Here is a 55791-nt window from a genome sequence, read left to right as displayed (position 1 = left end):
GAGGATACGGCATTTTCAAGGCGCTGCTTCCGAGCACGTTCCTTCTTCTCGTCATCAGCGGTAGGCTGCGCGGGTCCAAGCACATCAACCTGACTTACAGTTTTCCGGTTGGCCTTAAACGCTTCATAACCACCCTTGAAAGGCAGACGCCCCTCTGCAATGCTTTCATCCAGCCAGTTAGCAAAAGTCACCTTTGTCAAAGGCGCAACAACCCGGTTCCTCCTGCGCGTAACAACAGGCCAGATCGAGGCGTATTCCATTCTTACAGAGCTGTAGGTTGCCCCTGTATGATCCATGGTCACTGATGATGCAGTTGCCCCGATCCTGCGAGCCACCTCCCTCAAGAGGTTCTGAAAGAAAGCAACATAATGCGGGTTAGGTGTTTTGCTGGAATGCAGCTCAAACTCTTCACCGGGCGCAAGGTGGTTTACCCTAACGCCATCAGTGAGGTTGATAGTACCTTCCTGCAACGCCTCAAGGCGCGACCGCCAAAGGTCCGCCAAGTCCTTACCAATGTCCTCATAGTCATCTTCAAGCGTCTGGAACGCCTGAAAGATTTCCTGAGAAGCATCTGGGCTTTTGACGGTCGCCGCCATGATTGCTTGAGCCAATGCCGTTGCAAGCGTTGCGTTCCCAAGTTGCTCTTGATAGCCAATATTATTCAGAACAGAAGTCAGCAGAGGCACACCGCGAGATGCGTCTGGGTTTTCAGAACGGTCCATGAGCTGAACAACTTGGCGCAGGCCCGCACGGTCAAAAGCTTCAATGTCATGATCTTCCCATGACCCTAGTTTTCCTCGGCGCTGAAACCTGTATTTCTGGTGCCTGCCGTTCACATCTTTGAAGATGCCGTCTTCTAGGCCAACGAGCTGATTACTCTCCCACTTCAAGCGACTTGGCGAAACAAGGGAAACCTTTGTGCCGGTCTTGATGCCGTATCTCTTACGTTCAGCAGGGCTTAGGAAGCTATAAACGCCATAGGTCTCGCCCTTTGTGGCATAGATCCGGCAAGTCCCGTCATCCATTTCAGACAGCTTTTTCTCACCCGCAAGATCTACTTCAAGAGGATCATCAGCGTATGCTCTGAACTCCTGCTCCACCAAAGCGGCAAACTCTTTAGTTTCCTTCTCATCATAGCCAAGCTTCGAAAGGTCTGGTTTGTAATTGATCGTAAGGCCATTACCGATTGTGTCGGTGATGACCTGATCAATCGCCCCAGCTATCCATCCGCTATTGTGCATGAAGTCCGTGGCAAGGGCTGATGCCCGTACCGCTGCCGCTCTCACATCTTCGGAGCCTAAGCGATTAGAAACTGTACGCTTTGCCAAGGTGCCAGACGGATCACCCCGCAAGTACCTCATAGTGAAGCGTTGCCCGCTCGATGCAAGCTGCCTGGACTTGGCTTGCACACGAACCTTAGGCCGGGTCAAACCGTTGCCTGTCATTTAAATCTTCTCCGAAACTTGTTGCTTGAACGTGTAGGCTCTGCTGCCGGTCGCGGTAGGCTGCGCTTGGTAGTGCGCGGTGTTGCTGGCTTGCTCTCCTGCACCACTTTGTCAGGTTCAACTAACTGCTCTGATTTGGCTTTCTTAGCCCTATCTCCCGGCTTACTCATCAAACGATCCGGCAAAGACAAGCGGGCTGCGGCTGCATAAACCTTACAGTCCCACGCCTCGTTGCGGATGCCTTCTTCCTTGGGTTCCCAGCACCTCACAGGCTTGCCTGCGTGCTCTTTGATGATCGCCTGCTCTGCGGTCATTTGAGCAAAGTAGTCGGCTGGCAGGTCATCACAGGGGAAGTGAGTTGCGTTAGGGGTCGGTGCTCCGTCTTCCGGCAGCAGAACCCCAAGCTGCAAGGCGATCAAGTCCTTTGCCGTATCAACCCCCACGATGTAGACATGCTCACCTGAGTTCTTGGTTCGAGATGGCGTTTTGGGCCAGATCTGGCGATGCCCCGCATTGTTCCCCTTGCCCTTGATTGCATAGATCCGGCGGTGCTTACGTTTCGCGCAGAACGATTGCACAATCGCAGCCCTATGACCTTGGGAGTCAATGCAGGTCGCTTTAATGGAAAGCCGCTTGCCATCCTCCCGGTAATAGACTTGGCGTAGCTCCCTATCAAACTCATCCCAAACCCGCTTGCCAGCTGTGTCACCGTCCAAAACGACATGCCGGATCACCCAGTTCTCATCATCCAGGCCATAGCCAACCACTGTCATCTCAATGCGGTCATCTTGCGTATCAGCACCCACGACAAGCAAGCGCACTCCCTCAGGTATTGCCTCATGGGAGTAGCCCTCAACCCGCTCTGCGAGCCCTTCAGCAGAAAGGGCAAGCTTGATACCCTTCACCACCTCAGCAAGCGCGGTGTTTGTCCACTTTCGGAGCATTAAGGGCTTCTTGTAGGAGTTGAGGAACTCCTTCACGACGTCAAAAAGGGAGTGTCTCGTTGAATAGAGTTTGGAAACATGAAAGCCCGCATGCCCTTCATAGTGCGAAGCTTTTTTGCATTCGGGACAATGTGAGCGCCCCTTCTCGTTCCAGTGCCCTGCGCCACTCCATTCGAGCGGATTATGCGTCTTCCCGCAACATGTGAAAGGCTTCGTCTGCCTCCAGCCATAATCTGTTTCATCTGCAATGCGCAGCAGCGCCAACTTGCGCTCTTTCTCACTCCACCCAGCCCCACACTTTGAGCAAAAGTACTGCGCAGTATTTGAAAGGTGGTTGCCGTTGTCGTCCTTGTCCCATTGAACAGTCTCGCGGGACCAATAGAGCACCTGCTCTTCATCGCAATGAGGGCAACGAACAAAGCACTTCCGCTGATCGCTGGCCATGTACTCATGATAGATTTTCGATGTTTCTTCGTCTGAAGGTGAGCACACACGGACATTCAGGCGGCGCTTGTTAAAGGTCGATGATCGTTCCTCACCCAATGCCAGTGGGTCGCCCATACCGCCTGCATCTGCGGGGTAAAGATCAACCTCATCAGCGAGGGTAATGCGCTTGGGGCGTGACGCCAGATCAGTTGGAGAGTTAGCGCCCACGAAGTCCAATGCTCCGCCAGGATACTCCTTGTGCTCCAGTGTCGTGCCGGAATCTCGTGACTTAGCGTCCGGTATCAACTCCCTCAGAACCGGTGTTGTATCAACCGTCTTTTGAAAGCGTTCCTTGGAGAACGAAACAGCAAGCTTCTGCGTAGGTTGAATGAACAAGATCGGCGACGGATCTTGATGGATATGGTAGCTCGCAACGTTCTGTAGAAACTCAGTTTTCATCAACTGAGTGCAGGCCATTGCTGTGAGAACTTGCGTATCCTTCTCTGTGACCGCCATCATGGGGCCTATCGAAACAGGAACACGTCTTGTCTTCCAACGCCCCGGATTGGCTGTATTCTCGCGCGCTACATAGCGGTATTCATCTGCCCACTCTACGAGGTTAAGCTTTGGTGGTGGCTTGAGATCGCGTTGCCTACATTCTGCGAAGACATCATCAATACGCTCACTAGCTATCGTCCGCCAATGCTTCAAGGATTTCACTCACTTTTGAAGAGAGGATCTCCTCAATGTCGGGAGCCTCAAGAAGTTCAAGGTCAGCAGAGATTTCACCGGGCAACGCAACAAAATTAGCTCTGATCTCTGAGTATTCCTTCGAGATCTTGGCCTTAACAATGTCGATTGGAATTGCAGTTCTGCGGAGCAGCTCAAGCTCAATTTCGGCCTTCTCTGCTGATGCATTGTCCTTGCGTATTTGCGCCCGTTCGCGCTCAGGTATCTTGTCTTCACCTAATGAGGACTTGCTGAACATCTCTCGCCAAGCAAACACCTCTGCAGTGTTGTAGGTCGTTAACTTCCCCGCCCCTTTATCGTCATGGATCGGGCACCCCTTAGCCCTCCACCTATGGAGCGTCTGTCTGCTAATTCCAAAGACTTCACAAAGCTCCAAAGTGCTAACAATTTTGCCCAACACGTATCCTCACATAAAAAAGGCCGCAGTGTTACAGGTTAGCAACGTCTACAGCGTATTCGTTCATTGAAATTGTTAGGTTTTTGGGATTAGTGGAGCTAAAAACCCGTCTAGTAACCCCGCTGTTTTTTGAACTGTAACGAGCCATAAAGTGGGCTCCGCCACCGTAGCGGGCTGAAAAAATCGAAATACGGTCCCTAGACCGGGGGGGGGTATGCATCGCGCATGCCTTTTTTCAGCTCTCGCGTGCCCTTTGCATCTTTCACGCTCGATGGGGAATCAAGTATCACGAAGCCCGACAGGGAGCGCTGATATGCCGAAGAGTGAACAACCCAAGGGCCTGAAAGCCAAGCGCAACGCGCTACTATTAAGCTCGCCATGGGCTCGTGGCGTCTTCGGTGGCCTTGCCCTACTCATACTTTGTCTGTGGCTGCTCAATGGTTATTACGCTCTAACTGGCGAGTTCCCACTGCAACAAATGTTTATCAGTCCACCTGAAACCCAGTCACAAAGCATATGGGAAAGGCTCGGTATCCTTGGCACCTCTCAAGCGGTAGGTGGTTACTCAGAAAGAGGCCCAACTGGTGATACCTTTGGGATCGTCAACTCATTGTTTGCTGGCCTCGCATTCCTTGGCCTGTTCTATGCGATCCTGTTGCAGCGAGAAGAGCTTTCTACAGTGAAAGAGGAGCGGGACGACACAAGGCAAATCCTCAACACGCAAGAAACCAACATCGGCGCGCAAATAAAGCAACTAAACAAGCAAGCGTTTGAAGCCAGTTTCTATAACACTCTGGAGTTACTACTTAAGCATAGGGAACAGCTTATTAATCCAAAAAGACAAAGCTCTGTCGGGAAAGTTGCCCTAAATCAGATGGCCAGAGAGTTCAGGAATAGTTGCACTTCACCAGAACACGTCCATCAACTGCTTCAAGATTATTGGACCACTTATGACAGCACGCGCAACGAAAGTATTGGTTACATTCGTTTTGTGATGATGATTTGCGAAATGATTGAGGATTCAAACATTGGTGGAAAGGAGCTTTATCGAGAAATCTTCAGATCACAACTGAGTGAATCCGATTTGATCCTTATCTTCTTTGCTGCCTTCTCCGAAAAGGGAAAGACGTCCGCATGGCGTACTCTTGCTATCAAGAGCAATCTTCTCAAGTACATTTCATTAAGTGATTGGCCTGATGAATGCCAAGAAGCTATCCAGAAAATCTATCCCCCCGAAACTATATATCTGAAGTGCGTTACTACTTCGGCGCCAACAGACGCCTAATCTCCACTTCCACTGCTGGCGCTAGAGACCGAGCCGCTTTGTCGTACTCAGCCTTTGACGGCCCTGTTTCCATCTCCTCCGGAATGCGGACGCTACTCTTGAGGCTATGGAAGCCCCTGTACCAGCGCTTACTTGCATTGAGGTTTGCCCTAAATACTGCACCCGCCCCATCCATGTTCAAGGTTTTACGGTTAGGGAAGCGCCCGCCCTTCATGAAGGCTTTCTCCAGATAGAGCCGCTGCCCCCTTGGCCGCGCCACTACACCGCCCCTCTTCAGCTCTCTTGGTTTGAAGTGCTTCAGGCTGATAAAGCCGCCTTTAGTTGTCAGCACATAAGACAGGCTGGCAGCGTTGCCCTTATAGCTCGCACTCGCCCTCTTAGGCTTCCCCAGAGCCTTCCTAATTGTACGGGATGGCAAGCCTGTTTGCTTAGGAAGCGTCTTCAGCACGCCTTTACGCAGCTTGGTGCCGGTTTTATTGATGACCTTTCTGTAGGCGCGCTCTGCTGTCTTTCTGTTTCCTATCCGCTCAACCGCATTACGAAAGTGCACATGGTTGTCGTCTGCGAATTCGAGGGTAACTGGAGGCATTATGCGGAGCCTTCTTCCGTGGCATGCGTGGTTTTGCTTTGGCCTCAGACGCTTTGTTGCTCTTTGCCGATCACGCAGCCCGTGTGCCGAACATCAATTTGTAACTTCTGGTTTCTTGAGCTTTGTGCTGGATAGAGCTACCCGGCCAACAGATGTTTTTTCAAAGAGAGAATTGCAGATGAATACATTGAGTAAAGCCACTCTCGCCTTCATGTTTGGGCTCGCAGGCTGCCTATCTGCCCAATCAGCGGAGATTGTTTCCACTCAGGAATCCGCCACTGCTGCGTTACTCACTTCAGTCGAAAAGGTTCGTGTCCAGATAGTAGACACCGTACACGGTGATTGCTCTCCTGAACCCGAAGTACTGAAAGATAAATCGGAGGGCGCACTGCGCAAGAACGGCATACCTGTAACTGAAGATACGACTGCCTCTAATGCCGCCGTGCTCTATTTGACACTTACTGGTTTCAAGCCCGGATCGAGATGCGCTGTCATGTTGGAGGCAAAGCTTTCCGTCAATTCGTATGCCATTGCCGCCCCTTCACAATACCTGCAAGAGGGCACTCGATTTAGCAATGTAGTGGATCTCAATCTTGTAGGGCACCTGTATGTAACCGACAGCGATATGCATTGGAACTTAACTGAAGCAGCTGGCGAGCTTGCGAATGAAGCTGCAAAAAAGATCCTACATGCGAGAGATTTTAAGTTCGAATACAAGTAGCCTTGATGGCGCGTTATGCGACCTTCTTGAGAGCTATTACGTTTAAGATATGTGTACCAATTGTCCCACGAGCTAGCATTCCACCATGAAATACCTAATCAAGGCAGTCTTAGTCGCAGCAACCATCATCTACGCAAGCCCTGCACTCTCAAGTGAGTATATCTGCTCATCTGAGAAAGGTACCGGTTATTTCTTGCCGGGAACAGATGAGGCTCAGGACTTCAAATCCAGACAAAAATTTCGCATTACTTCGATTGGCTCCACCAAGCCAACCTTCAGTTTCCGGCGGCTAAAGGGGCAAACCGAAGACCCTTTGCTAGCTTCTATGTTCAGGGAAGCTGCCTCATTCAGTTTAACCTTTAGCGGGCCTGAGCCGCGATACCCTTGCATTAGCAATAAAACTGAGATCATTTGCTCGGCAGGGAGCGGTGTCTACTTCACATTGTTTCTGAAATCACTGAGATTCTCTGCTGTTTCAGTAGCCCAGGAAAGAGGTCAAGCAGAGAAGATCTGGATGGATATCGGTTCTTGTTCAAGTGTCAAACAATGAGCAATGGAATTGGGAATTGTGGCTCTAAGCTGGTGCAAGACTGCGTCTGTTCCAACGTCGATATACGTTATCATGCGGACCTACATCCAACACTTCGTACTCTTTGTCAGAAATTCGTTTCAGAATTATACGATCACCACCTTTTCCATTAATAATGAAAATATCATCAAATGGCTCCAAAACGCGGTAGCGAAGCGAATTGGTCTTCGGATTCTGCAGGAACAAGCTGAGCTTACTCTTAACCCCCTTCTGTCGATCTGGAGGTAACTTTTTAATACTTTTCTCGAAGGTCGAAGTTAAACTAAGCTCTACAGACATGATCACCCAAGATTATCAAAAAACTTATCTAGATCATCTCTCGACTTGATCTTTGTCTCCTCAGTTTTATCTGAGAGATCGGCTCTTAACGCGCGATAGAGCAAAGCATACTTGAGACATGCTTCCGCATCTGCTTCAAGCCAATTTCGCAAGCGTTTATTTTGCTTGTTCATTTTGGAAGCACCCTGCTTTGAATAAAGCGAGAGCTCCTTCACATGCTGGTTAAGAGAGCTTTTACTCTTTTGGAGTGCTTTTCTGGTCTGATTTGCTTTATTCTCAAGAACATAAATAAGGTTGTCTAACTCATGAATTTGATGAGGCGTAATCGGTGCACCTTCCAAAGCAATTCTTACTTCGTTAAACTCGTTCTGTGCAATTCTTTCAAACTCGGCTAACTGAGTGTTCAAATCGTCAATTTTTTGATCTTCTTCTGCTAGAAAGCGCTCCATAGAGCCATCTGCTTCGAAAATATTCCGCTCAATACCGACTACTGGCTTGACGAAGGCTTGCTCCATCTTGCGCATCGTTTCTTCAAGGGTGTTGTCAATATCCATAATGAATCGGAACATAAGCTACCACCTGTTTGAGCGCAATTAGATTTGTTACGAATGAACCAATACTAACCGAGGTGCATCTCTAGTCTTTTCATGTCAATCACGGTCAGAGCGGAGCTTTATTTTATCTCAACCTCATATTAGGGGAACAAATTCATTGATATGATACCCCAGCCCATCATGAGCTTGCTAGAAACTATGCTTTTCGACAGCCCCTAATCCTTGTGTGGCTAATTTAGGATCGCCTTTCACGAAGATCAAAACGTTCTGATGTGTCTTGCCAAGCTTGCGCCCGCTCTCAAATCCTCCACGAGCCCTCAAGGGCAATGAACCGGCTTGAGTGATCAACACAGCATCATTGTAGAAGCGCAGGCCCGCGTCTTCGCAGGCTTCAATGGTGTCCCGTACAAAGCCCCGGTTGATACCTTCCCGGTCCCTGAAGTCGCCAACCACGATAGCTGCAAAGCGGTTCTCCTTCAGACGCGCTGCAGCCTGCTTCATTGAGGCGCGAAAGGCACCCACAAACACGTCGTAATGCATGTTCGACAAGTCCGAGGGATCATCTGAGTACTTCTCCAGATCACCATAGGGCGGACAGGTCAGTATGAAATCAAAGTAGCCGCGCACATGCTTGTAAAGCTGTACAGCATCACCAACCTTCCACTTAGGCCTTGGTTTAATCCCGAGGGCATCAGCCTGCAGGTCATTGGCTTCAACCTGCTCAGGGCGCAAATCTACACCTGTATACTCGCGCCCCATGTAGGCGGCCACTAAGCCCCGTACAGATCCACCAGCAAAAGGATCAAGAACCTTTCCCTCAGGCGGACAGAACCATGCATAACAAAGTTCAGTCAGGACCGGGTCAAATATGCTTTTACTTGCCCATGAGCCGGGTGCTGTGCCCTTCCCGTTGATCTCTGACCACTTAGCCATTGCGCTGGCGTATCCGCTTAGGAGGTCTTCTTTCCTTCCTTCACCGCTATCAATCCCCAGGCCGAGCCAAAGGCGCTTGCGGTCTTGCCATTCCTTGGCCCTTGCGCTCAACACTGAAAAAGGCGGTACGATAAAATCTTGGCTTAGTGCCCCTTTAGTCATTCCATGCTCTCTAAGCTTGATGCTCAGGGCATTCACTTATGGGCTCTAAGGGCCTCAACTGGTTTAGTGTGCCGCATCTCCGGCACTTGATTTCAATGGGTTTCACGATTGCGCCCGGTTCGTTTTTGAACAGGAGCGCATTGCAGTGGCCACATCTGGTTGATTCCAAAATGATTCTCGACGCATAAAAGCCCCCTGCTCATTAATTGCGATGAGTAGATATGGCGGGAGCGGTAATATGCTAAGTCTTACCGGGCGGGTGCTGTAGTCATAAACGTGCCCGTAGCTCTGGAGGTTGCTGCCTCCAAGCCTCTCGCCTTAAACCTTTTAGGAGATTGCTATGCCATTAGCTGAAATAAAAGGATTTTTAACCTCCGTTAAAGTTGCTTCCGATTTACTCAAACTCGGCATTGAAGCCAGAGATGATGCCAAAATCAAAGCCGCTTCTAATGAGTTAACTGAACGTCTGATCGAAGCGAATATGTTGGCTCTAGACATCACCAATAAGATGCATGAGCAAGATTCTCATCTCCGTGATGCCCAAGAGCGTATTCGTGAACTTGAGGCAAAACGAGAACTTCTAGACAGATACCAGCTCATCGAACTAGACGAAGGTTCACTCGTATACGAGTTAAAGGCTAACGCCGGGACTGAAGAGCCACACCACTATGCCTGCCCTAACTGTTTAGAAGATGGGCGCAAGACCGTTCTGCAGAAAAAGAACCGTCCTTATAGCGACAGGATAAGGAAAGAAGTACCGCGATTGGTCTGTACTAAATGTCCTGCTGATTTTGCTTTCGACGGCGAAAAAATGCCTAAATCCTCATACCATGGCGGGCAAGTTGTTTATTGATCAGATCGCAAATGACTAACCCGCCGTTTGGCGGGTTAGTCATTTGGGAAACCTGTAATGAAACACGGCTAAACCTTCAAGCCGCAAGTGTTCTCATCTTATCTGAATAGATACCCGATTTAGGCCGGAACTGTCCAACTAGATTTTCATCAGAGAATGGCGTTAAAACGTCTATTTTACAAAGATTTAGAGCAATTACCTCAAGTGCAGAATGAAAACGTAGATGAGCCGTCGATTTTGCAAGGCCCATCTGGTCAAGAACCTTCTTCGGCTGGATTTTATAGGCGTAGCAGAACACCAGAAGCGAGAGCGCTTTTCTCTCTTCATTTCGCTTGATGTAATGCATCCAATCCCATGTCTCTTCCATGCGGGCTATTGCGGCGGCATCCGGCCCAGTCATGTTCCTGGCTCTCTTTTCCGCTTCCGTAAGCTTCTTTGCAACGGCATTCAAAGCCGCTTCCCATTGATCATCATCGCTTGGGTTGAAGTCCGGCCAGAAGCTTTGCGGTTGCCCCGGTCTAACGCCTCGCACCTTCATAAGGCGCATGACAACCTGTGCCTCTATCAGCCGATCTAGGATCACCGCATATAGTGCCTGAATGTCGCTCATTTATTCCTCCGGCTGTTTCAAAAATTCAAAAAAGGCAGTTTCTGCTTTGCGGGCTGCTTCAAGGTGTGTTTCGGCGTATCCTTCCGCAACTTTCTTCCAATCATTTACAACCCAACTCCAGCGCCCTCCACCATTTGGGCCAAGCTCCCAAAACATACGCATAGTTGTCGTTTTTCGTTGAGGCGGTTTTGCTGTGAAATCTTGCGGTTGATCCTCCCATGTTGGGCGCCAACGAAATATCGGCTTGTATGGTTTGTTGTCGTTCATGCCGCTTTCTTGTCCTGCTTGATGGCCCGGCTTCTCTAAACCTTATGGTCTTATCGGCATGCATAGAGCCCTACGGCCCTTTAGGGATTAATATGAATGGCCGCTGCCTCACACCACAGATCTTCGTAAATGTTGATCTTCTCCTGTGCGATAGTCGGTTGAAGTGGAAGCAAATACGTGGGCTTAGCTCCCGCATCCTTGATTGATCCACCTATAACCCAGCAGTCCGTTCTATCGATGATGACAACCCTATCATGAAGAGCCTTGCTACGTTTTAACTCGGGAATGACCTTGTACTGGCTCATAAACGCCTTGGCGGGACCAGCGACTTCATTCGAGTACCTGCTGCAAAGCACTCGAATTGAGCAACTACCGCGTGAAGGGCTGAGGAACGTATCAAAGGCTTGGCCGTCGAAGTACGGGTCTACAACAAAGACCTCTTTTTGCGCGCCCTGAATTATTCCTCTGAGATCGCGCTGGAAATCATACTGCTGTTCCGAACCATAGACTTGGCCGATGTCTTCATGGCCGTCGAGTTCCAGCTCCAGCTTGATTTCCTCGGATGCCATCATAAGCAGTTGCCGAAACGGCTCCCTTGACACTCTCCAGTATTGAACGCAAGTATTTCGGCAGCTTTGAAATGCAACCTTATGCTGAAGACCCACGCGCGCCAGCAGCGCACCAATTCGAGCAATCCATTGTTGCGGTTCGCTGCTCGCGTCAGCTACATACTTTTCGCCGAAATTGGGCGCCGTCTCAAACTCATGCATCAGTTTTAACAACAAAACTTGCTTCTCTGCTGGGCCATCACCTGCGAGTTTCTTTTGGAGGCGCTCCAAGTCTCTCGTCATCTCATTACTCCCTTTAGATGTGTGCGGTTAGACCTACACGACTTTGTAGATTTGCTGCCATGGTTTGAAAAAACAATCCTCGCCTAGCAAAATAAACTATCCGGGGAAGATCGTTGTAACCTTTGCGAGCATATCCACTACCTCTGAATTAGCTTTTTGAGACACTCATAAGAGCATCCCTTCTTGGTGTCCGCGATCTTCCCTAAAGGTTGTGGTAGGCCCATCAAAAACAAGCTCTGCACAGCGACCACCTGAGCCCATGCGGACTTTATCGGCGTGCACCTGTGCTCTGTCCTTCCACTCAATCAGGTCGGTTTGCCATTTGACATGTAAGTCTGTGCCTTCCTTTGGCTCTTTGCGAAGCAAGATTGGCTCAGGGCGGAAGAGAATGAGGATGTTGTCCGCGCTGTCTTCCATATTTGACCCGCCAAACAGTTCCTTACGTGTCAGACGTTGTAACGGTTCTCTCTCTGATCTGACTTCATGAGCAAGGGCTACGACTGGAATATTGAGGGCTTTGGCAAGCTCCTTCAGTTCAGAAATCACGTAGCCGCAGCGTGCAGGAAGATTTGAGTCCAAGCGGCTATCTTTAGCCCGCATGGCCTTCACGCTATCGACAAACAGGGCCTTAGTCCCAAACCTAGACTTGTTAGCTTTTGCCCGGATAAACAACTGCTCAACAGTCGTTCTTGACGTCTCATCAATATATAGCGGGATGCTCTGGCAATCCTCTTTTGCGAGGTAGATTTTTTCCAGCTCTTCAGCCGAAAGCCCGCCTCGGCGCATAACGTGGGTACTGATGCCAGACATAGCTGCAACGCGCCGCATGGTGAGCTGTTCTGCGTCCATTTCCTTTGACTGGAAATCAACCGGGCCATACTGGCAGGCAATGAACTCAGCAATCTGCAAAGCAAGAGCTGTCTTACCGCTTGCCCCTTCTGCACCGATTACAGTTAGCTCTCCATCAACCAAGCCACCACCCAAAAGGTTATCAACCTGCTTAAGACCAGTCCCTAAAGCATCACCTCCTGTTTCCTGAGGCTGCGCAGCCCGCTCATAAACAGCTTGTGCGCTTTGCCCAAGAGTTACAGTGCTGGTTCTCTGTGCTTGCCCTGAAATCTCTTGAAGCTCTTCAATAGCGCTCTCTGCAAGCTCAACAGCCCTTGTGTCAGTGTAAAGAGCCTTCTGCCCCTTCTGGAAAGTTTCGGCAATCAGTTCCTTGTTGCGCCGGTTGAGGAGCGGCTTCACAAGATCGTCGATTTCAGCAGTAAGCTTCCTGCCCTTGGCTGCGAGGGATTTGATGCGCGCCACAAGATCTGCATCGCCTTCATAAGGGGCGTTTGTCTCTACAAGGTGCAGATCAAAGCTGCCCTCTTTGTGACAGGTGTCCAAGCCGGTCCAGACAGCCTTCCAGATAGGATCATGGAAGTGCGCTGGGGTCATCTGATCTGCAACATCCCAGTACAGCTCAGGGGCAGCCAAAAGGCGCGCAAGAACTTGTTGTTCGATTGGTTCAAGGTTTGTCATACGGATGCACTCCGACATATGATTGAAACGGATTCGATTGAAATTTTGAGAGTGTGATTAGTGTCGTCATCTACTGCCCGCTATTGGGGCCTTGTTGTTGTTTGCTTTGCAGCTTTTTTTATGGGTGGTTTGCTCACCGTAGTTTTCTTCGAGTTTCAACTCGCACAATTCGGTTTGTGCACGGGAGTTGAAAGCGAGGTGCCTTGGTCCTGTGGCCGAAAGTGGCTCGGTGCATTGAGTGGCTGGGCTGCAGCAATAGCCGCTGTGAGCGCTGCGATTTATGCAGGCTCCCTTGTAAAAGTTCAAATTGATCGAACTGAAGATCAAATCGACAAGACTGTTGAAGCTAATTCTATTGCGCGGCAAGAATTTATGGGAAAGGCTGCTCAATTTATTTCTGAAGATACTATAAAATGCACTAGGCTCACTATTCACTATACCTACCTTATCGAAGAAGACTTGACGATGAAGGCGCAAAATGTCGCGGGTATACTTGGAAGTTACCAAATTCTTAAGAAAAATAGTATGGATGCAATCACATTCCTTCCGTATGAAGTGTGGGAAAAGCGAAATGATATTATTGAGGCATTGGAAGAGTTTTTTGAGCTTAAATACGAAGACCGGCAGGAAATTACTGAAGCCGAGGAATTGAACGATATCATTGACCGGTTGATAGCTACAGCGATGGAGAAAATCGATAACGCAGATCTCTATGATTATCACCGACTGGACAAACTGCTCGATGAATATCGAGTAGCGCGCGTTAAAACTCTGGAAGATATCAAAAAAAACCAAAAGAGAGTTTGGGGTCAGGGCGGATAATTTCAACATTAAGTGCTCCCCCATGCAGTAACCTCATAAAGATCATTGTAAACATCCAGCCAGTCAGAGCCCGCCTCAGGCAAAGCTATGTCCAGCACTTGCAATCCGTTTTGAGAAAGGTTTTCAGCGGCCTGTTTGGCTGCCTTTGCACCGGGCGCCATGTCCCAACTGCCGTCAGGCCTTTGGAGAGCCTGATCGCCGTCGCCATAGATCCGCAGCCGGTCTACATCTAAGGGAGGTTCAAAGTTGATGAGGCCCGCTGTAGACAGGCACGACCAGCAAGGGCGCCCCGTCAAAGCATAAACAGCAAGGGCAGTTTCAACGCCTTCAGCTATACCGACTTCGCCGCCTGTAGCTTCCTGAAGCCGCACTGCTCCCCCTGCAACCGGACCAAGACCGAGCTTGGCGTTGACTGCCGGCGCTTTCTTGCCGTCCTTAGTGATGAAAATTCGCCAGATCCCGGTGAGATCGCCCATGGTGTCATCAACACGGCAAACAAGAGCGGGAAGCTTTCCTGCGTCCGGATACTTCAGGCCCGGGTGGTAACGCAGGCAATCCGGCCACTGCATTCTCGGGAGCCCACGCCCCAGCAAGTATGCTTCTGCAGGAGTGCCCTCAATCGGTTTGGATTGGTCCCAGAGCTTTTGCGCGTATTCAGTGCTATCGGCTTCCTGCTGGGCTTGTTCTTCTGCTTCGCGTGCAGCTTTGGCCTTGGCCTCTTTCTTGCGCTCAGCTGCTTTACGCTGCGCATTTTCATCCCAAGAGCCTTCTCCGAAGGGAGGTTCCTCTCCCGTCAGGACCTCACAGGCCGCTTTGAAGTCCACGGACATGCAGTGCATCACAACACCGATGGCATCACCTCCACCGCCTGCCCCTCTACAGTTCCACTTCTGCTTGACTGGATTAACGCTAAAGCGATCTGTGCCACCGCAGGCCGGACAAGGCCCCGTATGTTCTTTTCCGCCCCGCTTCAGCTCTGCCCCGCATTTCTGTGCGGCTTCAAGCAAGGGCGTTTTGTTTGCTCTGACCTTGTAGTCTTCCCACTTTTGATCAAGGGCGCTCATTACATCACCTTCTCTCTGAAATCGCCGGAGAAATCGTGCTTAGGATCGAGAGCTTCAAACTCTTCAAGGGTGCGCCTGACGCTGCGCATCCCATCAGCTGTTGGATAGGGTCTGTGATCAAATGTGAGGTTGTTGCCGATACCCTTCACTACCTCAATGAGAACGTCTTTAGCCCGAACCAAACGCTCCTTGTCCCGCTCAGCAATCAGCAGGCATTCCACCAGTTGAGAGACGGCCTTGGGGTCAAACTCGGGCTTACTTTGTGGCTGATCCTTACCAACCATCCAATCAAAGATGATGTTGGTGCACCACACAGCAAATTCCGGCGATAACCATTGTGCAAGGTGAATGGCAACTTTGGGGTGGACCCATGTACCTTGATCTTTCGAAAAACCACCCTTAACGCTTTGAATTAATTTCGATACGGGAATCCCCGTTTCGCTCGATAGCGCTTTCAAATATGCTTTGGTGCTTTCTAACCGGGAGTAATCATTGAATAGTTTCCCAGCCGTTTTGCACATGGCTGTGGCATCTAAATACCCATCACCTGAGCGCTGGCGAATTTTGGACGCATTGATGCTGTGGGATAAAAATAAGGTCATAACAAAAGCCCTTGTGTCGGCGGTTAAAAAACCACTCAACAACGAGCTTCTTACGACCCACTGGTGAGCGGGAGGGTAAGAACCTAACACAAGATAGGCGGGCTTATTCCCCTTGCGGGTATTGTATTCACCGCCCTCCCGCTCATAGCGAGAGTGCTCCAGACGGAATCCGGGCACAAAAATACCGCAATGCTGACGGGTGCGGTGTCCGCTTGTGTGGAGGTTCTTACGCCTCGCCGCCAACATGCTGTGATTTGAAGAAAATGTCAAATGTGGTTGTAATAAGTTACCGACTCGGGTCAGCTTCCCACTTTGAATAAGTATTCCCTTTAGAGTGATTTCATCATGCGTTTTTTTAGAAAGCTTTTCTCGCTTTTCCTGTGGCTGATCATTCTCGTATTTGCGGGCAAGTTCATTGATGTCATTCAGACAGATGGCTTCGAGAGAGTGCACCTCACCTACTTCGCTTTGCTTTTTATCGCAGGTGGTTTTGCGCGTTGGGTTTGGTCGGCTGATGAGGAGGAAGAAGGTGAAATAATCACTGAGGAAGCCAACATTGCAAGCACATATCCTGCTGCCCAGTCGGCGCCTGTCCTTCTCCAAAACGCCTCCATCAGCTCCCAAGCGCCTCCGGCGCAGGAAGAAGAAACTCAACGTGGAAAGTCCAAGAAGGGCCTTAAGCAAGTCATCTTTGATGTAAACGGCTCTAAGGGGGATATCTACCAGGTCGAAGCATACTACGGCGGCTCCAGGTTGCTCATGAGGTGTAGTTGTCGGGCGCAAACCACCTGCAAGCACATGATCGCCATCCTTAACGACGATGACAGCCATGTGGTGAGCGACAACGAAGCCGAGGTAACGGAGCTTTATTACGGGGTGAGAAACGAAAAACTTGAAGAACAGGTGCACGACCTCACAGACGCTATCGAGGATTTGGAAAGCGCGAAAAAAGAGGTTGAAGAACTCACCAAACAGCAAAGCAAGCTCAGGGCTGCACTTTACAAGAGGCTGAGTTTTTAGGGCACAGTTGCTCACGCGGTCTCCTCCTTCTGCTCATAAAGGAAGGTCTGGCAGTGCCCACAGTAGGTCTGGCGAAGGTCTGTTGGAGCACCACAATAGAAGCGCTGATCAATAGGCGGCTCTCCGCTCCACATTGGGCGCCTGCATTGCTTGTCTGTGATATCAAGCAGAGTTGCAGGTTGGGCGTCAGGAGCTTTAAGGCGGGCCTCCAGAGTTTTCTGAAACGAATTGCTGCCCTTTGCCCATTTGGTAGAGCCAACCGCTCCTTTACGGCCAGTGAGCTTGCCGCCATAGCTACGGACAATGCGAGCAACACTGCCGACGGTAATGCCCGGGTGGCGAAAGGACAGCTCCTCTTGGATAGTGCGTGTCGAGCGGGTCCCATCAGCAAGGCTTTTTACTGCTGAAATTTGGTCCTGTCGGTCCAATTCTTCCCATTGTTGTGCAATCATAAAAACACCCCTTGGTCTTGAGGTTCCATGACCGGCATCAGCAGTACTTGCAGATAACCGGCAATCAAAATTCTGGTTTTCGGGGACGCCCCATCAATGCCAGGGCCGCTCCAAGCAAGGCGCTGCAACTCTTCAAGGTCGAGCAAGTCCAGCGCGTTAAGGAAGTCACCCAGCCTTCTTTCCCAAGCCGGGTAATTGCAGAGCAGATCGCTTACGGCCCCTATCAGGGAGCTTTTGAGTTCGATTGGTGGGTTTTCCATCTCGGAAAGCGCGTATAGAACTGCCCACGCATGCTCCCTGCCCCTCAGATTGATCATCTTCTGGATCCGCACTGCGGAATGAGTTTGTTGTGGTGAGCAAGGCCCAGTTCTTATCCGCTTGCTCGCGTGCAGAACCTCTATTCCCAGTTCCGCGCACAGGCTTTCCGCTTCCCTTGTGTCGGTTGTCGTTACCGCTGGCACGCTCCAACCTCCTCTGAAGCTCTCGTTTCTCCCGCACGAGTGTTTTGTTTGCTGATGAGGCAAGCTCGAATTGAACCATGTAATAATGAGCCCGCGCCTGCTGCAGCTTCAGATCAGTATCGATAGTGCTTCCGGGTCGATTTGCAGCAACTTGAGCACGTGATAAGCGGCTTTCAGCTGCTTCTAGTCTCTCGTTTTTATGAGACTTCCAAAGGTCCATTGCATTGCCCCGTAAAACTAATGTCTGCTGAAAAGATCTGTGGTTTGCAGTGCATAGGACGGCGACTGAATGGCACGGAAGTAATCAAGAATTCCGAGAGCTTCCGCTTCGTTGTCGTCCTTTGGCGCCCAACCTAAGAGCCTGCCTCTGCCTATTGCTTGCTGCTTAAACCAAGTCCGGCTGTCTCTGGTGCCCCTTGGTGCCTGCCCTCGCCCGAGGTAGTGCTTTCGCCAAGTCTGCATTGCAATCTTCTGATACGGGATCTGGTTCGCGACGGCTGCCATCTCACAAAGTCGATGTTGTGCGGGCTGCCATTGCTCATTGCCCCGGTTCATCTGCTTCCCGCTGATAGCTGCAAGCTCATCTTCAATCGCAAGGTGCGTAACGCCAAAGCTTTCGATCTTTCCCAGCAACCAACCATAGAAAGAAAGGCTTCGGCCCCCGTACCCGCCTGTTTTGTCTTTAGCCCCGCAGTCAAAAACTCCTGAGACTGGTTTAGAAAGACCGGGCTCCCAACGAGCCCAGCCAGTCTTTACGCCGAGGTCAAGCGCCAGGTACATCAGGCGGCCTCTGGCTGATCTTCATTGTCATTGGCAGCCCAGCCGAGAGCCAACTCCATCTGATCAACCAGTTCGGCTTCGTCTTGATCCATATTGGACACAACAGCCTCAACCTGATCCATCAACTTTTTACGCTTCAGCACTGCATTGAGTTCCTTGGTAGGAACCCCCTTGTCACGGGCGTCCTGCTTGATCTCCTTGATCTTTTCGCGATTGGTTGCGCACTTGGACATGTACGAACCTTTGTCGCTCTCAATGACGGTTTCAACGTCTAGGATTTCTTTGACAGCCGTGGACAGGGCTTCTTTATCGACTTGATTGCTCATGTGCTGTATCTCCTGCGGGTTGCTGGTGGTGGTCTGGTTCATTCCGCAGCCATCTGGTGTTGGCTGGCGTTGTAGCTCGCGTCGTAGTTGCGCATCAGTTCCTTGATCTGCTCAAAGCTCTTCTTGATGCGCTCGTGCTCTTTGGGGGAAATCTCACCATCTTCTGCGGCCTGCACGATCTCTTTCATGCTGTCGCAATGCACTGGCACAACATTCATTGCAGCGGCTGCCGGGTCCAGTTTGGCAACCCCTTCAGCCTTCTTGCGCACCTCATAGCCGCAAGACTCGAGGTGGGCTTTTGTCAGGCTTGGTGACAAGCCAATGGCAGCCATCTCGCGCTCAAGGTACAGAGTGTCTTTGAGGGTCAGACTACGCGCTTCATTGACTTGATAGGCTTTGCGGATGGTGGCTGAGGAATGCCCCAGCACTTCAGCCGAGCTCTCAACGCCAAACGCTGTCACGAGGTTCTTAATCTGCGTACAAATCCAATTGTTGAACTGGTCAGATGTTCTCGGTGCGTTCATGGAGCGCTTTCCTGTATTTTGCCCCCATGACACAACCGGAGATAGAGGCTAACTTTACGTTGTTCCAAACGGCAGGAGGCCACCAAGTGAGGCACTACTTCCAAGTGAGGCCTCCTGCCACATCACACCGGCTCAAATTGCAAGGAGCTGCCAGCGTGAATACTGAGAATGAAGTTGAGCAGATGCTTTCTGACCTGAAGGACAAAAGCCCTGCTGGAATAAGTGGATCATTAGAGGACCGAATTACTTTCCTTGAGGCTCTAATGATTTCGACATTGCGGGAAATGGATGCCGATAAAGCAGAGGAGATCATCAGATTGTCACCTCACAAGACCGGAAACCTTCCTTCTCACTATGATATTCAGGCGGACTACTACAAAGCTGTGCTGGGTAAATAGTCCCGGGTCCCGAGGGCAGCTGGCTGGGAGGAAAGGCCAGCCGCCCTCGCTAGGCACAAGGCCTAGGCCGCTTGGGGAAGGTTTTCTTGAGCTTTAAGAATGTACAGAAGTCGTTTGATTGGTCCTGGAACTTCTTGCCCCAGCTCGATCCGAGCAACTGTTGGCTGCTTAACACCAAGGTAGTCGGCAAGCTCATATTGAGACCACCCCAGCCCAACGCGCAGATCTTTCACCGACTGATTATCCATGGGTTCCATCCTGTTTCAACATAATCATAAAATACAAAACGGATTTATCAGTGTCAATACCAAATGTATTTAGTAAAGGGGCATATTGTATGCCATGACACAGGAACTCAAAGACAGATTGAAATCTGCGCGTGAAAAGGCAGGTTTTTCTAGTGCCGCAGATGCAGCTGAGGCTCTGGGAATCAAAACGCCCACGTACACCCATCACGAGAACGGGACGCGGAAGCCAAAGTCCAATGCCATTGAACGTTACGCTCGTTTCTTTGGTGTAGATGCAACGTGGTTGTTTTTTGGAAAAGGCGAAGGCGCACGCGCTCAACAAGAAAGCCGCCCACTTATCGACAAGCAGCGCGTTAAGAGCCTACTGCAACCCTTCACAGTCCCTGTATTCGGCTCACTTTCAGGTGGAAACGAGGATTACCTTGAAGCCACTGGGGAGTATCTCGACCACATCCCCGCCCCTAGATCCTTAATGGACGTAGCTGGAGCTTACGCGCTATACATGCCTGGAAATACCATGGAGCCACGCTACCTTGAGGGTGAAGCCCTATTTGTGAACCCTAAGAAACTTCCAAGAGCTGGTGAATACGCAGCCATCCAGCACGTGAAGGACACGGGCGCAGAAGAGCATTTGGTGATTCAAGTAGGCCGCTATGAAGGCATAGAAAAAGGGAAAAGGGTATTCTCACGACATAACGGCGAGAACCTTAAGATCCCCGCCGAGAAAATGAGAGCTATGCAGAAGGTTATTGCAACAGGAGAGTGGTGATTAATCCGTCCCAGTCAATCCAAGTAAGCTAGGCTGAGGCATGCGTCCTTTCTTCATAGGGAGCTGATTGTCGTTATAAAGCTGGTGCAGCAGCTTTTGGCCTTCCGATGTGGCGATTACTTTAATAGTCGCCTTCGCGCCAACTGTAATCCGCTCCTTGAAGAGATGGGTATGGTTGCGATTAACCTTCCATTCGTCACTTTCTTTGTGCAAATACCCTAAAGAACACAACACCTTTTGGACTTTCTGAATATTCACTCCAGGCAGCGTCCTAACGACAGAACGAACCGATCTTTCAGCCTCTACCGCTCGCTCCCCTACAGCCGCAGCAGGTCGAAGATTATCATTTTCAATCTTAAGTTCGAGCAGTTGCTCCTGCTGAGTGACTGCCAACTTCAGGGCTTCAAGCAAATTGCCCGGAGCCTTTGCCTGATCGCCTACCTGCAATTCCTTCAGTTTCTCAAGGACATTGCGGCGAACAGCTTTGGACTCGCGCATCCCTACGATGATCATCTGATCGAAGGTTAGGTCGTAATAGCGAATTGCTTTATGGTTCTGGGGGTGCCGAAAAATTTTCGTATCCCCCAAATCATCTAGCTCATCCTCAACCCGCCTAAGGAAATGAGAATTCTCCACTTTACTCTCATTAGCCACTTCCCGAGCAGGATTAATCACACCATTGAGGAAGTCCAGGCTGGACATAGTACGCAGTTCATTGTCTTGAAAAATCAGATCGTTCAAAGAAGTCTCCATAGAGCGACCCCAAGGGGAGCGTTTTAACTTGTATGAAATTCTTGCTTCTTCTTGATTTTGGCAGCTGGGATTATTTTTCTTTTTTGGGGGAGCCTTCAATAGCACACTTCATGAGAGCAAAAAAAGAGGCATGCACCGTCAAACTCCTCTCCCTCACAGATTTCGTCGGCAACACACCCAACCCTACTTATGCTCAATCGCCTCAAGTAATCGCTGCTCAGCCATTAATAGCTCCTCCGCCGCCTCCGCCCTGCTGTAAACCTCGGAGGGTACAGGCGCAAATCGACACTCTTTCAGACATGAATACATAGCCTGCTGTATCGCACCTACGGAAAACTGCTCCAGTGCTAACAACTCGCAAATGCTTCTGATATTTTCCTCAGCAACCTCAGGTGTATTGCTTGAGAAGTTGGAATAGATTCTTTGCACAGCTGCCAGAATATCGCCAGAATTTGCTTGCGCGAACAAGGCGCCTGAGCAGGCCAGTATGTCTCTTGCGGATTGACTGAGCGCAACTCGATCGACAACTTCACCGCCACGCTCCGCGGCCAGCGTAGCCCGTACATCAGAGAGCTTTTGCGTGTATTTCTGTTTAACCTTCACGAGGCAATTGCTCCTTACAACAGTAATCGCAGACATTGAAATTATCCCTTCATACCCATGGCTCTGTCGAATAGTTCAGCGCCGGAATAGCGCTTGCTGCTTTGAGTTTGAGATTGTCTAGCAGGACCGAAATACTTCCCCTCCAGGATTTGCGTGAACTTGTCTTTTTTGCATATGAAGTCGAAATCCATCCGCCAGCCATTATCGTTGCACCCAAGAAGGTGTGGCGATTTCCCTACAGCACTCAGCACATCGGAAAAGCTCTTGCCTTCCGGTAGCTCTCGCAATGCTCTGGCTAATGCGCTGCGCCGTTTCGGCGTGAGGCTGGATGGCTTAGGTAACTTAACGCCGCTCTCGCTGACGGTCTCGTTGTAGTCAGCTACGGCCGCCGAATATTCATCGAAGGCGACTTGAACAACATCCGGCGCATCAGTGATGAAGGAATCTACGTCAGTAGATTCTGCATGGTTATCTTGTTTATTTGTTAGATTGTTCTTCTTTGTTGCGGCTTCAGTCTCATCGCTGTCGCGCTCCTGTAGCGCTCCTTGTCGCATCTCTGTCGCAGAGATAGCTTCTACAATCTGATATTTTGAATAATTACAGATAGTTATGATGTTACCGCCTGCCGCAGCTTCGATGGTGATAAGGTTCCATTTCTGCCACTTATCGAGTAGGCGCTTTGTCTTATCCTTAGTAACCCCCCATTTTTCAGCTAAAAATCTCAGCGAAAAGCATAGCTGCCCCTCTTCCAGCTCAATCTTATTTCCCGCTCGATCAATCGCCTTTTTCCGCCACGCCGCATTTGCAATTAACCAGCCCCAGCACCCCCACTCCAACGGCCCCTTAAGTGCTTCATGCTCATACAAAGCACGTTCCATCCTGATCCAACCCGACATTGAGCCCCCGTAGCCATCTTGCGTTTCGAATAACAAAATTCTCAATATCAATACATTTTGTATTTGACAATGTAAATCCATTTTGTATTATTCACAACATCAAATGAATTGAACCACTCACTGAACGAGATTCTTGATGGACTTCGAAACGGACATTCAGGCGACCTTGGATCTGACCTCCAACGGCTTTCTTTATGCAGAGCAGGTGATTGAAGCGAAGATCAATTGCGCGCTTGATGATGACGGTGAAGGCTTCGTTATTCAGGAGATCAGAGTTGAGGAAGCTGGCTCTGACCGTGAGAAGCGCCTTGACGCCAAGAGCGAAGGCGAAGAGCGCATTCTATGGCTCATGCTTTCTGCGGTCGTTTACCGCAGCGAGCACATCTCGGAACAGTTTTGGGACGCCTACAACAGTGAAATGAGGATGGCAGCATGAAACACTATGTGTTCCCCTTTGAGCTTGTCGCCATGTCGGCCTGCTCTACCAACCGTGCAAAGTTCGGCGAGCTTTTGATCCTAGCTGAGTTCGACAAGATCTATGAAGACCAAGAGCTTGAAGCTCGCATCTTCCTGCCTTGCTTCGAGATCTCGGATCTCGATTACTCCCTGTTCCCTGCCAGCCATCGACGGATTGACCGTAAGGGACGCCGTTACATTGAACTAGATCTGAAGGACTCGGGCCTTTCTGAGATGGCATCTGCAATCATGGAAGCGCTTCAAGAGCACATTGAAACCCTACGCGATTGGGCAAAGCAGGACGGTTCCTTGCTGGTGCATGATCCTGAGCTTGATGACTACCGACCTCTCCGGGAGTTCGACAAGGCGGTGTCGGTCATCGATCTGCGAGCCTATCTGGACAGCAACTTTGCTGCGGCTGCGTAACAGCCGCACCTGATTTTAGCCCTTAAAGGGCGAACTCACTCACAACCAATCACCTTCCAACTGCGGCGTCTATCGCTCCGCAGAACGCCACAACTTTGCTTTGCGAAAGGAGGAAGTGCCTTGGAAACCATGACCCATGGGGACTGTCTGCGGTGGGCTCAGAAGTACCGCGATATGTGCCTCACTCATCAAGAAATTCATGAGCAAACCGGGAGTGCTGGCTCTTTGAGTTTCGCTCGGCAGTATGAGCGCCTCGCCAAGCACTGGCAGGCAAAAGCAGACAGCTTTGAACAGAAGGAAGCAGCCTGACATGAATGCAGTGACCGAAACCAAAGAATGCAAGCCGCTTGATCTTGCCACGTTGCGGGCAAACCCAGAGCTTTACTTTGAAGACGAAACAGTAACGTTGGAGCGCCTTAAGCAGGCTGTCGAAGCTGAGAACGATAGCTTCAATTACGATCTGTCAAAGGACAAATCCCGCAAAGAGATTATCTCTTTTTCCCGGCAGTGCTCCACTTTAAAGACTGCGGTTGATGCCGCTGGTAAAGAGCGCGTTGCCGCAATCAAAGAGAAAGCCAATGCGGTTGATACCCGCCGCAAGGCTATGCGTGAGTATCTGGACGAGCAACGTGATGCCCGTAGAAAGCCTCTCACAGATTGGGAGGAACAGGAAGAAGCACGTATTGCCTCCCACCGCGCCATTATCGAAGACATGATCCAGAGCGGCTATGTCGGGTTCAACGAAAGCCCTGAAAGCATTCAGCAGCGTATCGATAAGATTGCAGCTGTCGATGTTTCAGAAGCTGCCTTGCAGGAGTTTGCAGAAAATGCAGCCTCGAAGAAAGCTGCCATTCTTCAAAGCCTCAACACTCATTTGCAACAAGCACGGCACAACGAAGAACAAGCACTCAAACTTCAACAGCTTGAAGCCGAAAAAGCTGAGCAAGAACAGCTAGCTGCTGAAGAGCGTGAAAAACGTGAAGTCGAAGATGCCAAGCGTCGCGAAGAAGAAGAGCAGCGCCTAACCGCTGAGCGTGAGAAAGCCGAAGCAGAACGCATCGAACGGGAAAAAGCTGAGGCAGCAACGAAGGCAGCTGAGGATGCTAAACGCGAAGCTGAAGAAAATGCCAAGCGCGAGCGAGAGCAGCTGCTTAAGCAGCAGGAAGAAGCAGCAGCCAAGCGCAAAGCGGACGAAGAGGCAAAACGCCAGGCCGAAGAAGCTCGTGCGGCTAACCTAAAACATCGCGAGGCGCTTAATCAGGAAGCCCAAAAAGCAATCATGACTGCTGGTAAAATTGGTGACGAACGCGCCAGCAAAATAGTTCAGGCCATCGCGGCAGGCTCCGTTCCTCACGTTTCAATCAAATACTGAGGCACCATGGAAAACTTTGGGTTTTGGGCAGCTGTGTCTGCCCTCTTCAAGTGGGGTGCGATCTACCTGATCTTCCTCGCATCCATCCCAACCATTGATCGCTTTATCACACACTTAGCAGGGTAATCTTATGGACGAAATACATTGGGATACCTTCAAAATTTGTGAACCCGGTCTTTATGCTGGGCTCCCAATCGAAGCCTACCATTCTGACATTTGCATAGGCCCATCAGTCAGCTCCAGTGGTTTACGGACCATGCTCAAGTTGAGCCCTGCCGAATACTGGTCAGAAAGCTCGCTCAATCCGCAGCGCGAAGTGTCAGAGGACAAACAGTCCTATCGCGTCGGGCAATGTGCCCACACCTTGTTTCTTGGCGAGGGTAAATTCAAAGATCAGTTCGCTGTTCAGCCAGAAACCTATGACGATGCGAAGACCGGGGAAGAAAAGCCTTGGAATGGTAACGCGCATGTCTGCAAGGGATGGATTGCGGAGCAAGAAAAGGCAGGAAGACGCATCCTGAAGCCCATGGACTGGTACAACGTTCAAGGCATGGCGGGAGTTCATCCTTGGCAGGACTGCTGCCCGAACTCCGGCATCAAGAACAACGATGAAGTACGCCTTGGCGCGCTTGATGGTGCCATTGAGCGGTCGATGTTCTGGCAGGACCCCTCAACCGGCATTTGGCTAAAATCCCGCCCTGACCTACTCCCATTTGGTTGGAACCAAGCTTCGGACCTCAAAACGACAAAAGACATTCGACGGACCGACACCGCCATTGCAGAGTTCGGCTACGACATTCAAGGCGCTCTGGTCGACCTAGGGCTGCAAACACTTTTCGGAACAAGCCTTGAGGCGTTTGATTTTGTCTTTGTGCAAACCAAGCGCCCATGGCCGGTTCGAGTGGTGTCGCTAACGCCAGACCAGCTGTCACGCGGCCATCAACAATTGCGTAAGGGGCTTGAAGTCTTCGCTAGCTGCCTGCGCTCCGGCCAATGGCCTGCTGAAACCTTTGAAGCAAAGGTTTGGACCCCACCAAAATGGCACGAGACGCGCGTTGATGAACTTCTCGCTGCAAACGACACCCAAAGAACGGAGGCCGCGTAATGTCTAAGCAACTCGCACCCACCAGACAAAACAGCATCACAACATCTATGGCCGAGCGCTATGGCATGGAACCGCAAGCATTCGAGCAAACGCTTCGCAACACAATCATGAAACCTGAAAAGAACAAAGAACCCCCTTCTCAAGAAGAATTCGCAGCCTTTCTGGTCGTTGCCCATGAGTACAATCTGAACCCACTTACCAAGGAGATTTATGCCTTCCCTGCAAAGGGTGGCGGTGTTGCTCCGATTGTCTCCGTCGATGGGTGGGCCAACCTTATTAACTCCAATCCGCAGTTCGACGGCATGGAGTTTCAAGACGAATTGGATGACAACGGCGCAGTCATTGCGATCACATGCCGGATGTTCCGCAAGGACCGAACACGCGCTATCTCAGCAACCGAATACATGGAGGAGTGCAAGCGCGGCACAGACCCATGGAGGCAATGGCCGCGGCGTATGCTGCGCCACAAAGCCATGATCCAAGCGGCACGTTATGCATTCGGTTTCTCAGGGATATATGAGGCGGATGAGGTAGAGCGTGCTTTCGATGCTCCTGAGCGTAAATCGAGCGGACTTGCGCAACGATTAGAGGCGCGACGTGCTAGCCCTCTAGTAGGCCCTCAGGAAGGCTACAACGCTGCAGCTGAAACAATCGAGGGCGAAATCCTCGCCGCTACTGATGAAACCCAAGCGGAGTACATTGCAGATGCACATCAGCAACAAACTGAAGGGGGAGAAGCTCAGCGACAGACTGGTAAAGCGCCGCAGTATTCAGATTTGGGCCGGTCACAGGAAGATAATGAAGAAATGGAAGGTACGCGCCAGCAGGAACAAGGGATTAGCGACAATCCACTCTCTCAAGGCGCAACTGCGATCTGGTCACAACTAGACCCTGAAGCCCGCAAGTCTCTGGATGAAGACTCCAAAGCCATACTCAAGCTTTTGATGGAAGATCTTGCCAAGGTTAGCAATCCCAAAGCAGCAAAGAACGCCCTCACAGGCCACCAGAAGAGCATTCGCGCAATTGGGGAGCAATCCTTCAGTGAGCTTTGTCAGGCAGCTGTGACGGTTCGCTGCGCCCAGCTTGACGGGGGTAAGTGATGGGCTTCCGTTTACGCCGCCCCAACACTGCTTTCTCCCTCGACCCTTCAGGGAAGGAACACGCGCGCAAAAAGGATGAAGGCCACCTGGCCTTTGTCCGCAAGCTCCCCTGCCTCATCACAGGCCGGCATGGCGTTGACCCCTGTCACGTTCGCTATGGCGACCCGCTCTACAAAAAGCCGCGGACAGGCAAAGCCACTAAGCCTGATGATTGCTGGGTCGTTCCCATGATCAGGAAAAAGCATGACGAGCAGCACGGCCAAAATGAGCATGAGTTCTGGCGAGCACAAGGCATCGACCCGCTCGCTGTCGCAAGAGATCTCTACGCGATCTCAGGCGATGAAGAAGCAGCAAAACGCATCCTAACAGCAGCAAGAGTGAGGAAAGCAGCATGAAACGCACTGAAGAAGACCTGCAAGCCCTCTGGGATGAAGCCTGTGAAGCAGACAAAGCCCTCAGAACCTTCATGGATGAGCACGGTATTGAGCGCCACCATTTGAACCTACCAGTTGGCTTCCCTTTGAAGACAGAAATCACAGGGGGAGATCGAGCAGTTTACGATCAATACTTCAAACTTGAGTGCGCATCAGGCGCAGCTGGCCGTCGTTACTTCTACGCCAATTGCGAAAACAATAAGCTGGAGAAGGCTGCTGAACGCAAAGCTGCAGAAATGAACCGTAAAGCACCGCAGGAGACTGCCTGATGGCCGCCTCTCTTGAGAAGGTCACAGCTCTCTATGAGGCAGTAAAGCTGCTTCATAGAGAGAGGAGGAAGATGGAAACTCTCTCAAAGAAAGCTTTTGAAGCCACCGGCCAGAAGCAGATTGAGCGGACATCAACCAACCTCAATTTTCAGGCTCTTGAAGTGACAAAGCTCGAGCATCGGGCGCACGCTGCGGCTGTCGATTGCGGCCTCGCAGATCTTCGCGAAGCGGAGCATTACGAGTCCTATGAAGCCTCACCAAGCGCCTGGCACCGGTACAACGTGCAGCCGGACAAACCTGAAGCTTTGAAAGAACGGGAGGCAGCGTAATGGCTTACACACGCGAAGACTGGGAAGCTGCAAAAGCGGACCTAATGTCAATCGAGAAGGAGCGTCTAGCTCTCTTAGAACCGACAAGTAAAGCTTATGCAGCCGCCTGTCACCGGCTTGACGAAATAGAGGACGACCTGCCGGAATCCACTGGGCGTTGTGAAGGGTGCGATAAACCGATTTTCGAGGGCGACCCGCACTACAACTATGCTGATGGTGTCACCACCTGCGGCAACTGTGCCCCAATGCTCAGCGAGCTTGTTGACCAATATAAGCAGTATAGCAGAAGCGCGGTTGCTGTTTATGAAGAGCTCGGTTTCGAGACGTCAGAGGAGGTAATCAAGGCAGCGGAAAGTCTTGAGCTTGACCTTCAGGAAAACGGGGACCGCAGATTGCTGGCTTCTTACTTGGAGGATTGATGCATTGCGGACAAAATCACCATTCAAGCAAACCGATATCGTACGGGCGATCAAGGGAGCCGAAAAGGGTGGCTTTTCTGTTCGCTGCGTCGAAATAAAAGCGGATGGAACAATACGCCTTAGTTCCGAAGTGGCCACAAGCGACAACGACAACAAGGAACCACCCAAGGTTAGCTCAATATGAGACAGAAGAGAAAGCGCCTCCCGTACATTCTACGGGAGGTTGGGCGTGGGAAGGTCTTTTGGTACTTCAGGCGCGGGAAAGGCCCTAGAAGCCGCCTCCCCGGCGAGTATGGCTCAGAGGAGTTCATGGAAGCCTATACAGCCGCTCTCAATGGCGCCGATGCTCCTCCGAAGAAGAAACGCGAAGAGAACACCCTTGGTTGGCTGATCGACCAGTATCTCTCTAGCCCCGAGTTCTCCTCCTTGAAGGAGAGCACTCAAGCCGTAAAGACAAGCTTCCTAAACAACATCGCAAAAGAAAGCGGACATCATCCACTTGAGGCGATTGATGCATCAACGATCCAAGGTGGGAGAGATAAACGCGCAAGCACGCCAGGTGCCGCCAACAACTTTCTGAAGCACATGTCAGCAATGTACAAGTGGGCGATCAGCGACAAGAACATACCCATCACCAAGAACCCTACCCGCGACGTACCGCGAGAAACAAATCAGACGGTCATCATACGTGGACGCCTGAGGAAGTTGAGCAGTACAGGAACCGTTGGCCGCTTGGGACACGCGAACGCCTTGCACTTGAAGTGCTGGCTTTTACCGGGCTTCGACGCGGGGATGTTTGCAGAGTAGGTCCTGCCCATGTCAAGGACGGGGTAATCAGCTTTTCAACGGAAAAAGGAGAAGTGGAAATACATCTGCCGATCTTGGTGCCCCTTCAGGAGGCGATTGACGCAACACCACATGGTGTCAGCTACATCGGCAAAGAAGACCAAACGCCATACACGAAGGAATCGTTCGGGAATTGGTTTAGGGAGTGCTGCGTTGCAGCTGGAGTACCCGGTCGTGCTCATGGAATGAGGAAAGCCGCTGCAACACTTGCAGCAGAAAACGGGGCTACCGATTCTCAGCTAAAAGCGATCTTTGGCTGGACGACAGATGATATGCCGTCGCTCTATACGCGCAAAGCTAATCGCAAAAAAATGGCAGAGGAAGCCATCAAAACTTTGCAACGAAACCCCTAACACCTAACTTGTTAGGGGTTTTTGAGGTAATTTTCTAAGCAATATCAGGATGTTAGAAAAGAGTGGCGATCCCTGCAGGATTCGAACCTGCGACCGTCGGCTTAGAAGGCCGGTGCTCTATCCAGCTGAGCTAAGGGACCGCTTTTGCAAGGGCGAGTGGATCGCCCGTTGCGTGGGATGTTTCATAAGGCCGTTAGAGAATAATCTCAATGCTGAAACTTAATGTGTCCACGGAGATAATCTGTCAAAACGGAAATTATCTGAATAAGATGCGCGGCGGTGCTTGCGCTTGCTCTCTTCATCTACGCGGTATGCAATATTGTTGCGTGTTGCGTAGGCGACCGCTTCTTCTTTGGTCGGGAACTTCAGCTTTACCTGCTGCTTCATATCACCTGATGAAGTATAACCCATCAGAGGATCAATGGACTTTGGGGACTGTGGATCGAACTCCAGCACCCAGTTGTTGGTTTTGGCTGTTCCGGACTGCATTGCAGTTTTGGCTGGATTGTAAATGCGAGCTACCATGTAACCTCTCTTTTTCGCATTGGATTCGGAAACACACTCTCCAACGCGATATACCAGTTTTCCTGTTTCTTCTCCAATTATGCCATTGGTGTCAATGCACTTGGTCAAGCTATACCGATTTCTCTTAGTAAATAGCTATAGATGCACTCATTGCGGCCTTAAGTGCAATAATTGCGCTAACCGGTGCAATAATTGCGGTTTTATTTCCAGTATTACCGGACTTGACGTTGGGCGATTTTTAATTAAGAAATTGCGAAGCTTTCGTGATATTTCTGTGACTAGTTACTTCTCCAAAGTTTATAGGTAATTTTAACTTGAAATATACCGGAGACAAAACTAGTTTGCGCGCGAACTGAGCGTTCACTGGAAATAAAAGCGCTTGAAGGTAGCTTCAATACACAAAGTTCCTCGAGTGTTTTTCTGGTGCCTGCTCATTTGAGGGCAACACTGCCACATTCAAGATGTGCGCTCGCCTGCCTTTGTCCTGTGATGAAGGGTGGGTGCAAAATTGCAGTCGGGTGTTATGCCTGCTGCTAGGTGCATGAGAAACTACGCGAAGAAGACGCGGCGAAAAAAGTATACAGCATGTCTAACCTTAGAAAAAAGCCTACTCTAGACAAAGACTTAGATAAGTTTTCCAGGCTAGAGCTGGCCGGCAACGCAATGGCACGTCCATTGGTTGCTCCTGCGGTCGCATTTGTTTTTCTAATGTTCGCTATGGCGATGGCTGGTTTTTATGTCTCTGACCATCCAAACGCTATTATTATTGTTGCTGCTGCAGGTATTGGTGCCTATCTGGCGATTAATATCGGTGCAAATGATGTAGCAAACAATGTGGGCCCATCTGTTGGCTCTAAAGCTCTTACCATTGGCGGCGCCTTGCTGCTTGCAGCCGTTTTTGAGAGCGCTGGCGCTTTGATTGCCGGTGGTGACGTTGTTAAAACGGTTTCCAAGGGCATTATCGATGCAACGCAAATTACAGACTACACAGATTTTGTGAAGCTGATGCTCGCGGCGCTGATCTCTGCGGCTGTCTGGCTGAACCTTGCAACATGGATAGGTGCTCCCGTCTCCACGACCCACTCTATCGTTGGTGGTGTGATGGGCGGCGGTATTGCTGCTGCTGGCTTTGGCTCTGTCAGCTGGGGTACCATGTCCGGCATTGCTGCAAGCTGGGTCATCTCTCCAGTTCTGGGTGGTATTATTGCGGCCTTGTTCCTGGCCTTCATCAAATCCTTCATTATCTACCAGCAAGACAAGATTGCTGCTGCCCGTCGCTGGGTGCCGCTTTTGATCGCGATCATGGCAGGTGCGTTTGCCACTTATCTGGCAATGAAGGGCCTGAAGAAGATCGTAAAGATCGACATTGAGGTCGCTCTGCTGCTTGGCGCAATTGCTTTTGTTGCTGCCCTGGCCATTTGTCGCCCCTTGATCCGCAAGCAGTCGGAGGGCATGGAAAACCGGAACCAGTCCCTTCGTATCCTGTTCCGCTGGCCTTTGATTTTCTCCGCAGCACTTCTTTCCTTCGCGCATGGTGCGAACGATGTTGCGAATGCGATTGGTCCTCTTGCTGCAATCGTCCACACCGTTCAGGAAGGTGGCATTGCGAAGGCTGTGACGATCCCTCTCTGGGTTATGCTGATCGGTGCATTTGGTATTTCTTTCGGTTTGATGCTGTTTGGTCCTAAGCTCATCCGTATGGTCGGTGAGAAGATCACTAAGCTGAACCCAATGCGCGCTTACTGCGTGTCTCTTTCTGCTGCGATCACAGTGATCTTTGCTAGCTGGCTGGGGCTTCCGGTGAGTTCTACTCACATTGCAGTTGGCGCAATCTTCGGCGTTGGCTTCTTCCGTGAGTGGTACACAATGAAGTCCAAGCGCCGCATTGCTTTCGTGAAAGAAAGCACCGGCATGGAAAGCTATAAGCAGAACACTGTGAAAGAAGACGAAAAGCGCCGTATGCTGGTGCGCCGCTCGCACTTCATGACCATTATTGCTGCGTGGGTGATCACCGTTCCATTGGCTGCACTCTTGTCAGCTGCTCTGTTCTTCGTGCTGGATCTCTTCGTGTTCTAAGCTGGTTTCAGAGTAATGAGATTTATAAAGCCCGGAGGCCCTCGCCTTCGGGCTTTTTCTATGCATTCATTGGCTGCAGTTTTTGGGTGAGGGTCACAGCATCCCAAGAGAGCGCTAAAGGGTGCACAGGGCATCAGCTTGCACTTGGTCGACCAACGCCAAGACTAACGGAGGGACGCCGTTAGTGACCTTCCCTGCCCGTTTTGGCCAAAGAGTAATGTTGTGAAATGAAGTGGGTGTTAGAAGGTACAAATGGAGTAATGCTCTGTGCGGCTAAGAACGCGCAAAGACATAGTGAAGGAGCAGCGCTGACTACTCGATGTTATGAAATTAAAGAGGGGAATTGAAGGGAAGATGGTCGGAGCAGCAGGATTCGAACCTGCGACCCTCTGGTCCCAAACCAGATGCGCTACCAGGCTGCGCTATGCTCCGAACTAATCTTCGGGTCGATAGATGGTCGGAGCAGCAGGATTCGAACCTGCGACCCTCTGGTCCCAAACCAGATGCGCTACCAGGCTGCGCTATGCTCCGATCTATCTTCGTGTTGATGAATGGTCGGAGCAGCAGGATTCGAACCTGCGACCCTCTGGTCCCAAACCAGATGCGCTACCAGGCTGCGCTATGCTCCGTTCTCATCAACGTGACGCCCTGCGGCGTCTTGTTGAGGCAGGTATATAGGCAGAGTTTTAAAGCTTGGCAAGCGTGTTTTATAGTTTTTCCCAAATCATGCGAGAAAATTTAAAAAACTGCATCCTGCTGTTGAAAAGACTGAAATTTCAGAGGCTTAAACAATGCGCGTGAAGACTGTGAAAATTTTAGCTTTTCTGCGACGTACAGGCAAAAAAAGAGGGTGAGCGCAAAAGGCTCACCCCAAGTACATTCCAGAGACCCGCAATTGGGGTCTACAATCGCCAAACAGAGGTCAATAACAAAACTTGAATATTGAACTCATGTTTTAAATCGCAGAAATAACCTGAGTGGTCAAGTCATATTTTAAAAGAAAATCAGAAGGGAGTGGATTAGTTGCTTGAAGCAATTACGTGGCCGCGCTTAACCAGCCATGCGTCAGCCCATTCAGCAGACTTGCGGCGCTCTTTTTCGGAGGCCAGAGAAAATGCCTTCTCGTGAAGAGAGACAATCCAGGCATCATTATCACCGCCAACCACTTGTCGGCGCGCCAAGGTCATCCATTTCAGGCCTGTCATGCGCGCAGTTGTCAGTTCTTCTGTAAAGTACAACAGTTCACCAAACTTGGCCTGTGCTCCGACATGACCTTTTACGGCTGCGAGTTTCAACCAGCGGGCAGCAAGGCGGCGGTCATAATCTGGCAGTTTATCGTTGAGATACATAATGCCGAGATTGTATTGCGCATCCGCATCACCAAAGTAGGACGCAGCGTAGGTGAACACCTCACGTGCTTTGTGCGTGTTCTGCTGGACCGGGCTATCACCAATACCTGTCAGGAAGTAGCGACCAAGCTCCACCAGAGCGCTTGCGACAAATGGGGCTGAACGTGCTTTAGGGCCATCGGAAGAGTATTCGCGCACGACCTGGGAAAAATACTGGAACGCCTGAAGATCATCTTCTGGCACCCCGTCTCCTTGCGCGTACATTCTGCCGAGTTTCCAGGCCGCCATGGCCTGTCCATTTTCAGCAGCGTAGCGAAGTGGAGAGAGAGCCTTGTCTTTTTCACCGGAGTAGTAAGCGCGAGCCCCTTCCCTCAAGGCTTGCTGAGGTGTGACATTTGCCATCTGGTTGACGGCAGCCATTGCGCTCGCACTTTTGTTGGTATCCAGAGCATGTGCGCTGCTGAATGCGAGAAGAGTAAGAACCGAGGCGCAGCTCAAGCTTGTTACAAGACGCGTCAACGCATTGTGGTGCGTTCCCATTTCATCTTTAAACAGAGCTTTTATCAAAGTGCCTCACTTGACCACTGTCGATTTGTCAGTGGTTCTGACTTCTTATCTTTTCATACCGTCGTTGTGTGATCAGGCTATGAAAGGAAAAAATGTCAATTTTGTTTCCAAAGGTGACATACCTTCAAATTGTCACAAATGATCTTACAAATGCCTAGCTTTCTATCTGATTGACAAAAATCCTACACAGTTCGACCATCTCTCAAACATGGACAAGGCAAACTATCCAATTTGCCATCCATGAACCAGTGTCAGTTTCCACCATTCGAGTCAGCGCAAAATGCTGTTGCATGCTCGCAACAATCTGCAGCAGATGACGTAACTGCCGTGTGTATGTCCGGTGTAAAGTTTTGATCACAGGCCTTGGGGCAATCACAAATGCCATTTGTATTTTCGCCGCGAATGGCGCATATGGCATCAGATGCCCGCTTTTGGTGGGGTTCGGCACATTCAGGTAAGCGAAAAAGCGTATGTCTGGCGCTTACCCACAAGGAACAAGAGTAGAACTCCGGCAGATCTTTGCCCTTTTCTCTCAGTCCTGCAAGACTGCCGTTTGATTCGAGACTATTTAAGCGCAAGACCAAAGAGGTACGATGAGCACGCCTGATGATCTGTTTGCAGATGTTACCAAAAGCATGGATGAGCTGACATCCTCTTCTGGCAGCACTGAGAAGAAACAAGCACCAGCCGCAAGCGCACCGACCTCACCTGCAAAGCCATCATCCGCAGGCAAGGCCGCTCCTGTCGGCGCTGAAGGTGATTACACCGCAGCTGACATTGAAGTGCTTGAAGGCCTGGAGCCTGTGCGCCGCCGTCCGGGAATGTATATTGGCGGCACGGATGAAAAAGCGCTGCACCACCTGTTCGCTGAAGTGATCGACAACTCCATGGATGAGGCCGTTGCAGGCCACGCCAGCTGGATTGATGTCTCCCTAGGTGATGATGGCTACCTGACCATTACAGATAATGGCCGCGGTATCCCGATTGATCCGCATCCTAAATATAAAGACAAGTCCGCTCTGGAAGTCATTATGACGACCCTGCATGCTGGCGGTAAGTTTGACAGCAAAGTCTATGAGACCTCCGGTGGTCTTCATGGTGTGGGTATTTCCGTTGTAAATGCGCTCTCTGAAGAGCTGGTCGTTGAGGTCGCACGTAACCGCAAACTGTATCGCCAGACGTTCCGCCGCGGCCTTGCAGACGGTGGCCTTGAGCTGGTTGGTGATGTTCACAACCGTCGCGGCACCATGGTGCGGTTTAAGCCGGATGCGGAAATTTTCGGCAAGACGCTCAAGTTTAAACCCGTCCGTTTGATGAAGATGGCGCGTTCCAAGGCCTACCTGTTTGGCGGTGTAGAGATTCGTTGGCGCTGTGCCAAGGCTCTTGCCGATGAAGCCAATGGGGTGCCTGAAACTGCGACTTTCCATTTCCCTGGTGGCCTGAAGGATTATCTGGAAGAGGCTCTTGGTAAAGAGCGCCGTGTTACTGACGAGGTTTTTGCTGGCCGAACACAGGCGACAGGCAAACATGGTTCGGTTGAATGGGCTGTTGCCTGGTTTGCCGGTGATGGGTTCGTCAATTCTTACTGTAACACTGTGCCAACGCCAGAAGGTGGGACGCATGAGACGGGACTGCGCTATGCCCTGCTCCGCGGTCTGAAGGCGTATGGCGAGCTGATTGGCAATAAGAAGGCCTCCATTATTACTGGCGATGACGTTTTAACGTCGGCGGCTGGTATGCTTTCTGTTTTCGTTCGCGAGCCTGAGTTTGTTGGTCAGACAAAAGACAAACTGGCCACGAACGAGGCAACCCGTATTGCTGAAAACGCTGTTCGCGATGCCTTTGACCACTGGCTAACAGCTTCTCCAAACCAGGCAAACAAACTACTTGAGTGGGTTGTTGACCGTGCTGAAGAGCGTTTGAAGCGTCGTCAGGAGAAGGATGTCGCACGTAAGACTGCGGTTCGTCGCCTTCGCCTGCCCGGTAAGCTCGCGGATTGCTCAACAAGCAAATCTGATGGCACTGAACTGTTTATCGTGGAGGGTGATTCCGCGGGGGGCTCAGCGAAACAAGCTCGGAATCGTGCAACACAGGCCGTTTTACCACTGCGCGGCAAGATCCTGAACGTTGCGAACGCTGGCCGGGACAAGCTGGTAGCAAACCAGCTGCTGTCTGATCTCATTCAGGCACTTGGGTGTGGAACACGCTCTCATTATGATGATAAAGACCTGCGTTATGAGCGCATTGTTATCATGACCGATGCGGACGTTGATGGGGCGCATATTGCAGCCCTTCTCATCACATTCTTCTATAAAGAGATGCCGGATCTGGTCAATAACGGCCATCTCTACCTTGCTGTTCCTCCGCTGTACCGGATCAGTCAGGGTGGCAAGACGCTTTATGCCCGAGATGACGCGCATCGTGAACAGCTTTTGAAAACCAGCTTTAAGAAGAATGGCAAGATTGAAATTGGCCGTTTTAAGGGGTTGGGTGAGATGTTGCCAGCTCAGCTGAAGGAAACCACCATGGATCCAAAGCGCCGGACACTGCTTAAAGTAGTTGTTGGCGAGGATGAAGTGAGCGAAACCCGCAATGCGGTTGAGCAGTTGATGGGTAACAAACCTGAGGCACGCTTCAACTTTATTCAGGAGCGGGCAGAGTTCGCGACTGATTTGGATATTTAAAAGACCCTTAATTCTGAATAGTTGCTGAGTTTTGCGTAGGTTATAACTCGGCAACCTTGGCATAACTTGAAGGAATATATCGGTTATACCGCAGAATTTATTGACAACGCTGCTTAGAAATGTAGTGTTCCGCCAAACTGGTTGGAGAAACCTGTAACTCATACGGCTTCCAGCTTCTCTCCTCAATTATCGTAAAGAACATGAAATATGTCGTTTTCCACTCTCGGACTTAGTGAGAAAGTTCTCGCCGCTGTAGAAGCCTCTGGCTATACAGAACCGACTGCCATTCAGGCAGGCGCCATCCCTTACGTTCTTGAACGTAGAGATGTCCTCGGGATTGCTCAAACTGGAACCGGGAAAACGGCAAGCTTTACGCTGCCGATGATTACACTTCTGGAAAAAGGCCGTGCGCGCGCCCGGATGCCAAGAACTCTTATTCTTGAGCCAACCCGTGAGCTTGCAGCGCAGGTGGAAGACAACTTCAATCGATATGGTGTCAATCACAAGCTGAACGTTGCACTGCTGATTGGCGGTGTTTCCTTTGCTGAACAGGACCGCAAGCTTGAGCGTGGCGCTGATGTTTTAATCGCAACGCCTGGCCGCCTGCTTGATCATTTCGAGCGCGGTAAGCTGCTGTTGCAGGGCGTCGATATTCTTGTAATCGACGAAGCTGACCGCATGCTGGACATGGGCTTCATTCCAGACATTGAGCGCATTTGTAAGCTTATCCCGTTCACTCGCCAGACCCTGTTCTTCTCCGCAACTATGCCGACAGAGATTCAGCGTTTGACTGACACGTTCCTCCAGAACCCTGCAAAGGTGGAAGTGGCGAAAGCTTCTACAACTGCGGATACTGTGACGCAGCGCATTGCTGCCGCTGACGCGGAAGACTATGAGAAGCGCGCAAAATTGCGTGAGCTGATCGAAGGCGCTGAAGATTTGCAGAATGCGATCGTATTCTGCAACCGGAAACGCGATGTAGCTACCCTCTTCCGTTCGCTTGTGCGTCATGAGTTTTCTGTTGGTGCACTTCACGGTGACATGGACCAGCGCTCTCGCATGACTATGTTGGACAACTTTAAAAAGGGTCACATCAAGGTTCTGGTGGCCAGTGATGTTGCTGCACGTGGTCTTGACATTCCAACCGTGAGCCACGTCTTTAACTTTGATCTTCCTATTCATGCAGAAGACTACGTCCACCGGATTGGACGTACCGGGCGTGCAGGCCGTGAAGGTACTGCGATTTCCATTGTGACGGGCAAGGACCAGAAAGCATTGCAAGCGATTAACGACATGATTGGTAAAGAGCTCGAGTGGGTCGGAGAGCCGGTTGATTTCTCCAAGCCTGCCGATGACAAAAAGTCTCGCCGCCGTTCTACCCGCACTCCAAAAGAAAAAGGCCGCTCACGTAAGCCTAAGGCTGAAGTTCAGGAAGCAGCCGTACAGGAAACCGAATCTGTACCAGCTGGCCTTGAAGAGCAACCCGTGGTTCCAATGCACGCTGAGCGTCGTGCTGCTCCACCTCGTCCAAGAGGCGGTCGCCGCGCTAATCAACCTAAAGATGATGCGATTTTCCGTAATGCAAGCCATGTTCCGGCCTTCCTGCTGCGGGAAACTCGTTCCAAAGTTCAAAGCCGATAGCCCATTTTCCTGAGGTTAACCACTGGTTAGGTATATCCCATTAAATAAGCTAATGTTAAATTAGCTTATTAATTATGGGGTAGCCCTTTCCGTGACGCGGTGATGCAATCATGAGTCAAGAAGACGAGTTCAAGCGTACGATTGTTTATGCAGACAGTGCGCTCGATTACATCAAGACGAATAAGCTTCCAGCGTTTCCACGCAACTATGAGCTGTGGTATTCTTACGCTTCCGGGTTTAACCGGGCTCTGAACCGGACCATCAATAAGATTCTTGCCCGTGATGGCAAAATTTCTCCTGAAGAGACTCAGAAGATCTATAATCGCTTTTTGTCGCCGAACCGTTTGGGTGAGCGCATTGACGAAGTTGGCGACAAGATCTCGGAGGAAGTTCGGGAACTGATTTCTGCGCTTGATAAGGGAACACTCAAAACCACCGAATACGGTGAAGAGCTGGCCCGCACGTTGAGCGCTCTTGAGAACGTCAGTGATCGTTCTCAACTTTCCCAGCTTGTCATTCATCTTGCAAAACTGACCACTGAAACCGCTGAAAGCAATCAAGAGCTTCGCGAACAGCTGGTTGATTCTCGCCGTCAGATCGGCGTCTTGCAGGAAGGATTGGAAGCGATCCGTTATGAGTCGCTCACCGATGAACTGACCACACTGAATAACCGCAAGCATTTCGATCAGAGTCTTGTGCGTGCGGTTAAAGAGACCGAAGAGAGTCATGCTCCCCTCTCCTTGCTAATTTCAGATATCGACCATTTCAAACAGTTCAATGACAACTACGGCCATCAGACCGGCGACCAGGTTCTTCGACTTGTGGCGCTGGCGGTGAAGCAGAATGTCAAGAACAACGATATTGCGTGTCGTTATGGTGGTGAAGAGTTTGGCATCATTTTACCAAGAACTACCATTGAAGATGCAAAGGTGATTGCGGAGAAGATCCGTAAGAACGTTGTGGCGAAAGAGCTCGTGAAGCGTTCCACCGGTGAGAACCTTGGTCGCATCACAATCTCTATTGGCATTTCAACTTTCCGGCCTGGCGACAGTGCAGAAAGCATGGTGTCTCGTGCGGACCTTGCGCTTTATGCTGCCAAGAAAGCTGGCCGCAACCTCGTGAAAGCTGAGGAAGAGAAGAAGATCCCCAGCGTGACACAGGTTGCTTAAGCAGCGCCAATTTTTAAAATAGAAACGTATTCGAGACGGCAGATCGTATGATTGCCGTCTTTTTTTGTCGGCTATCCAAGGCTGAAGAGGCTTTCGCACTCTCCTTGGCTTGAGCAAGTTGGCGTATCGCCTTTGCAATCCATCGTGTTAGCTGGACTTCATCCTCGACAATATTCAGCGGAACCGAATAGAAGTTCGTCGGGAAATATTCTCCAAAACACTGATGAATGTAAGGCAGCTGGCCAGTCAGTAAAAAGTCGGCCACGTTATTGGATCCCGCTTTGAGATAGAGTGACTTTTCACGAACGAGGGCAAACATTTTGCCATTCATATAATATCCGTGACCACCAAACATGGGGCGGCAACGGATATTCTTCAGGAATACCGGGCGTTTATCAGATAGAAAGAATGAGGATAAAGACATAAGTAATCACCAAAAGATATAAATATATTGAAAGCTTGCAATATTCAGTCGAAGACCGACAAGATTATTGCTTGCTTCATCCACTCACAGAAATGTGATGTGTTCTTTTGAATGATTATAGCTCGAGGCCCATCTGCCAGAAATTGGCCTCAAGTCTAGTGGCCTCTCTAAATATTCTAGACAATTTGGCGTAGCGTGCGTCAGTTGCGTAGAGCGCGCCGAGATCATCGATTTCCTTCACCGCGTCAGCGGCGAGTTCCTGATACTCATCACTGGAGTATTCTTTGATCCATTCTGCATATGGATTGCTTGGATCTAGTGCCCCATCTTGCTTTGCCAGCTCGGCACCAATTTCACCATAACCAATAGCGCAAGGTGCGAGTGCAACTTTCAGGTCGAGCATATCGCCCTTCATTGCGGTGTCGAGAACATACCGGGTGTATGCAAGATTTGCTGGCTCTTCCGGAGTTGCGACAATCTCGTTTTCAGACAGCCCCCAACTTTCGCAAAGGCGGATGTGAAGGCTCATCTCTACTTCAAGAATGCCCTTTGCGGAGGAAAGACATTTTCGCATCTGAGCAAGGTCAGTGGACTTGTACATGCCAAGCGCATAGGCGCGTGCGAACTCAATCAGGAAGAGATAGTCTTGGACGAGGTACTTCTTAAACGCTGCAATTGGCAGAGTTCCATCGCCAAGGCCCTGGACAAATTCATGTTTGGTGTAGGAATGCCACGTCTCGAGATTATCGTTTTTCAATGAATTAAAAAGAGACACGGCATCCCACCTATTGCCGTAGCTGCTCAGACTTGAGCGCTACTAGTTTTTCTGAGCAAACTTTGAAAGATCAGCTGGCAGCAGCTCTACGGATTCACCGCAACCGCATGCAGAGACTTCATTTGGATTTTTGAACGTAAAACCAGAGCGGAATTTCGTCGTTTCAAAACCCATTTCCGTTCCAAGCAGATAAAGCGTAGCTGCTGGATCAACAAAGACTTTTACGCCTTTATCTTCAACAACATCATCGCCGGACTTTGCTTCTGTTACCAGATCCAGTTCGTACTCCATGCCCGCACAGCCACCTGTTTTTATGGCGACACGCAAACCGAGTGGATCGGCATCACTTGCTTCAAGCAAAGTACGAATGTAATCAGCTGCTTCGTCCGTCAGCGATAGTACCTGAAATCCTGAGGCCATTTTGCACCCTCCATGGGCACCTCAACACTGTCGAGGTGCCATACATTGTAAGCGCTATTCGAACCTTAGAAGAAGTTCAACGCAACGCGAGCTTCGTCAGACATGCGGCTAGGATCCCATGGAGGATCAAAGGTCATATCCACTTGCACGGTGCCAACGCCTGGTACAGAGCTTACTGCGTTTTCTACCCAAATTGGCATTTCGCCAGCAACCGGGCAGCCTGGAGCGGTCAAAGTCATGTCGATTTTGACCGCGCGGTCATCCTCGATATCAACCTTGTAGATCAAGCCAAGCTCGTAGATATCGACCGGAATTTCCGGATCGAATACGGTTTTCATCGCAGCAATGATATCGCCGGTCAAACGCTCCAGCTCTTCCGCAGGAATTGCGGAGCTCTGGTTGATTTCCGGAGTTGTCAAAGGTCCGTCAGAGAACTCGCTTGTTTGTGTGTTGTCTGTCATAGGTCCTAACCAAACATCATCTGCGCTTTACGCAAGGCTTCTACCAGGCGATCGACTTCATCATGGGTGTTGTACAGGCCAAAACTTGCACGGCATGTACTGGTCACGCCGTAACGCGCCAGCAAAGGTTGCGCGCAATGCGTACCGGCCCGAACTGCAACGCCCGCTCTGTCAATCACCATCGAGATATCGTGGGCGTGAACCCCCTCAATCTCAAAGGAGAAGATCGATCCCTTATCCTTGGCATTGCCAAAGATCTTCAGGGAATTGACTTCCTTTAAGCGCTGCTCTGCATAATCACGTAGGGACGCTTCATGCAATGCGATATTTTCGCGTCCCAGACTCTCCATATAGTCAAGGGCGGCCCCTAATCCAATAGCCTGAACGATTGGCGGGGTACCAGCCTCGAAACGATGCGGAGCTTCAGCATAGGTGACAAGACACTCGGTCACGTCCTTGATCATCTCACCGCCACCCTGGAATGGGCGCATCTTGTTGAGAAGTTCTTTCTTGCCGTAGAGCACTCCGATGCCGCTTGGACCGTAGAGCTTATGCCCGGTGATCGCATAGAAGTCACAGCCAATATCCTGAACATCGACAGGCATGTGCACTGCACTTTGCGAGCCGTCAATCAGGACTTTTGCACCACGTTCGTGTGCAAGACGCGTGACTTCTTTCACTGGAACCACGGTTCCGGTGACGTTGGACATATGGGTCATTGCGACAATTTTGGTGCGATCTGTCAGGAGTTTTTCAAACTCATCCAGCAGAAACGTACCATCTTCTGCAATGGGTGCCCATTTGATGACAGCGCCTTTGCGTTCCCGAAGGAAGTTCCAAGGCACGATGTTGGAATGGTGCTCCATGATGGAGATGATGATTTCATCGCCTTCCTGGATGTCATCTTCCAATCCGTAGGACACTAGATTGATTGCTTCAGTCGTCGATTTTGTAAAAACAATTTCGTCAACGCTTGGAGCATTCAGGAAACGGCGCACGGTTTCGCGTGCCGCCTCAAAGTTTTCAGTGGCTGTGTTCGACAGATAGTGTAAGCCACGATGCACATTGGCATATTCCTGGGTGTAAGCTTTGGTGATTGCATCAATCACCGCCGTCGGCTTTTGGGCTGACGCACCATTATCCAGGTAGACCAACGGCTTGCCATAGACCTCCGTTGAAAGGATCGGAAAATCTTTCCGAACCTTCTCAACGTCGTATGGAGCTGTGAAAGCCGTGTTGTCGACCTTGGTCATTCGCTCACCATATCATCGGCATGAAGCCAACTGCGTGTCATTGCTTCCAGCAATTCTACACACTGTTCCTCTTCAAATTCCTCAATAGCTTCAGAAAGGAATGCGAGAACGAGGATTTTGCGTGCCTGAGCTTCTGGAATACCGCGTGCCATGAGGTAGAATAGCAGATCTTCGTCAATGTCGCCGGTGGTGGAACCGTGGGCGCACTGAACGTCGTCTGCAAAGATTTCCAACTCAGGTTTGGCATTGATTTCAGCGGTATCGCTCAGCAGAAGCGTTTTGATCATCATCTGACCATCAGTCTTCTGAGCAGCTTGTTCCACAATGATCTTGCCCTGGAAAACTGCGCGGGCTTTGTCGTCGACGACAGAGCGGTAGTATTCGCGGCTTTCACATCCTGGAACGGCATGCTTCACAAACAGTGTGATATCAGCATGTTGGTTGTCTTTGAGCAAAGATGTTCCGCGCAGGCCAGCATGGGTGCCCTCGCCCTTGAACTCAAGGAAGAGCTGGGCACGAGACAGAGATGCGCCTTCATTGTAGATGAAGTGCTGGAAATTGGTTTCCGCACCCAGCTCAATGCTAAGCGTTTCGATATGCTGCGCTTTTGCGCTTTCCACCTGCAGCTTCAGCCAGTGCACATCTGCTTTATCGCCAACTTTGACCTCAGTGAGGGCGTTGGACTGGTAAGCAGCGTCGGCATCGCCTTCAAAGCTCTCGATGATGAGCGCTTTTGCGTCCGAACCGATTTCAACCGAGGTGCCTGCATAGGAGCTGACTTCGGAACCATCGGTGTAACGAACGATCTCAATCGGCAGATCAATCTTTGCATCTGCGGCGATTTTGATGCTGATGCCGCCCTGAACCAGAGCCTGATTGAGGTGCGCCATGGCGTCGTCGGTACCGAGCTGTGATGCCAGGAAGCCGCCGGTCTGAGCAATGCTCAAGCCTGCAATGTCTTGATCTGACGACAGTTCTGGCGCGTAACGACCATTGACGATGGCAATGCGGTAGGTCTTCAGATCACCAGCACCCTTCAAAGCATCAGCTTTGGGCGCGGTTTTTGAAGCCAATGCAAATGCATCGTTCATTTTGGTGCGCAGGTCTGTGTAGTGCCACTCTTCAACGCGGCGATGCGGAATGCCTTTTGCTTTGAAAGCATCCCACGCCTGTTTGCGTTGGTTTGCGTTTTCCTGCGTTGTTTGCGCGAAAGTTGCGTCGAACTGAGCGTTCAGGCTCTGCTCTGCTTTTGTCTCTTTGATATTTGCCGGAGCATTCATCGGTTACCCTCCAGCTCAAGCAGCTTCTTCGCCGACGTAATCAGCGTAACCGTTTTTCTCCAGTTCAAGAGCAAGCTCTTTACCACCGGTTTTCACGATCTTGCCTTTGGACAGAACGTGCACGACGTCCGGTACAATGTGGTCCAGCAGTCGCTGGTAGTGCGTGATTACGATCATGGAGCGCTCAGGGGAGCGAAGCTGGTTGACGCCTTCAGAAACAACGCGCAATGCATCGATGTCCAGACCTGAATCTGTTTCATCCAAAACGCACAGAGTTGGTTCCAGCAGAGACATCTGCAGAATCTCAGCGCGTTTCTTTTCACCGCCGGAGAAACCGACGTTGAGTGGACGCTTCAGCATGTCTGGCGTCACTTTCAGCTCTTTGGACTTCTCACGTACGAGCTTCATGAAGTCAGGGGTGGAGATTTCATCTTCACCGCGTGCTTTGCGCTGTGCATTCAACGCAGTCTTCAGGAAGGTCATGGTTGCAACACCCGGGATTTCGATCGGGTACTGGAACGCAAGGAACATACCGGCAGCGGCGCGCTCATCGGCGCCAAGCTCAGCCCAGTCAACGCCATTGTAGGAGATGGAGCCCTCGGTGATCTCGTAATCGTCTTTGCCTGCCAATACATATGACAGGGTGGACTTACCAGACCCGTTTGGTCCCATGATCGCGTGGACTTCGCCCGGGCGAACGGTCAGGTCAATGCCGCGAAGGATTTTATTGCCATCAACTTCGGCGTGCAGGTTTTTGATCTCAAGCATCTATCGTTCTCGTCTTTTCAATTCTTCAATAGGTACGAGGCAAACGCGGTGGTCCGCGTTTTAGCCCACACTTCCTTCAAGGCTGATCGAAATCAGTTTTTGTGCCTCAACTGCGAATTCCATCGGCAGTTGCTGGATTACGTCCCGGACAAAACCATTCACGATCAATGCGACAGCTTCTTCCTCATCAAGGCCACGGGCCTGACAGTAGAACATCTGATCGTCGGAGATCTTGGAGGTTGTTGCCTCGTGCTCGAACACCGCTGAGGAGTTCTTGCTTTCGATGTAAGGGACGGTGTGGGCACCGCACTTATCGCCAATGAGAAGCGAGTCACACTGGGTGAAGTTGCGTGCGTTAGATGCCTTGCGATGCGCGGAAACCTGCCCGCGATAGGTGTTTTGAGAGACACCTGCGGAGATACCCTTCGAGATAATCCGGCTGGCAGTATTTTTGCCCAGATGGATCATCTTGGTGCCGCTGTCGATCTGCTGGTGACCATTAGAGATCGCAATGGAGTAGAACTCACCCTGTGAGTTATCTCCGCGCAGAATGCAGCTTGGGTATTTCCAAGTGATGGCAGAACCGGTTTCAACCTGTGTCCAAGAGATTTTGGAGTTCTTTTCGCGGCAGTCGCCACGCTTGGTCACGAAGTTGTAGATACCGCCTTTGCCGTCAGCATCGCCTGGATACCAGTTCTGAACTGTAGAGTACTTGATTTGTGCATCTTCCAGAGCAACCAGCTCAACGACAGCAGCGTGCAGCTGGTTTTCATCGCGCTGAGGGGCAGTACACCCTTCCAGATAAGACACATAAGAGCCTTTATCTGCGATGATCAGCGTACGCTCAAACTGACCTGTGTTCGGCTCATTGATACGGAAGTAGGTGGACAGTTCCATTGGGCAACGCACGCCTGGTGGAATGTACACAAACGACCCATCAGAGAACACAGCTGAGTTCAATGTTGCGTAGAAGTTGTCGGAGACCGGAACAACAGACCCAAGGTATTTTTGAACCAGCTCTGGATGCTCACGAATTGCTTCGGAGATCGGGCAGAAAATAACGCCTGCCTTGGCCAGTTCTTCCTTAAAGGTTGTTGCTACTGAAACACTATCGAAAACAGCATCAACTGCAACGCGGTGTTCAGGTGCGACACCTGCCAAGATTTCCTGCTCGGACAATGGAATGCCCAGCTTCTTGTAGGTTTCCAGAATCTCTGGATCCACCTCGTCAAGAGACTTTAGTCCCTCACGTTTTTTAGGTGCTGCATAATAATGAAGGTCTTCGAAGTCGATCTTCGGATAATCAACTCGCGCCCATGTTGGCTCTTCCATCGTCTTCCAACGACGGAACGCTTCCAAGCGCCAATTGAGCATCCATTCCGGTTCGTCTTTTTTAGCCGAAATGTATGCAACAATATCTTCATTGAGCCCTTTGGGAGCAAGCTCACTTTCGATATCGGTTACGAAGCCATATTTATACTGATCAACATCAATTGCTTTGACCTGATCAATTGTTTCCTGGACTGCCGCCATGCTTTGTCTCCATACGCGGTTCAAAGCCGCATTGGGTACGATTATTGGACCCGTTTGCCCTTACTTAACAGATGCTCTGTCGCAACACAGTGCATCCTTATTTATACGAGGGTTTGTCCTCGTTTATTTTTATATACGGCGTTCACCCCTTCTATGTGGGCTTCATTCGTTTATAAATTTTCGTCCAAGCGCCTAAAAAACGCTCAACATCTTCTTGGGTTGTCGCCCAACCGAGACTGACCCGGATTGCACCACGCGCCAATGATTCCGATACTCCCATTGCAAGAAGCACATGGGATGCGCCTACTTTGCCGGATGAACAAGCAGACCCAGATGAAACAGCGACACCAAACAAGTCAAAGTTGATCAGTGCGGTTTCAGCTGAAATCCCTTCAACTGCGAAACACGTCGTGTTGCCAAGACGCGCGGCATCTTTACCGAAGATGATCGCATCTGAAGAGAGCTCATTCAGTCTCTCTTCCATATGGTCTCGCAGGCGCGAAATCCTAGCATGTTCATCAGGATTAGTTGATTGCGCTGCCGCAACCGCAAATCCTGCAATGCCTGCCGTATTCTCTGTTCCGGCTCTTCTCCACGATTCTTGTCCGCCACCTGTCAGCAGTGGAATGGGGCGAAAATCGCCTTTCCCGAGGATAAGAGCGCCAACCCCTTGCGGACCTCCGAGTTTATGGGAGGAGATCGACATGGAGTTGCAGCCAATCATGGCCATTGAAAGTGGTTCTTTCCCTGCCATCTGGACTGCGTCCACATGGTAGAGATGACCTAAATCTTCTGTGAGAACGCCGATTTCCTGCAGGGGTTGCAAAACACCGGTCTCACTATTGGCAGCCATAACAGACACCAATGCGGTTTCATCTTCTCCCAGTTTCTCAAGCAGTCTGCGCAGTTCACTCACCACCACGCGCCCGTCTTCATCAACGGGAATGCTTTGAACGTTTTGGGCTGCAAATCGACCACCGGCTATAATGGATGGGTGTTCGATTGCGCTCACAAAAACCTGGGTCAGAATATAGGGCTCGCCATTTTTTAGCCAAGTGGGCGATAATGCTGTGACGTTTGCCTCTGACGCTCCACTCGTAAAAATGATATTCGCCGGGTTGCCGTCTACCAGATCTGCAATTTTGTGCCTTGCATCTTCGATGATGGATCGGGCGCGCCGACCGCTGCTGTGAATAGAGGACGCATTACCAGCTGCTTTATAGGCTTCCTGAAGAGCTAAAAGAGATTCTTCCCTCAGTGGAGCGCTGGCGTTATAGTCTAAATATGTCAGTTCGCGGTTTATTGTCATAGTTTAACACAGAAAATGGGGTTCTTTAGTGCCCTAATTGGGTCTCTATGGAAATGGAAACCTTGATATTTTCCACGGTGCTTACGATAAGGGGTAAAGAGTTCCCTTTGAGTTCGTTGAGGTCTATAACGTGCGTGCGCCGAGTTGGATATACCTTTCTCCAATAGAGGCCGATTTTCAGTGTAGCCCTTGAGGTTCATCGTAGAATAATTCTAAACTGGTTCTAATAAACTTGCGTCTCGCAGTCAAGTTTAATCGACAATGATCCGGTATACCAAAAAGCCGGCAGACATTTGCTGCCGACTAAAACAAGAGGATTTTGCAGTATATGCCTGAGGTGATCTTCAATGGCCCTGCAGGACGGCTAGAAGGCCGTTTCCATCCAGCAAAAAAACGTAATGCTCCGATTGCACTGGTTCTTCATTTGCACCCGCAGTTTGGCGGCACGATGAACAACCAGATTATCTATCAGACCTATTACATGTTTGCGAAACGCGGCTTCGCAGTTTTGCGTTTCAACTTCCGCGGCGTGGGTCGTTCCCAGGGTCAGTTCGACCATGGTCAAGGTGAGCTTTCAGATGCTGCTGCGGCGTTGGATTGGGTACAAACCATCCATCCGGATGCACGTGCTTGCTGGATTGCGGGCTTCTCATTTGGTGCATGGATTGGCATGCAGCTCTTGATGCGTCGTCCTGAAGTTGAGGGCTTTATCTCTATCGCCCCACCAGCCAACTTGCATGACTTCTCCTTCCTGGCACCCTGCCCGTCTTCTGGCCTGATCATTCATGGTGAGCAGGACAAAGTGGTTCCACAGAAGGATGTTCAGGCTCTGGTTGATAAGCTGAAAACCCAAAAGGGTATCATTATCGACCATCAGGAAATGCCAGGTGCAAACCACTTCTTTGAAAACCATGTAGATGGTCTGATTGGTAATTGTGCTAACTATCTCGATCGCCGTCTCGGCCTGATCGGAGAAGACGCTGGATAATCAGCGATGCTTTATGCATTAAAAAAGCCCGGTCGATTGACCGGGCTTTTTTCGTAACTCGTGTCTGGCTTATTCGCCAGGTGTCCAGGCGTGGTAGTCTCCAGTCACTTCCGGACGTTTTTCCGGTGTCAGGATGGACCCTTTTGGACGATATGCATTTGGTGTGCCTGTCAGGTTTGGAGAGTGAGCGATTTCCCACTCACGCGCGACATAACCACTCTCTGTTGGCGGAGTGTCTGTGCGGTAATGCATCCAACCGTGCCAACCGGCAGGGATCTGGGAGGCTTCAGCAAGGTTTTTATAAATCACCCAACGACGCTTGCCGCCGCGCTCTTTATAATACTTGTTACCAAAGTCATCGGTCCCGACGAACTCACCCTTTCTCCATGTGAAGAAGCGAGTGCCCCACGTGTCACTGTTCCACCATGTGAAGAACGTAAGCAGAAGGTGTTTCATGTGTCTGGCCTTTCCAGATCGGTGGCTTTGTAAATTTTCCCGGAATATGACGAGTGTTTGGGTGCCTGTCCAGTCTTAGAGTACCGTAGTTTCAACTATTCACCGGAAGTCGCTTTAAATATCCTAGGGTCAGTTATTATTTTCACAATTCTGACGCCTATTTTATGCGTTATTTCTTGGCACGGCGCGACAAGTACGGGTTTTGACTGAACTTGTCTGCTGGTGAAACATTGCCAACCTCCAGATCTTTGAGTGAGAGAGGCTCGTTCTCATCTCTTTTCGTCGATCTGCGTGGTCTTGGTGCCATTTCAGATTCGGGTGATGGTGCGTTCTCGTCTTTCTGGTATTCGCGCGCTTTGTTGAGCGCCGCGAACTTGGCCTGATTCTGTTCCAGTCGCTTTGCAGTTCCATCGATAATGAAACCACCGTCGTTGTTGCGGACGAACTGACGGCGGTCCTTGCTGATTGACTCCAGCGATTTCTTCAAAACAGAGGATGAAATCGGCGTCACCAGCAGATGATGGGCCCCTGCCTCCAAGGCCCGCGTCACCAAAGCACGGGTGCCATAGGCCGTAATAAAGACGAGTGGAACATTGATGAGCTCGGGGATTCGGCCTGAACGCATAAGCTTTAAGAGCTGGAAACCGCTGACGGGTTTCATCTCCCAACCGGACAACACCAGATCTGGTGGGTCTGAGATCAGCATTGGTAATGCATCTTTGGGACTATCATAGACACGCACGCGCCCAAGCTTTAGGGTGCCTAAGATACCCCTTAGGATTGCTTGGGTGGGTTTTGACTGTTCCACAAGAACCACATCTAACTGAGAAATGTCCTTGCCGAAGGAGGTGTGATGCATATCTGCTCGCTAATTTAACCTAACCAGATACCAAAGGTAATTGAGAAACTATATATGATCTCTCCCTACAACTACTGCGTAAAATTGCGTGGGGTACACAGACTTTTTTACCCGTGAAATTTTCTGATCCACTGAATAATTTTTCCTAAAAATATCCCCCAGAAAAAATGAGCTTGAATTTGCATTTTCGCTTGGCTTTGCGGAAATGGCGGGGTTCTGCTGCCTGTGCCCGGTTTGGAACAGGCCTGGGTCTCCCCACAATCCACACAGATTACAATATTTGGTGTTCCGATCCCTCTTATGCACACAACCAGTGGACAGATCACGCTTGACGATGCTTTCCGATTCAATCTAATTTGAGGTCGAAATCAAGACGTGTTCAGGATAGTGCGGCCTCGGCCGGGAGTTCACCACATTTAAGTAGCTTCGAGTGCTAGGAGTTGGATTAACATTCACTTCCAGCGGTCGCTTTTTTTTGCCAATTGCAGCCTAAATATTGTGTTAATATATTATCAGCACACTAGATATTGTGATAGCATCGAATTGCGTGCCACTTTACCTGCGTTTACTAGGATAAATGCCAGATAGCGGATTAATCAAAACCGGCGGCGGACTTTTGGTTAAAATCTTAGCTATCGGCGCTCTTAAAACCGAGATGTACCGCGGTGACCGTCACCGGGTGCGATAAGGGGCTAAACATGAGAATTGAGCGGCGATATACTGCGGAAGGACAATCCCCCTACGCAGATATTGAGTTTTGCAACGCAACGAGCGAGATCCGTAACCCAGACGGTTCCGTTGTGTTTCGCTTGGAGAACATTCAGGTTCCTAAGCAATTCTCTCAGGTTGCCTCTGATATTCTGGCACAGAAATACTTCCGCAAAGCTGGCGTTCCGGCCAAGCTGAAAGCGGTAGAAGAAAACACCGTTCCATCCTGGCTGTGGCGCAAAGCTCCAGACGACAAAGCTCTTTCCAAGATGGCGAAAGACAAGCGCTTTGGGTCTGAGATCGACAGCCGTCAGGTATTCGATCGTCTGGCTGGTACATGGACGTACTGGGGCTGGAAAGGCGGATACTTCGACAGCGAAGCTGATGCGCAAGCGTTTTATGACGAACTGCGATACATGCTCGCGACCCAGAAGGTTGCTCCGAATTCTCCACAATGGTTCAACACCGGCCTGCACTGGGCGTATGGCATTGATGGCCCAAGCCAGGGTCACCATTACGTTGACTTTGAAACTGGTGAGCTGACCCGCTCTGCGACCGCTTATGAGCACCCGCAGCCGCATGCTTGCTTCATTCAGTCTGTTGACGATGATCTGGTGAATGAAAACGGCATCATGGACCTGTGGGTTCGTGAAGCACGTCTGTTCAAATACGGCTCTGGCACCGGCACCAACTTCTCCTCTCTGCGCGCAAGCGGCGAGCGTCTGGCAGGCGGTGGCAAATCCTCCGGCCTCATGAGCTTCCTGAAGATTGGTGACCGTGCAGCTGGTGCAATCAAGTCCGGCGGCACAACACGCCGTGCAGCGAAGATGGTTGTAGTTGATATCGACCATCCGGATATCGAAGAATTCGTGACCTGGAAGGTGCATGAGGAACAGAAGGTTGCGGCCATCGTAACTGGTTCCAAAGTGTGTCAGAAGCACCTGCAGGCTGTGATGAAAGCTTGCGTCAACTGCGAAGGCAGCGGCGACGATTGCTTTGATCCTAACAAGAACCCTGCCCTGAAGCGCGAAATGCGCGCTGCCAAGAAGGCAATGGTTCCTGATAACTATATTCAGCGTGTGGTTCAGTTTGCACGTCAGGGCTACAAAACCATTGAATTCCCGATCTACAACACAGACTGGGATTCTGAAGCTTACCTGACCGTTTCCGGCCAGAACTCCAACAACTCCGTTCGTGTCACTGATGGCTTCCTGAAAGCTGTTGCGGTCGATGGAGACTGGGATCTGATTGGCCGTATTGACGGTGGCACACAGAAGACCATCAAAGCAGCTGAGCTTTGGGAGCAAATTGGTTACGCGGCATGGGCATCTGCTGATCCGGGCCTCCAGTACCACACCACCATCAATGAATGGCATACCTGCCCACAGGGCGGTGAGATCCGCGCATCCAACCCATGTTCTGAATACATGTTCCTGGATGATACCGCGTGTAACCTGGCCTCATTGAACCTGCTGCAGTTCCGCAAGGAAGATCAGCAGTTTGACTTTGACAAGTTTGAGCATGCGACCCGCCTCTGGCAGATCGTGCTTGAGATCTCCGTCATGATGGCGCAGTTCCCGTCCAAGCAGATTGCAAAACTGTCTTACGAATACCGCACCACTGGTCTGGGATACGCCAATATCGGCGGCTTGCTGATGACCTCTGGTATTGCTTATGACAGTGACGAAGGCCGTGCGCTTTGTGGTGCGATCACCGCAATCATGACCGGTGTTTGTTACGCCACTTCTGCTGAGATGGCTGGTGAGCTTGGCTCTTTCCCTCGTTATGAGGAAAACGCCATGGACATGCTGCGCGTGATCCGCAACCACCGCCGTGCCGCTCACAGCGAGAGCAAGGGTTATGAGAACCTCAGCACCCTGCCCGTTCCTCTGGATGCTTCCAACTGCCCACAGGCTGAGCTTGTTGAGCGTGCCCGTCTTGCATGGGACAAAGCTCTTGAGCTTGGAGAGGCACACGGTTACCGCAACGCGCAGACCACTGTGATCGCACCAACCGGCACCATTGGTCTGGTTATGGATTGTGACACGACCGGTATTGAGCCTGACTTTGCCCTGGTGAAGTTCAAGAAGCTCGCAGGTGGCGGTTACTTCAAGATCATCAACCGTGCTGTTCCTGAAGCGCTGCGTACGCTTGGATACTCAGAAGCTGAAATTGCCGAGATCGAAGCTTATGCAGTTGGTCACGGTTCCATTTCTCAGTCCCCTGCCATCAACAGCGCCAGCCTGACAGCCAAAGGCTTCGATGATGCTGCGCTTGAGAAACTGGCTGGAGCACTTGGGTCTGCATTCGATATCAAGTTCGTCTTCAACCGCTGGACCCTTGGTGATGAGCTGCTGACCAGTAAGCTTGGCGTTTCTGCTGAACAGCTGGAAGATATGGACTTTGATCTTCTGAGCCACATGGGCTTCAGCAAGGCAGAGATTGAAGCTGCTAACACCCATGTGTGTGGTGCTATGACTTTGGAAGGTGCACCGCACCTGAAAGAAGAGCATTACCCGGTGTTTGACTGTGCGAACCCTTGTGGCCGCATTGGTGAGCGCTTCCTGTCCGTTGACAGTCACATCAAGATGATGGCCGCTGCGCAGCCTTTTATCTCCGGTGCGATTTCCAAGACCATCAACATGGCAAACACTGCCAGTGTTGAGGACTGTAAAGAAGCTTACATGCTCTCCTGGAAGCTGGGTCTGAAAGCAAACGCTCTTTATCGTGATGGCTCCAAGCTGTCTCAGCCGCTAAACGCTCAGCTGCTGGAAGATGAAGACGATGATGCAGAAGACACAGTTGATGACATCCTTGCACAGCCACAGGCAGCTCGCGCTGAAGCTGTTGCAGAGCGTGTTGTTGAACGGATCATCGAGCGTACTGTTCGCAACCGCGAAAAGCTGCCTAACCGCCGCAAAGGTTACACTCAGAAAGCTTCCGTTGGTGGCCACAAAGTGTACCTGACAACCGGTGAATATCAGGATGGCCGCATCGGCGAAATCTTCATCGACATGCACAAAGAAGGCGCTGCCTTCCGCTCATTGATGAACAACTTCGCGATTGCGATCTCTCTTGGTCTACAATACGGCGTTCCGCTTGAGGAATATGTTGACGCGTTCACGTTCACCCGATTTGAGCCTGCTGGCATGGTGATGGGCAATGACGCAATCAAGAATGCAACGTCCATTCTTGACTACATCTTCCGTGAGCTGGCTGTGTCTTATCTGGGTCGTAACGATCTGGCCCACGTGCCGCCAGAAGCATTGGACAGTGCGACATCTACTTCCCGTTCTTCTGCTGAAGGTCAGGATGAAGAGAGCAGCCCTGCGATTGTTTCTCACGGCCTTGTTCGCGGTCAGACCGAGAAATTCCGTCTGGTCCCAGGTGGTGATCCGGCTGTTCAGCTGGCAGGTGCGATCACTGCTCAGTCTGATGCGATTGCAACGGCCTTCCAGCGCGGTGGTGAAGCAACAGCGACAGCGAGTGTTGGCACTGCAACACCTGCTGCTGCACAGCCATCTGTCGCCAGTCAAGTCGCTCAGGCCCGCATGAAGGGGTATGAGGGCGAAAGCTGCGCAGAGTGCGGTAACTTCACCATGGTCCGCAACGGCACCTGCCTAAAATGCGACACCTGCGGCTCCACCAGCGGCTGCAGCTGATTGCTGATCAATAACTTATAAAAACAGGCCCCAAAGCTTAGCTTTGGGGCCTGTTTTCGTTTGTGCGCACTGGACCGTGAGAGATTACTTGCGGGAATATCGGAACAGGCCAACTACTACCTAGATTGGTGAGAAATACAAAGTGTGCATATCAAGTTTCAGCAAACTTAAAACTCTCAAACAAGCAGAAGTCTTCTAAATTTCCAAACATTTTAAGCCATAGGTAAAAGTAATTTTATTACTATAGGTATATTTTGAAAGAACATACACTAAACAATGGGCTCGTTGCATCGCAACCACTATCAACTCTGGCCGCAGACGGTTGAGTGTTATTATTTCTGAATGCGTTTCCCTACTCGGCCTCACGGCGCATTTTTAGGAAGAGCAGCGTAAACTAAGAGACCATTAACAGCTTCCACTGGTCAGTTAAGTCCCGAAAGCTGATAAACTCCTTTCAAGCAACGTCCTTAAACCAGATACCTCATCTAATAATCACAAAAGGTAGACCATACGTAACGCCTCTAACCCGCCTGTGGTGATATCTCCGAAATGGACAACATGCTTACCTTCGATCGTTACAACTAACGCCCCCACTGAGACTGAATATGCATGAAGTGGAGCTAGGTGTACTTGTAAAATAAGGTAATCCCCTCACCCCGCAGCGCATAGGCCATCTCCCATTACAATAGAACTTTCAAAGATAATTGAAGTTACTAAGAAATAGCGACTATGATCACGTTACTTATCGATTGTTTGTCGGCGACGCCTTATGGACAAATCGATCGATTTGAGTAATGGAGTGTTTTGGCCCATGATCACTAGATTAGGAGTGAACAATGGGGCAATACACAAGGACCGCCAGCGCTGCAGCTGAG

At 50.6% G+C, this 55791-nt stretch carries 59 protein-coding genes and 4 tRNA genes (1 of these 63 only partly in view); 25 read left to right on the top strand and 38 right to left on the bottom strand.

Annotated features, from left to right (window positions below; all coding sequences use genetic code 11):
* The 3 genes in view from PsAD26_RS15160 to PsAD26_RS15150 are tightly spaced (each overlapping or abutting the next) and all read right to left on the bottom strand, a layout consistent with a single transcriptional unit that may run on beyond the window.
* Positions 1-1445 carry the 5' portion of a phage portal protein gene (locus PsAD26_RS15160; protein WP_063311116.1) on the bottom strand. 187 nt of this gene lie to the left of the window's left edge, so the window shows 1445 of its 1632 coding nt (coding positions 1-1445); it begins with the start codon at positions 1443-1445; the stop codon falls past the left edge of the window.
* Positions 1442-3526, bottom strand: a complete 2085-nt coding sequence (locus PsAD26_RS15155) for a terminase gpA endonuclease subunit (RefSeq protein WP_193758295.1) — start codon at positions 3524-3526, stop codon at positions 1442-1444. The genes PsAD26_RS15160 and PsAD26_RS15155 overlap by 4 nt, the downstream gene beginning before the upstream one ends.
* On the bottom strand, positions 3501-3962 hold the full coding sequence (locus PsAD26_RS15150) for a terminase small subunit (RefSeq protein WP_063292074.1): 462 nt from the start codon (positions 3960-3962) through the stop codon (positions 3501-3503). Before PsAD26_RS15150 ends, PsAD26_RS15155 begins: the two co-directional genes overlap by 26 nt.
* A 313-nt stretch (positions 3963-4275) precedes the next feature.
* Between PsAD26_RS15150 and PsAD26_RS15145 the strand changes: the two genes are divergently transcribed.
* A complete protein-coding gene (locus PsAD26_RS15145) occupies positions 4276-5247 on the top strand; it encodes a putative phage abortive infection protein (RefSeq protein ID WP_063311113.1) in 972 nt (323 codons plus the stop codon).
* On the opposite strand, the gene PsAD26_RS15140 is transcribed toward PsAD26_RS15145, so the two are convergent.
* A complete protein-coding gene (locus tag PsAD26_RS15140) occupies positions 5222-5836 on the bottom strand; it encodes a hypothetical protein (RefSeq protein ID WP_063311112.1) in 615 nt (204 codons plus the stop codon). The genes PsAD26_RS15145 and PsAD26_RS15140 overlap by 26 nt on opposite strands.
* 1 nt (position 5837) lies before the next feature.
* Between PsAD26_RS15140 and PsAD26_RS15135 the strand changes: the two genes are divergently transcribed.
* Both PsAD26_RS15135 and PsAD26_RS15130 read left to right on the top strand, forming a co-directional pair.
* Complete coding sequence (locus tag PsAD26_RS15135) at positions 5838-6557, top strand: hypothetical protein (protein WP_153040758.1); 720 nt, start codon at positions 5838-5840, stop codon at positions 6555-6557.
* Between the two features lie 85 nt (positions 6558-6642).
* Complete coding sequence (locus tag PsAD26_RS15130; RefSeq protein ID WP_063307375.1) at positions 6643-7107, top strand: hypothetical protein; 465 nt, start codon at positions 6643-6645, stop codon at positions 7105-7107.
* Positions 7108-7427: 320 nt separating this feature from the next.
* Here PsAD26_RS15130 and PsAD26_RS15120 read toward each other — a convergent pair whose 3' ends face one another.
* Positions 7428-7994 (bottom strand): hypothetical protein, encoded by a 567-nt coding sequence (locus tag PsAD26_RS15120; RefSeq protein ID WP_063307373.1) that lies wholly within the window; start codon positions 7992-7994, stop codon positions 7428-7430.
* Positions 7995-8168: 174 nt separating this feature from the next.
* Complete coding sequence (locus tag PsAD26_RS15115) at positions 8169-9074, bottom strand: hypothetical protein (RefSeq protein ID WP_063311111.1); 906 nt, start codon at positions 9072-9074, stop codon at positions 8169-8171.
* A 340-nt stretch (positions 9075-9414) separates the two neighbouring features.
* On the opposite strand from PsAD26_RS15115, the gene PsAD26_RS15110 reads away from it, so the two are divergent.
* A complete protein-coding gene (locus PsAD26_RS15110; protein ID WP_063307371.1) occupies positions 9415-9927 on the top strand; it encodes a hypothetical protein in 513 nt (170 codons plus the stop codon).
* A 76-nt stretch (positions 9928-10003) separates the two neighbouring features.
* On the opposite strand, the gene PsAD26_RS15105 is transcribed toward PsAD26_RS15110, so the two are convergent.
* The 4 genes from PsAD26_RS15105 to PsAD26_RS15090 form a co-directional block, all read right to left on the bottom strand.
* Positions 10004-10537 carry a DUF6362 family protein gene (locus tag PsAD26_RS15105; RefSeq protein ID WP_063311110.1) on the bottom strand — a complete coding sequence of 178 codons (534 nt, stop codon included), beginning with the start codon at positions 10535-10537 and terminating at the stop codon, positions 10004-10006.
* Positions 10538-10804 (bottom strand): hypothetical protein, encoded by a 267-nt coding sequence (locus tag PsAD26_RS15100; RefSeq protein WP_063311109.1) that lies wholly within the window; start codon positions 10802-10804, stop codon positions 10538-10540.
* Positions 10805-10884: 80 nt separating this feature from the next.
* On the bottom strand, positions 10885-11655 hold the full coding sequence (locus PsAD26_RS15095) for a hypothetical protein (protein ID WP_063311108.1): 771 nt from the start codon (positions 11653-11655) through the stop codon (positions 10885-10887).
* A gap of 165 nt (positions 11656-11820) precedes the next feature.
* Positions 11821-13182 (bottom strand): DnaB-like helicase C-terminal domain-containing protein, encoded by a 1362-nt coding sequence (locus PsAD26_RS15090; protein ID WP_063311107.1) that lies wholly within the window; start codon positions 13180-13182, stop codon positions 11821-11823.
* A gap of 60 nt (positions 13183-13242) precedes the next feature.
* On the opposite strand from PsAD26_RS15090, the gene PsAD26_RS15085 reads away from it, so the two are divergent.
* Positions 13243-14004: a hypothetical protein gene (locus PsAD26_RS15085; protein ID WP_063311106.1), complete on the top strand. Its 762-nt coding sequence runs from the start codon at positions 13243-13245 to the stop codon at positions 14002-14004.
* An 8-nt stretch (positions 14005-14012) separates the two neighbouring features.
* Here the strand turns inward: PsAD26_RS15085 and PsAD26_RS15080 are convergent, their stop codons facing one another.
* The 7 genes from PsAD26_RS15080 to PsAD26_RS15045 form a co-directional block, all read right to left on the bottom strand.
* Positions 14013-15068 carry a toprim domain-containing protein gene (locus PsAD26_RS15080; protein WP_063311105.1) on the bottom strand — a complete coding sequence of 352 codons (1056 nt, stop codon included), beginning with the start codon at positions 15066-15068 and terminating at the stop codon, positions 14013-14015.
* On the bottom strand, positions 15068-16705 hold the full coding sequence (locus PsAD26_RS29840) for a KilA-N domain-containing protein (protein ID WP_084403687.1): 1638 nt from the start codon (positions 16703-16705) through the stop codon (positions 15068-15070). Before PsAD26_RS29840 ends, PsAD26_RS15080 begins: the two co-directional genes overlap by 1 nt.
* Positions 16702-17142, bottom strand: a complete 441-nt coding sequence (locus tag PsAD26_RS15065; protein WP_063311102.1) for a hypothetical protein — start codon at positions 17140-17142, stop codon at positions 16702-16704. Before PsAD26_RS15065 ends, PsAD26_RS29840 begins: the two co-directional genes overlap by 4 nt.
* The gene (locus tag PsAD26_RS15060; protein WP_153041507.1) at positions 17139-17459 is read right to left on the bottom strand and encodes a hypothetical protein; all 321 of its coding nucleotides are present in this window, start codon (positions 17457-17459) and stop codon (positions 17139-17141) included. The genes PsAD26_RS15065 and PsAD26_RS15060 overlap by 4 nt, the downstream gene beginning before the upstream one ends.
* 381 nt (positions 17460-17840) lie before the next feature.
* Positions 17841-18383, bottom strand: coding sequence for a hypothetical protein (locus PsAD26_RS15055; protein WP_063292058.1), 543 nt, complete (start codon positions 18381-18383; stop codon positions 17841-17843).
* Positions 18383-18709: a hypothetical protein gene (locus tag PsAD26_RS15050; protein ID WP_153041355.1), complete on the bottom strand. Its 327-nt coding sequence runs from the start codon at positions 18707-18709 to the stop codon at positions 18383-18385. Before PsAD26_RS15050 ends, PsAD26_RS15055 begins: the two co-directional genes overlap by 1 nt.
* 38 nt (positions 18710-18747) lie before the next feature.
* Positions 18748-19233: a hypothetical protein gene (locus PsAD26_RS15045; protein ID WP_063311099.1), complete on the bottom strand. Its 486-nt coding sequence runs from the start codon at positions 19231-19233 to the stop codon at positions 18748-18750.
* A 155-nt stretch (positions 19234-19388) separates the two neighbouring features.
* On the opposite strand from PsAD26_RS15045, the gene PsAD26_RS29385 reads away from it, so the two are divergent.
* Positions 19389-19631, top strand: coding sequence for a hypothetical protein (locus tag PsAD26_RS29385; protein ID WP_153041506.1), 243 nt, complete (start codon positions 19389-19391; stop codon positions 19629-19631).
* Between the two features lie 62 nt (positions 19632-19693).
* Here PsAD26_RS29385 and PsAD26_RS15035 read toward each other — a convergent pair whose 3' ends face one another.
* Positions 19694-19879 (bottom strand): helix-turn-helix transcriptional regulator, encoded by a 186-nt coding sequence (locus PsAD26_RS15035; protein ID WP_063307359.1) that lies wholly within the window; start codon positions 19877-19879, stop codon positions 19694-19696.
* Between the two features lie 94 nt (positions 19880-19973).
* Between PsAD26_RS15035 and PsAD26_RS15030 the strand changes: the two genes are divergently transcribed.
* Positions 19974-20648, top strand: a complete 675-nt coding sequence (locus PsAD26_RS15030; RefSeq protein WP_063307358.1) for an XRE family transcriptional regulator — start codon at positions 19974-19976, stop codon at positions 20646-20648.
* Here PsAD26_RS15030 and PsAD26_RS15025 read toward each other — a convergent pair whose 3' ends face one another.
* From PsAD26_RS15025 to PsAD26_RS15015, 3 genes are all read right to left on the bottom strand, one after another.
* Complete coding sequence (locus PsAD26_RS15025; protein ID WP_153040752.1) at positions 20649-21389, bottom strand: hypothetical protein; 741 nt, start codon at positions 21387-21389, stop codon at positions 20649-20651.
* A gap of 195 nt (positions 21390-21584) precedes the next feature.
* The gene (locus PsAD26_RS15020) at positions 21585-22004 is read right to left on the bottom strand and encodes a hypothetical protein (RefSeq protein ID WP_153041505.1); all 420 of its coding nucleotides are present in this window, start codon (positions 22002-22004) and stop codon (positions 21585-21587) included.
* A gap of 41 nt (positions 22005-22045) precedes the next feature.
* Positions 22046-22900 carry a hypothetical protein gene (locus tag PsAD26_RS15015; RefSeq protein ID WP_153040751.1) on the bottom strand — a complete coding sequence of 285 codons (855 nt, stop codon included), beginning with the start codon at positions 22898-22900 and terminating at the stop codon, positions 22046-22048.
* A 136-nt stretch (positions 22901-23036) separates the two neighbouring features.
* Between PsAD26_RS15015 and PsAD26_RS15010 the strand changes: the two genes are divergently transcribed.
* From PsAD26_RS15010 to PsAD26_RS28855, 12 genes are all read left to right on the top strand, one after another.
* Positions 23037-23336, top strand: coding sequence for a hypothetical protein (locus PsAD26_RS15010; RefSeq protein ID WP_063311097.1), 300 nt, complete (start codon positions 23037-23039; stop codon positions 23334-23336).
* On the top strand, positions 23333-23782 hold the full coding sequence (locus PsAD26_RS15005; protein WP_063311096.1) for a hypothetical protein: 450 nt from the start codon (positions 23333-23335) through the stop codon (positions 23780-23782). Before PsAD26_RS15010 ends, PsAD26_RS15005 begins: the two co-directional genes overlap by 4 nt.
* 120 nt (positions 23783-23902) lie before the next feature.
* Entirely contained in the window at positions 23903-24091 is a 189-nt protein-coding gene (locus PsAD26_RS29380) for a hypothetical protein (protein ID WP_153040898.1), read from the top strand.
* A 1-nt stretch (position 24092) separates the two neighbouring features.
* Positions 24093-25154 (top strand): hypothetical protein, encoded by a 1062-nt coding sequence (locus PsAD26_RS15000; protein WP_063311095.1) that lies wholly within the window; start codon positions 24093-24095, stop codon positions 25152-25154.
* Positions 25155-25284: 130 nt separating this feature from the next.
* Positions 25285-26259 carry a PD-(D/E)XK nuclease-like domain-containing protein gene (locus PsAD26_RS14995; protein ID WP_063311094.1) on the top strand — a complete coding sequence of 325 codons (975 nt, stop codon included), beginning with the start codon at positions 25285-25287 and terminating at the stop codon, positions 26257-26259.
* The gene (bet, locus tag PsAD26_RS14990) at positions 26259-27359 is read left to right on the top strand and encodes a phage recombination protein Bet (RefSeq protein ID WP_063311093.1); all 1101 of its coding nucleotides are present in this window, start codon (positions 26259-26261) and stop codon (positions 27357-27359) included. The genes PsAD26_RS14995 and bet overlap by 1 nt, the downstream gene beginning before the upstream one ends.
* Positions 27359-27754 (top strand): DUF968 domain-containing protein, encoded by a 396-nt coding sequence (locus PsAD26_RS14985; RefSeq protein WP_063311092.1) that lies wholly within the window; start codon positions 27359-27361, stop codon positions 27752-27754. The genes bet and PsAD26_RS14985 overlap by 1 nt, the downstream gene beginning before the upstream one ends.
* Positions 27751-28062 carry a hypothetical protein gene (locus PsAD26_RS14980; RefSeq protein WP_063311091.1) on the top strand — a complete coding sequence of 104 codons (312 nt, stop codon included), beginning with the start codon at positions 27751-27753 and terminating at the stop codon, positions 28060-28062. The genes PsAD26_RS14985 and PsAD26_RS14980 overlap by 4 nt, the downstream gene beginning before the upstream one ends.
* Before the next feature lie 71 nt (positions 28063-28133).
* On the top strand, positions 28134-28391 hold the full coding sequence (locus PsAD26_RS14975) for a hypothetical protein (RefSeq protein WP_153041504.1): 258 nt from the start codon (positions 28134-28136) through the stop codon (positions 28389-28391).
* On the top strand, positions 28391-28810 hold the full coding sequence (locus tag PsAD26_RS14970; protein WP_063311089.1) for a hypothetical protein: 420 nt from the start codon (positions 28391-28393) through the stop codon (positions 28808-28810). Before PsAD26_RS14975 ends, PsAD26_RS14970 begins: the two co-directional genes overlap by 1 nt.
* Positions 28811-28990: 180 nt before the next feature.
* A complete protein-coding gene (locus PsAD26_RS30195; protein WP_063311088.1) occupies positions 28991-29617 on the top strand; it encodes a hypothetical protein in 627 nt (208 codons plus the stop codon).
* Positions 29572-30009, top strand: coding sequence for a tyrosine-type recombinase/integrase (locus tag PsAD26_RS28855; RefSeq protein ID WP_244278239.1), 438 nt, complete (start codon positions 29572-29574; stop codon positions 30007-30009). Before PsAD26_RS30195 ends, PsAD26_RS28855 begins: the two co-directional genes overlap by 46 nt.
* A 63-nt stretch (positions 30010-30072) precedes the next feature.
* Here the strand turns inward: PsAD26_RS28855 and PsAD26_RS14955 are convergent.
* Together PsAD26_RS14955 and PsAD26_RS14950 are read right to left on the bottom strand one after the other, a co-directional pair.
* A tRNA-Arg gene (locus PsAD26_RS14955) sits at positions 30073-30149 on the bottom strand.
* A 79-nt stretch (positions 30150-30228) separates the two neighbouring features.
* On the bottom strand, positions 30229-30534 hold the full coding sequence (locus PsAD26_RS14950; protein WP_063311158.1) for an ETC complex I subunit: 306 nt from the start codon (positions 30532-30534) through the stop codon (positions 30229-30231).
* Between the two features lie 585 nt (positions 30535-31119).
* Between PsAD26_RS14950 and PsAD26_RS14945 the strand changes: the two genes are divergently transcribed.
* Entirely contained in the window at positions 31120-32610 is a 1491-nt protein-coding gene (locus PsAD26_RS14945) for an inorganic phosphate transporter (RefSeq protein ID WP_193758294.1), read from the top strand.
* Between the two features lie 355 nt (positions 32611-32965).
* On the opposite strand, the gene PsAD26_RS14940 is transcribed toward PsAD26_RS14945, so the two are convergent.
* From PsAD26_RS14940 to PsAD26_RS14925, 4 genes are all read right to left on the bottom strand, one after another.
* Positions 32966-33042, bottom strand: a tRNA-Pro gene (locus PsAD26_RS14940).
* A gap of 22 nt (positions 33043-33064) precedes the next feature.
* A tRNA-Pro gene (locus PsAD26_RS14935) sits at positions 33065-33141 on the bottom strand.
* A 21-nt stretch (positions 33142-33162) separates the two neighbouring features.
* Positions 33163-33239 (bottom strand) — tRNA-Pro (locus PsAD26_RS14930).
* A gap of 390 nt (positions 33240-33629) precedes the next feature.
* Positions 33630-34526: a tetratricopeptide repeat protein gene (locus tag PsAD26_RS14925; protein WP_208985713.1), complete on the bottom strand. Its 897-nt coding sequence runs from the start codon at positions 34524-34526 to the stop codon at positions 33630-33632.
* Positions 34527-35119: 593 nt separating this feature from the next.
* Here PsAD26_RS14925 and parE point away from each other — a divergent pair.
* The 3 genes from parE (at position 35120) to PsAD26_RS14910 (ending at position 40020) form a co-directional block, all read left to right on the top strand.
* Positions 35120-37210, top strand: coding sequence for a DNA topoisomerase IV subunit B (gene parE / locus PsAD26_RS14920; RefSeq protein ID WP_063311085.1), 2091 nt, complete (start codon positions 35120-35122; stop codon positions 37208-37210).
* A 207-nt stretch (positions 37211-37417) separates the two neighbouring features.
* Positions 37418-38851 carry a DEAD/DEAH box helicase gene (locus PsAD26_RS14915; RefSeq protein WP_063311084.1) on the top strand — a complete coding sequence of 478 codons (1434 nt, stop codon included), beginning with the start codon at positions 37418-37420 and terminating at the stop codon, positions 38849-38851.
* 110 nt (positions 38852-38961) lie between these two features.
* Complete coding sequence (locus PsAD26_RS14910) at positions 38962-40020, top strand: GGDEF domain-containing protein (protein WP_063288643.1); 1059 nt, start codon at positions 38962-38964, stop codon at positions 40018-40020.
* 13 nt (positions 40021-40033) lie between these two features.
* Here the strand turns inward: PsAD26_RS14910 and PsAD26_RS14905 are convergent, their stop codons facing one another.
* The 9 genes from PsAD26_RS14905 to PsAD26_RS14865 form a co-directional block, all read right to left on the bottom strand.
* A complete protein-coding gene (locus PsAD26_RS14905; RefSeq protein WP_082831175.1) occupies positions 40034-40444 on the bottom strand; it encodes a TfoX/Sxy family protein in 411 nt (136 codons plus the stop codon).
* A gap of 115 nt (positions 40445-40559) precedes the next feature.
* Complete coding sequence (gene tenA / locus PsAD26_RS14900; protein ID WP_063304932.1) at positions 40560-41219, bottom strand: thiaminase II; 660 nt, start codon at positions 41217-41219, stop codon at positions 40560-40562.
* A gap of 42 nt (positions 41220-41261) precedes the next feature.
* Complete coding sequence (locus PsAD26_RS14895) at positions 41262-41639, bottom strand: iron-sulfur cluster assembly accessory protein (protein ID WP_057465160.1); 378 nt, start codon at positions 41637-41639, stop codon at positions 41262-41264.
* A 65-nt stretch (positions 41640-41704) separates the two neighbouring features.
* On the bottom strand, positions 41705-42100 hold the full coding sequence (locus PsAD26_RS14890; RefSeq protein WP_063288640.1) for an SUF system Fe-S cluster assembly protein: 396 nt from the start codon (positions 42098-42100) through the stop codon (positions 41705-41707).
* Positions 42101-42105: 5 nt separating this feature from the next.
* Positions 42106-43353 (bottom strand): cysteine desulfurase, encoded by a 1248-nt coding sequence (locus PsAD26_RS14885; protein WP_063311083.1) that lies wholly within the window; start codon positions 43351-43353, stop codon positions 42106-42108.
* Positions 43350-44633, bottom strand: coding sequence for a Fe-S cluster assembly protein SufD (gene sufD / locus PsAD26_RS14880; RefSeq protein ID WP_063311082.1), 1284 nt, complete (start codon positions 44631-44633; stop codon positions 43350-43352). Before sufD ends, PsAD26_RS14885 begins: the two co-directional genes overlap by 4 nt.
* 15 nt (positions 44634-44648) lie before the next feature.
* Entirely contained in the window at positions 44649-45401 is a 753-nt protein-coding gene (gene sufC / locus PsAD26_RS14875; protein WP_057465164.1) for a Fe-S cluster assembly ATPase SufC, read from the bottom strand.
* 60 nt (positions 45402-45461) lie between these two features.
* Positions 45462-46934 (bottom strand): Fe-S cluster assembly protein SufB, encoded by a 1473-nt coding sequence (gene sufB, locus PsAD26_RS14870; RefSeq protein WP_063311081.1) that lies wholly within the window; start codon positions 46932-46934, stop codon positions 45462-45464.
* Between the two features lie 151 nt (positions 46935-47085).
* The gene (locus tag PsAD26_RS14865) at positions 47086-48243 is read right to left on the bottom strand and encodes a cysteine desulfurase family protein (RefSeq protein ID WP_063311080.1); all 1158 of its coding nucleotides are present in this window, start codon (positions 48241-48243) and stop codon (positions 47086-47088) included.
* A gap of 328 nt (positions 48244-48571) precedes the next feature.
* On the opposite strand from PsAD26_RS14865, the gene PsAD26_RS14860 reads away from it, so the two are divergent.
* Positions 48572-49231, top strand: a complete 660-nt coding sequence (locus tag PsAD26_RS14860) for an alpha/beta hydrolase (RefSeq protein WP_063288636.1) — start codon at positions 48572-48574, stop codon at positions 49229-49231.
* Positions 49232-49300: 69 nt separating this feature from the next.
* Here PsAD26_RS14860 and PsAD26_RS14855 read toward each other — a convergent pair whose 3' ends face one another.
* Positions 49301-49687 carry an NADH:ubiquinone oxidoreductase subunit NDUFA12 gene (locus PsAD26_RS14855; RefSeq protein ID WP_057465168.1) on the bottom strand — a complete coding sequence of 129 codons (387 nt, stop codon included), beginning with the start codon at positions 49685-49687 and terminating at the stop codon, positions 49301-49303.
* Between the two features lie 169 nt (positions 49688-49856).
* Positions 49857-50546, bottom strand: coding sequence for a response regulator (locus PsAD26_RS14850; RefSeq protein ID WP_063299332.1), 690 nt, complete (start codon positions 50544-50546; stop codon positions 49857-49859).
* A gap of 698 nt (positions 50547-51244) precedes the next feature.
* Between PsAD26_RS14850 and PsAD26_RS14845 the strand changes: the two genes are divergently transcribed.
* Positions 51245-54916: a vitamin B12-dependent ribonucleotide reductase gene (locus PsAD26_RS14845; protein ID WP_063311079.1), complete on the top strand. Its 3672-nt coding sequence runs from the start codon at positions 51245-51247 to the stop codon at positions 54914-54916.
* Positions 54917-55791 lie beyond the last annotated feature (875 nt).

It is taken from the genome of Pseudovibrio sp. Ad26 (assembly GCF_001623285.1).
Classification (GTDB): domain Bacteria; phylum Pseudomonadota; class Alphaproteobacteria; order Rhizobiales; family Stappiaceae; genus Pseudovibrio; species Pseudovibrio ascidiaceicola.
The sequence above is the reverse complement of the archived record's forward strand: the minus strand, read 5'-3'. Positions and strand labels throughout refer to the sequence as shown.

Coding starts and splice junctions, on each gene's coding strand:
- PsAD26_RS15145 (WP_063311113.1), top strand. CDS start 4,276: ATGCCGAAGAGTGAACAACCCAAGGGCCTGAAAGCCAAGCGCAACGCG.
- PsAD26_RS15140 (WP_063311112.1), bottom strand. CDS start 5,836: ATGCCTCCAGTTACCCTCGAATTCGCAGACGACAACCATGTGCACTTT.
- PsAD26_RS15135 (WP_153040758.1), top strand. CDS start 5,838: ATGCGGAGCCTTCTTCCGTGGCATGCGTGGTTTTGCTTTGGCCTCAGA.
- PsAD26_RS15130 (WP_063307375.1), top strand. CDS start 6,643: ATGAAATACCTAATCAAGGCAGTCTTAGTCGCAGCAACCATCATCTAC.
- PsAD26_RS15120 (WP_063307373.1), bottom strand. CDS start 7,994: ATGTTCCGATTCATTATGGATATTGACAACACCCTTGAAGAAACGATG.
- PsAD26_RS15115 (WP_063311111.1), bottom strand. CDS start 9,074: ATGACTAAAGGGGCACTAAGCCAAGATTTTATCGTACCGCCTTTTTCA.
- PsAD26_RS15110 (WP_063307371.1), top strand. CDS start 9,415: ATGCCATTAGCTGAAATAAAAGGATTTTTAACCTCCGTTAAAGTTGCT.
- PsAD26_RS15105 (WP_063311110.1), bottom strand. CDS start 10,537: ATGAGCGACATTCAGGCACTATATGCGGTGATCCTAGATCGGCTGATA.
- PsAD26_RS15100 (WP_063311109.1), bottom strand. CDS start 10,804: ATGAACGACAACAAACCATACAAGCCGATATTTCGTTGGCGCCCAACA.
- PsAD26_RS15095 (WP_063311108.1), bottom strand. CDS start 11,655: ATGACGAGAGACTTGGAGCGCCTCCAAAAGAAACTCGCAGGTGATGGC.
- PsAD26_RS15090 (WP_063311107.1), bottom strand. CDS start 13,182: ATGACAAACCTTGAACCAATCGAACAACAAGTTCTTGCGCGCCTTTTG.
- PsAD26_RS15080 (WP_063311105.1), bottom strand. CDS start 15,068: ATGAGCGCCCTTGATCAAAAGTGGGAAGACTACAAGGTCAGAGCAAAC.
- PsAD26_RS15065 (WP_063311102.1), bottom strand. CDS start 17,142: ATGATTGCACAACAATGGGAAGAATTGGACCGACAGGACCAAATTTCA.
- PsAD26_RS15060 (WP_153041507.1), bottom strand. CDS start 17,459: ATGATCAATCTGAGGGGCAGGGAGCATGCGTGGGCAGTTCTATACGCG.
- PsAD26_RS15055 (WP_063292058.1), bottom strand. CDS start 18,383: ATGTACCTGGCGCTTGACCTCGGCGTAAAGACTGGCTGGGCTCGTTGG.
- PsAD26_RS15050 (WP_153041355.1), bottom strand. CDS start 18,709: ATGAGCAATCAAGTCGATAAAGAAGCCCTGTCCACGGCTGTCAAAGAA.
- PsAD26_RS15045 (WP_063311099.1), bottom strand. CDS start 19,233: ATGAACGCACCGAGAACATCTGACCAGTTCAACAATTGGATTTGTACG.
- PsAD26_RS15035 (WP_063307359.1), bottom strand. CDS start 19,879: ATGGATAATCAGTCGGTGAAAGATCTGCGCGTTGGGCTGGGGTGGTCT.
- PsAD26_RS15030 (WP_063307358.1), top strand. CDS start 19,974: ATGACACAGGAACTCAAAGACAGATTGAAATCTGCGCGTGAAAAGGCA.
- PsAD26_RS15015 (WP_153040751.1), bottom strand. CDS start 22,900: ATGTCGGGTTGGATCAGGATGGAACGTGCTTTGTATGAGCATGAAGCA.
- PsAD26_RS15010 (WP_063311097.1), top strand. CDS start 23,037: ATGGACTTCGAAACGGACATTCAGGCGACCTTGGATCTGACCTCCAAC.
- PsAD26_RS15005 (WP_063311096.1), top strand. CDS start 23,333: ATGAAACACTATGTGTTCCCCTTTGAGCTTGTCGCCATGTCGGCCTGC.
- PsAD26_RS15000 (WP_063311095.1), top strand. CDS start 24,093: ATGAATGCAGTGACCGAAACCAAAGAATGCAAGCCGCTTGATCTTGCC.
- PsAD26_RS14995 (WP_063311094.1), top strand. CDS start 25,285: ATGGACGAAATACATTGGGATACCTTCAAAATTTGTGAACCCGGTCTT.
- bet (WP_063311093.1), top strand. CDS start 26,259: ATGTCTAAGCAACTCGCACCCACCAGACAAAACAGCATCACAACATCT.
- PsAD26_RS14985 (WP_063311092.1), top strand. CDS start 27,359: ATGGGCTTCCGTTTACGCCGCCCCAACACTGCTTTCTCCCTCGACCCT.
- PsAD26_RS14980 (WP_063311091.1), top strand. CDS start 27,751: ATGAAACGCACTGAAGAAGACCTGCAAGCCCTCTGGGATGAAGCCTGT.
- PsAD26_RS14975 (WP_153041504.1), top strand. CDS start 28,134: ATGGAAACTCTCTCAAAGAAAGCTTTTGAAGCCACCGGCCAGAAGCAG.
- PsAD26_RS14970 (WP_063311089.1), top strand. CDS start 28,391: ATGGCTTACACACGCGAAGACTGGGAAGCTGCAAAAGCGGACCTAATG.
- PsAD26_RS30195 (WP_063311088.1), top strand. CDS start 28,991: ATGAGACAGAAGAGAAAGCGCCTCCCGTACATTCTACGGGAGGTTGGG.
- PsAD26_RS14950 (WP_063311158.1), bottom strand. CDS start 30,534: ATGGTAGCTCGCATTTACAATCCAGCCAAAACTGCAATGCAGTCCGGA.
- PsAD26_RS14945 (WP_193758294.1), top strand. CDS start 31,120: ATGTCTAACCTTAGAAAAAAGCCTACTCTAGACAAAGACTTAGATAAG.
- parE (WP_063311085.1), top strand. CDS start 35,120: ATGAGCACGCCTGATGATCTGTTTGCAGATGTTACCAAAAGCATGGAT.
- PsAD26_RS14915 (WP_063311084.1), top strand. CDS start 37,418: ATGTCGTTTTCCACTCTCGGACTTAGTGAGAAAGTTCTCGCCGCTGTA.
- PsAD26_RS14910 (WP_063288643.1), top strand. CDS start 38,962: ATGAGTCAAGAAGACGAGTTCAAGCGTACGATTGTTTATGCAGACAGT.
- PsAD26_RS14905 (WP_082831175.1), bottom strand. CDS start 40,444: ATGTCTTTATCCTCATTCTTTCTATCTGATAAACGCCCGGTATTCCTG.
- PsAD26_RS14895 (WP_057465160.1), bottom strand. CDS start 41,639: ATGGCCTCAGGATTTCAGGTACTATCGCTGACGGACGAAGCAGCTGAT.
- PsAD26_RS14890 (WP_063288640.1), bottom strand. CDS start 42,100: ATGACAGACAACACACAAACAAGCGAGTTCTCTGACGGACCTTTGACA.
- PsAD26_RS14885 (WP_063311083.1), bottom strand. CDS start 43,353: ATGACCAAGGTCGACAACACGGCTTTCACAGCTCCATACGACGTTGAG.
- sufD (WP_063311082.1), bottom strand. CDS start 44,633: ATGAATGCTCCGGCAAATATCAAAGAGACAAAAGCAGAGCAGAGCCTG.
- sufC (WP_057465164.1), bottom strand. CDS start 45,401: ATGCTTGAGATCAAAAACCTGCACGCCGAAGTTGATGGCAATAAAATC.
- sufB (WP_063311081.1), bottom strand. CDS start 46,934: ATGGCGGCAGTCCAGGAAACAATTGATCAGGTCAAAGCAATTGATGTT.
- PsAD26_RS14865 (WP_063311080.1), bottom strand. CDS start 48,243: ATGACAATAAACCGCGAACTGACATATTTAGACTATAACGCCAGCGCT.
- PsAD26_RS14860 (WP_063288636.1), top strand. CDS start 48,572: ATGCCTGAGGTGATCTTCAATGGCCCTGCAGGACGGCTAGAAGGCCGT.
- PsAD26_RS14855 (WP_057465168.1), bottom strand. CDS start 49,687: ATGAAACACCTTCTGCTTACGTTCTTCACATGGTGGAACAGTGACACG.
- PsAD26_RS14850 (WP_063299332.1), bottom strand. CDS start 50,546: ATGCATCACACCTCCTTCGGCAAGGACATTTCTCAGTTAGATGTGGTT.
- PsAD26_RS14845 (WP_063311079.1), top strand. CDS start 51,245: ATGAGAATTGAGCGGCGATATACTGCGGAAGGACAATCCCCCTACGCA.